The organism is Thalassotalea sp. 1_MG-2023 (assembly GCF_030546745.1).
In the GTDB taxonomy this organism is placed as follows: Bacteria; Pseudomonadota; Gammaproteobacteria; order Enterobacterales; family Alteromonadaceae; genus Thalassotalea_C.
On the sequence record NZ_JAUOPD010000003.1, the window covers coordinates 1 to 57,671 of the forward strand.

Genomic DNA, 57,671 nt, shown 5'->3' on the forward strand with positions numbered 1-57,671 from the left:
CCCCCCCCCCCCCCCCCCCCCACACTACCAATCACAATCAGACACACCCACAGACTGAGACTGAGACTGTGCCAGAGCCAGAGCCAGAGCCAGAGCCAGAGCCAGAGCCAGAGCCAGCAAAGAAAGTTGGATTTTTTGCTCGATTAAAACAAGGGCTGAGTAAAACACGACAAAACATCGGCGGCGGTTTATTTGACCTTTTCCGCGGCAAAAAAATTGACGATGAATTATTTGAAGAACTCGAAACACATTTGTTAATGGCGGATGTGGGTGTAGAAACCACGATGAAGATCATTGAATCACTCACTGAGTCAGCGTCAAGAAGACAGTTAAAAGATGCCGAAGCACTTTATGATTTACTAAAAGTTGAATTAAATAAAGTCATTGCGCCAGTTAATAAACCCTTAGAAATTGTTAAAAGTGATACGCCTTATGTCATTTTGATGGTAGGTGTAAATGGTGTTGGTAAAACAACAACCATCGGAAAGTTGGCAAAACAATTCCAAGCACAAGGAAAGTCTGTCATGTTAGCCGCAGGCGATACTTTCCGTGCTGCAGCGGTTGAGCAGTTACAAGTGTGGGGTGAGCGCAACGATATCCCTGTCATTGCACAACATACAGGAGCAGATAGTGCTTCAGTAATTTTTGACGCGATCAGTGCGGCGAAATCACGTGGTGCTGATATATTAATTGCCGACACGGCAGGTCGATTACAAAATAAAGCACACTTAATGGAAGAACTTAAAAAAGTTGTTCGTGTGATGAAGAAACTTGATGAAAATGCTCCACATGAAGTGATGTTAACGATTGATGCAGGTACTGGACAAAATGCATTGAGCCAAACACAACTGTTTGATGAAGCTGTTGGCCTAACAGGTCTGACGTTGACTAAATTAGACGGTACGGCTAAAGGTGGCGTTGTTTTTGCCGTTGCCGATAAATTTGATATTCCAATTCGTTATTTAGGGGTAGGAGAAGGTATTGATGACCTACGGCCATTTGATGGTGAAGACTTTATCAATGCTTTATTTAGCCAAGAACCAGAATAAATAAGAGCCACTATGATTCGCTTTAATCAGGTTAACAAGACTTACCCAGGCGGCTTTGTCGCACTTAATAATGTTAACTTTAGCTTAGCCGCGGGAGAAATGGCATTTCTAACTGGCCACTCTGGCGCCGGAAAAAGTACCTTGTTAAAGCTGATGTCGTTAATGGAAAAACCGACAAGCGGCAGCGTTCATATCAATGGTGTTAACCTCTCTTCTGTGTCGTATTCACAAGTGCCTTTTGTGCGCCGCGGTATCGGCATGATTTTTCAGAATCATAATTTACTGATGGATCGTACAGTCTTTGACAATGTCGCTTTACCGTTAGTTATAGAAGGTTTTGGCCATAAAGAAACCAAAAAACGTGTTGAAGCTGCGCTAGAAAAAGTGCATTTAACCAGTAAAATACGGTGTTACCCTCATATGTTGTCAGGAGGGGAGCAGCAGCGGGTAGGCATTGCCAGAGCTATTGTGAATAAGCCGCCTATTTTATTAGCAGATGAACCTACCGGAAATTTAGACCCGAAACTTTCATTAGAAATCATTAAATTATTTGAAGAGTTTAATGATTTAGGTGTTGCGGTGTTAATTGCAACGCATGATCTTGGCCTTATTGCACGGTTAAAATATCGCACGTTAACGTTAAAACAAGGCGCAATGATTAATGATGGCCTTGTTGAAGGGTTGCAAGGCGGAAGTGATGAATAAACAACGAGAAACAACAAAAAACCACTCTAGTAGGCCGCATACCAATGTTGCTGCCAAACTGTTGGCATATTTCATTCGTCATTTGCAGCAAGGAATCGGTAGTTTAGGCGATTTATGGCGCACACCTTTTACCTCAGTAATGACAATTCTTGTACTTGGTATTAGCTTAACCTTACCAGCAACGTTACATGTTTTTGTTAAAAACGCCCAATCGATTTCACAGCAATGGGAATCTGCATCAGAAATAAGCTTATTTTTGAAACTCTCCACCAGCGAGAAAGCTGCGGAAAATTTAGTGAAGCGCCTGTCGCTTTATCCTGAAGTCGCTAGCGTTAAATATATTTCTGCAAAAACTGCGATGGAAGAATTTAAAACGACCTCAGGTTTTGGACAAGCGCTAGATTACTTATCAACAAATCCACTGCCAGCAACTGTTTTAGTGATACCAACAAAACATTCAAGCCAGCCTCAAGCAGCTGAAGAATTGCTGCAAAAATTGACTAATGAACGAGAAGTTGAGCAAGGCAAACTTGATTTAGAGTGGTTAACGCGATTAGCTGCCATCACTACTTTGATTGAAGATATTGTTGTTGGGATTGCATTATTATTATGTGCCTCAGTTGTACTTATTATTGGTAATACCATACGGTTAGCGATTTTAAATCAACGAGACGCTATTGCAGTAATGAAACTGGTTGGCGCAACCGATAGTTTTATTCAACGGCCATTTTTATATGCCGGTGCATGGTATGGTGTTTTAGGAGGTATGGTAGCGATACTTTGTGTCACTGCGTTAGTGCATTATTTTTCTTATTCATTGGTGGCGTTAACTGACCTTTACCAAAGCAACTTTAGTTTAATAGGGCTAAGTGGCGGAGAAATGCTATGGCTATTACTATTTGCTATCGTGTTAGGATTGTCGGGCAGTTATATCTCCGTAAGAAAACATATTCGTGCAATTGAACCAACAGCAGAATAAGTTGTCGTAAGGTATCACAGATAGCTTAATGTGCTTGAGTTCTTCGTCATAAAAAATTCATCGCATATTATTTGAAAGATGCTAGTCTTATTCTCGGTCTTATGAATAAATGACGATTTGTTTTAGCTATCGATCTATTAAATGCTTCGTGTTAATATCGCGAGTAAGGTTTTAAAAAAGGTGACTTTAAATGAGTGATACAATGCAATCGATGGCGCTAACTGTGCCACAAAGCGGCAGCATTGAAGCCTATGTGCAATCGGCCTATAGCATCCCTATGCTTACCGCTGAGCGGGAGCATGAGCTAGCGACTCGTTTACACAATGACAACGACTTACAGTCGGCACAAGAATTAATTATGTCGCACTTACGTTTCGTTATTCATGTTGCGAAGGGATATGCAGGATACGGTTTACCACAGGCTGATTTGATCCAAGAAGGCAATGTAGGCCTAATGAAGGCAGTTAAGCGTTTTAATCCTGAGGTAGGTGTACGCTTAGTATCATTTGCTGTTCATTGGATTAAAGCTGAAATTCACGAGTTTGTATTACGCAACTGGCGTATCGTGAAAGTGGCAACAACAAAAGCACAGCGTAAATTATTTTTTAATTTACGTAAAAATAAAAAGCGTTTGGGTTGGTTTAGCAATGACGAAGTAAGTCATGTGGCAGAATCACTTGGTGTGACGAAAAAAGACGTGTTAGAAATGGAATCACGTATGACAAGCCAAGATCAAACCTTTGAAATGTCGAATGACGACGATGACAATGCTGTTGGCAGTAATTTTTCACCTGCTCAGTATTTAGAAGACGCTGCTTCAGATATTGCACAGCAAGTTGAAGAAAATAATTGGGAGCAACATGCGAATAAGCGCTTAGCAAATGCGTTAGTTGCACTTGATGATCGTAGTCAAGATATCATCAAAACTCGTTGGTTAGATGAAGATAAATCTACCTTGCAAGAGTTAGCTGATAAATATGAAATATCAGCAGAGCGTGTTCGTCAATTAGAGAAAAACGCGTTAAATAAACTGAAAAATGGCATGGCTGCATAGCAAGTCTACCGTTGATAAAAAAAACCGGCATTTGCCGGTTTTTTTGTGCTTAACAATTATTGTAGTAATAAGCCTACATTTGCTAAAATTTTGAAAAACGTTTATGGATGAACAAATGAAACTACATTACTTTTTGTGGCCACTATCTTTGGTTATTGCCTTTTTTCTAGGTCAACACTTTTCTAAATTAAGTCTACACTTCGATGATGATAAGCTGAAAACTTCCTATCAGAAGGAGTCATTAAGCCCAAGTCATAGCTTTACTAAGCAAAACGATAAAGAAACACCACATCAGCAGGTTATTGTTACGGACATCGCACAGTTTTCTCTAGATAATACGCTAGAAAAGTTGACTATGCTTATGGAGAAATCTTCAGGAATAATTGTTGGCTTAGAGCAAAGTGCTTTAGTGTATTCATTGTTACATCAAACGCCAAATGCATCAGTAATCGCCATGATAGAAGCGATTGCAAATGAACCTAATAGTGATATTAATGTTCTATCACTGGGTTATTTATATGGCAGGTTAGCGCAAGTAAATGGTCAAGTGGCTGCCGAACATCTTGCTACACTGAAAATAGACTCGTTTGTAAAAGTGGGACTTGAGGCAAAAATATATCAACAGTGGGCAATAAATGAACCTGAGGTTGCACTTGACTTTTATCTAGCGCAAAAAGATCAGTCGTTGTATGACGTGGGGTTGCTTGCAATTATATCTACTATCGCAAAACAAGATATAAATTTGGCGATGGATAAAATAAAACAACTACATGATGAAGGCCATAATATTAAAAGGGCGGTAACTGGTATTGCTCAATCATTCACTGAGAATTATCAATATCAGGACCTCATACAAGCGCTAAATACTCTAAAAGATGAGCGGGTTGTGCAAGGTATTTTAAGTGCATGGGCATTAAAAGAGCCACAAGCCGTAGCAGATTGGTTAACTGTATCTGCAGATGAAGATAATAGGTTATCACGAGAAGAAAGATTATTGAGCACCTGGTTTTCGAAGGATTTTTCTAGTGCCGCTGATTGGTACATTGGGAGTAAAACTGATGAAAAATCCCGAAATAATGCGATAAGTAAAATTCTTTTAAGACAGTCCTATACTACTAATGTTGACGTGCTAAAGTCTTGGTTGGAGAAACAACCAGATATAAATTTTGTGGACAAAATGAAAGAGCTAGTAACAAATACCGCACGACGTAACCCACAATTTTCTGAAAAACATTTTGATATTCTCGACACTGAGAAGCAGCGAATAGACACCGCTTTTGATATTTATAATGGGTATAAACGTCAAAATTCAAAAGTTGCGCAAGACTATCTGAATAGCTCTCCTTATAAAAGCGAAATATTGAAAAGATTGGCAAGAATCAAGAAGTATGAAAAAGCAAGCAGCTGGGGATACTAATAACGGTCAAAAAATCACGAGATTCTTTAATTGAAAAATAATGCTCATTTTTTGTGCTTTTGTACTAGTCAAAAGGTTAAATTTTGGTAGACTAGGTCGCAAAATAATAATACTAATAAAAAGATGGGTTAGCCTTAGATGGAAGTAAAGGCAAGTACAGATATTCAAGCAGCGCGCCAATTGCCTAAACTTAAGTCGCTGTTAAAGAAATATCGACAAGTAAAAACGATGCAATCAGGATTACTGCGTTTGTCTGAATTGGCAAGCACGGTAAACGATATGTCGTCGTTCTATTGTGCGCTTGAATCAGTGATTAAGTCGTTATTAATTGCTGATAGTTTTCATATACTTCTTGTTAACAAATCTCGTCAATTATCTCTTGCACATGCACATAATGCCAAAGAAAAGCGTCTACTTGAATATTTAGAAAAAAACCATTGGCAACAAAGCCTAAGCAGTTTAGTTTTTGATGAATGTGAGGCTATTCACTGTAGTTCGGCAGAACGCATGGCTTTAGCAAAAGCTGAGAAAATTGCCTTATACGGTTCTTCATGCGTAGACTGGTTAGGGGTTCCTCTTAAACGTGGTCATCAAATTATTGGTGTTATAGCGTTACAAAGCTACGACAATAAACTTTATTTTGATGACCGGGATTGCCAACTTTTAGAATTTATCGCCGAGCATCTTGTTACCGCTATTGATCGTGTAAAAAGTAGAGAGTTACTTGAGCAAAATATTCGCCAGCGTACGCAAAAACTAACAGACACCAATAGAAAACTACAACAAGAAATAGGCGAACGCCAAAAAGCAGTGAAGCTTTATAAGGCGATGTTGTCAATTTCAGAACTCACTGCCGCTGATCAAGATATTCAAGTATTTTATCAATCATTACACCAAGAGATAAATGCACTGTTACCCGCTGGAAACTTTTATATTGCTCTAATTAATGGTGAAGACAAGAAACTAGGCTTTCCTTATTACAGTGATGAAAAAATTGCACAACCGCAGCCAAGAACAATGGGCAGTGGCTTAACGGAATTAGCCATTACAAGACGTTTACCGTTGCTTATTACTAATGGTAGTGTTTACGCGTTAACTGAACAGGGTGATATAGAACAAAAAGCTTTTACCTTGCAATATCCAGTAGAAAAATTGCCAAAGGCCTGGTTAGGAGCTCCATTAATCGACCAAGGCAATATTATCGGTGTGTTAGCGATTCAGCATTACCATAATCATCATGCTTATGGTCATCAAGACTTGGAACTTATTCGTTTTGTTAGTCAACACGTTGCTTCTGCCATTATGCGTAAAGAATCACAAGAAGCATCGCAACGAAGCCGTGATGAGCTTGAACGAATGGTGAATCAACGCACGCAAGAATTACAAGCAACTAATTTAAATTTGCGCATGCAAATAGAAGAACGTCGCAAAGCAGAGCAGCAGCTTTATTTTGAAGCACATCATGATGCGCTAACTAAATTACCTAATCGTGCAATGTTTTCTGATCGATTAAACTACGCGTTAAGTCATGTTAAACGTCACCCCAAACATAGGTTCGCGGTATTATTTATCGACTTAGATCGTTTTAAATTAATTAACGATACCTTAGGTCACCATGCGGGTGATGAATTTTTAAAAGAAATCGCAAAACGTTTAACCATTTGTGTGCGCGATAATGATATTTTAGCGCGCTTAGGTGGCGATGAATTTGTTGTTTTACTTGATTCCTTGCAATCTCAAGACGATGTTGAAGAAGTCGCTACTCGTATTATTTCAGCGATAGAGAAGCCGTTTGATGTTAATGGTCATACGTTGTATTCGAATGCGAGTATTGGCATTGCTTTATGCAACCACCACTATAACGATGCCAATGAAATATTGCGCGATGCAGATGCCGCAATGTATCAAGCAAAAAGTATGGGACGTGGCCGCTATGTATTCTTTGATGACAGCATGCGTGAGCAATTAATTGCCAGTTTAACGCTAGAACAAGAGCTACGTATTGCAATAAAGCAACAGCAATTTGAATTACATTATCAACAAATTAGTGAGCTACAAAGTACTGACACACTTGGGTTTGAAGTGTTACTTCGCTGGAAGCATCCAAGCAAAGGTTTATTAACACCGAGCGAATTTCTGTTTATGGCGGAAGAAACCGGCATGATTCTAGAAATTGAAACTTGGGTCATTGAGCAAGTCTCTCTACGTTTGCGTCAGTGGGAATCTCATGAAGAATATGCCAATGCCTTTATTGGTGTAAACCTATCAGGTCGCCACTTAACACAAGCAAATCAGTTAAATCTACTCATAGAATTAATTAAACAAAATACCGTTCAGCCGGAACGGTTAATTCTAGAATTTAATGAGTCTGCATTTACTCAACATACAGAGCTAGCATTGAAAGGGTTGCGTAAATTAAAAGAATTTGGCGTGAAATTGGCGTTGGACGACTATGGAGCTGGCTTATCGTCATTTAACTTCTTACACAGCTATCCTTTTGAATTTATTAAACTAGACCGTAGTTTAATTCGCTCTATTAGCTGTAATGAAGAAAACATTTCGCTTGTTAAAGCATTACGTGATTTAGGCAGTAAATTTGGCTATAGATTGGTGGCAGAAGGCATTGAATCGCAAGATATGCTTGATAAGCTTAACAAGGCTGGTTGTGATTTTGGCCAAGGTTACCATATCGCTAAACCGAAAAGGTTTGTTGATAACTGTGATGTCGAGGAAAGCACCTCTAAAGTGCGTGCTTAGTAGATTATCCCCTAGAGAAATACCCTTCTACTCTCAAAGCAATACCGGGAGTTGTGGTGTAATGTTGTTCTTCAGGCCACTCTAAAAAAGGCTCTATTTCAAAAAATAACCAGCTTCTTAATGCGTTAAAACGGTAGCGGTGGCTTAATCGGTACTTATCAATAATAAAGCCATTCTCGCCATTGCGCTCTCCTTCAACTTGTAAACCCGTAATAGAAGCTGATCTATGATCAATTTGTCGCAAGTAGTAGGCACCGTGTTTCCAACGTAAGCCGCTGAAGGCTGCAGAACCTCGTACGCTATAATTGATTCGAAGTTGTGTTTGCGTATTCACTTGATAATCATATTCAAGTAATAACTTTGCACCGAAACCGTCATCAAGAAAATAATACACAGAGGGATCTATTTTTATACTATTACGTTCATTCCACGTAATTCTGCGGTTATGTTTGACGCGAAAAAAAATATCGCCGCCCGAAATACCAATGCGTGATTCAAAAATACGACTTTTAGATTTTCGATGGGTATATCGTAAAGCAGCTGAGAAGCTTTCTTCATCAGTATGTGGTTTTGTGTTGACCGATTCTAGGGGTAAGTGGCTTTGTTCGTTATCATCATCATCTGAAAAAATTAAATCAGCTTTATCTTTAAAATGAGGCAGTTTCACTTTAACACGAAATCGTGTATCAAATTCAGCCCAGTCTCTAGCCTCGGGCTCCCAGCCTAATCGGATACGGGCGGTTGTTTTTGGTGACTCTTGTTCAACGCCTTCTTCTAAAAAGAAGTTATCAAACCAAAGCGCTGAATGGTAGACGCTATCTGAAACCGTTTGATGTAGGCTTTCCATCCAATGTTGTTGCTTTTTATCCGAATACGATGGTTTTTTACACGCTTTTAGGGTTGTAAGCTGTTGTTCGCTTTTTTCTTGTTGAGTACATTTTTCTTGAACAACATTTGCACTTACAGGACTGGTAAGCATGAATAAAACCGTAGCTTTGGTGACGATAAATAGCTGCAATGTAGACAACGTTTTATATTCTCCTTAAATTTAAAACAGTGAACAGATGCTTTTTTGAAATATAACTTTATAATGACTGTAACTGAATTATAGGAGTTTTTTTAATGGGTGGAATAAGTATTTGGCAATTATTGATAATTGCCGCCATTGTTATTTTATTGTTTGGCACCAAAAAGTTACGTAATTTAGGCTCAGATCTAGGCTCTGCAGTTAAAGGTTTTAAAAAAGCCGTGACTGATGAAGAGAAAGAAGAACAGTCGGCGGAAGCACTTGCAAACAAAAAAGCGACGGAAGAAAACACTGAAGCTAATAAAGAAAAAGATAAAGCGTAGCACATGTTTGATATCGGTTTTTGGGAACTATTAGTTATCTCGGTGATCGGGCTGGTTGTGTTGGGTCCAGAGCGGTTACCTGTAGCTATTAGAACGGTAAGTGACTGGATAAAGGGCGTGAAGAGCTTTAGTCGAAATGTACAAAATGAAATTTCTCAGGAATTACGCATTCAAGAATTACATGCGGATTTGAAAAAAGCTGAGCAAAGCAAATTTGAAGATATATCGCCTGAAGTCGCAAAGTCGCTAAAGTCGTTAAAAGAAGCGGCCGAATCTGTACAGCACCCGTACCCAAGCCAGAGTGAGAACACCCGAGTCGCTGATACCACGTCAGATGAAAATTCATCAGGTGAAACTACGGATAAAAAAGAAGTTGATCGTTAATGGATAATACACCGCACTATACCTTATTTGATCATTTGCTTGAATTACGTGATCGATTGCTTCGAATGGTATTGGCTGTTCTCATTGTGTTTTGTTCAATGGTGTACTTTGCAAATGATATCTATGAGTATGTTTCTAAGCCTTTACTTGCTGTAATGCCTGAAGGCGGACAAATGATAGCAACTGATGTGGCATCTTCTTTCTTTGCTCCGTTTAAGTTGACTATTGTTCTCGCGATATTCATTGCAATGCCTTACATTTTGTATCAAGTATGGGCCTTTATCGCTCCGGGGTTATACCGTAAAGAAAAACGATTAGTTGCGCCGTTACTGTTTGGTAGCAGTTTTTTATTTTATGCAGGCATTGTGTTTGTCTATTTCGTGGTTTTTCCAATTGTATTTGCCTTTTTTACCTCAGTTGCACCAGAAGGTGTCAATATTGCCACTGACATCAGTAGCTATTTAGATTTTGTATTAAAACTGTTCTTTGCTTTTGGTCTAACCTTTGAAATACCTGTGGTGATCTTGTTGTTATGTTGGACTGGGTTCACCACACCAGAAAAGTTGAAAACGAAGCGTCCCTATATTGTTGTTGGTGCTTTCGTGCTTGGTATGTTGTTAACGCCTCCTGACGTTATATCGCAAACACTTCTAGCGATACCTATGCTATTGTTATTTGAAGCAGGGGTTTTCATTGCTGGTTTTTACCATGCAAATGATGATGAAGATGAGCAACAGCAAGCTGATGTAAATAGTGATAACACATAATAAATAAGCGGCGAATATATTGATCGATATTGGTGTTAACTTAACAAACACTCGGTTTGATAAAGATCGAGCCGACATTATTTTGCGGGCCAAGGCTAACAATGTTAGTGCAATGTTGGTGACCGGTACGAATGTGGCTGAAAGTCAACAAGCGTTAACCTTGTGTCAGCAATACCCTCAGTATCTCTCTTGTACTGCTGGAGTTCACCCCCACGATGCGGATCATGTAACAGATAATTATTTAGAACAACTGCGTGAACTATCTACATATGAATCCGTTAAAGCGATAGGTGAATGCGGATTAGATTTTAACCGTAATTTTTCCACACCTGAAAACCAACAAAGAGTGTTTAGTCAACAGTTAGCTCTAGCTGCTGATGTGCAATTACCAGTATTTTTACATCAGCGTGATGCTTTTGATAGTTGGCTAGCGATCATTAAGCCATTTATTAATAAAATTCCAGCATTCGTTACGCATTGCTTTACTGGTAGTGAAACTGAAGTGAAGCAGTGTTTAGCACATGATATGTATATAGGGATCACTGGCTGGCTATGCGATGAGCGAAGAGGCAGTGAGTTAAGAGCAGCTGTTAAGCATATTCCATTAGAGCGGTTAATGATTGAAACAGACGCACCTTATTTAACCCCGCGTACGATTCGGCCAAAGCCTAAAAGTAGCCGTAATGAACCGTCATATTTGCCATATGTGGTGAAAGCGTTAGCAGAGATAACCGGCTACTCTGAGCAGACTATCATCGAACACAGTGTTGAAAATAGTCGTCATGTATTTAACTTGGAGCATTAAATGAGATTACACATAATCTTCTTGATTTTGTGCAGTCTATTACTAGTCAGTAATGCTAGCAATGCGGTTACTATGTCGTCGTTTTCTACGATGCCTGTTAATGACAGTGCGACAAAGCTAACACTCTATTTGCCGCTTGAAGCCAATAAGGGCTTATCGGTTAAACAAGTTAAAGATTTAGCGCCGCAGCAGTGGCAAAAAGTTTCGAGCCAAGAGGTAACCGTAAATGCGGGTAACAATTGGCTTAAAGTCGAATTATATAATGCATTAGAGCAAACTGTTGATAATCATTTGGTGATTGATGGTCGACAATTTTTGTATCAACATATTATTTATCAAGATGATGCCAAACAGCAAATAACGGATAAAAACCGGCTATTACCGAGTACAAAACAGATCAATAATGTGGTGACCAGCCAAATAACCTTATCAGCCAATGAAACCGTTACCTTACTGGTTAAACTCTCATCTCATGCTAATCGCACCGTGCAAATCAGAACGTTAAATCAATATCGGTTTACCCATTATATTGGTCAAGATAGTTTTATTTCTGGTTTGGCAATCGGGGGCTTAATTGCAATGGTCTTCATGTTGTTGTTTATTTTCTTATCAACCACAAATTATGAAATTCTATTATTAGCTAGTTATTTAGCGGCATTAGCAGGGAGTTTAGCCGCAATGTACGGGGTCAATTTTTCTATTTTGCTACCACAATACACCAGTATTCATGGTCAAGAATTTCCTCTATTTACTGCACTCAGCGCAATTTTAATTTTATGGTTTTGCAGTGAATTGTTTAAACTCGCAGATAACCGTCGATATTTATATTGGGCGTATCATCTTATCGGATGGAGTTTGTTAGTTTTCATTGGTGTTAGTTTCTTTTTGAGCTTTAATGATAATGTTTTGATCAGTAATGTGATAAAAATTGTATCAACATTATTTTTAGCCGCTTTAGCACTTCACTTAGCTCAACAAAAGCATCAATTAACAGCACTTTTTAGTAGCTTTGTTATTGTGCAAGGCTTTATCGTTTTTACGAATGTTGGTTTATATGATTGGTATCATTTAAATACCGAGTTATACACCGTTGGTTACTGGATAACCGGTTTGCTCATCGTTTTTATTTTAGGGCGTCAATCTCACCATGAAAAGTATGAAAAATATGCCGCACGGCAACAAGCACTAGCCAGTGCTGTAGAATCAAAAAAAGCACAAGAAGAGTTGTTGGTACTGCAAAATGAAAATCAAGAACAATTAGAATTAGCTGTTCAAGAACGAACATTAGAATTAAACATTGCGCTGCAAGAGTTGGAAGATGCCAACAGAGAATTAGAACAAAAAAATACCCAAGATGAGCTTACTGGTCTATTTAATCGTCGACATTATGATCAAAAGTTATTGGCAGAATTTCGTCGTAGTCGTCGAAATTTAACGCCATTGAGTCTTGTTGTCATTGATATTGATCACTTTAAAGCAATCAATGACAAATATGGACATACCGCAGGTGATGTTTGTTTAGTTACGCTTGCACAGTTAATGAAAAAAATATTACGTCGTAGTAGTGACCTTGGTTTTCGTTATGGTGGTGAGGAGTTTTGTTTGATCTTACCTGAAACAGACCCTGAGGGGGCTATTGCCTTAGCAGAAGCGTTAAGAAATAAAGTATTAGAAACCGCTTTTTCAATTGAAACTGAGCAATTATCTTTAACGATTTCTTGTGGTGTAGTCACTTATCAACAACAAGCAGATGTTACGCCTGTCGAGATCTTTAACATTGCGGATCAGGCGCTTTATCTCGCTAAAACACAAGGTCGTAATCGAGTAATTGCAAAAGCAATAGAATCTGATACGAGTAATACGTAGAGAGGAATATGATATGAATGGCCAATTTGGCAAGTTTCCCGCCCGTCGCATGCGAAGAATGCGTAGAAATTCGTTTTCTCGGCAATTGATGGCAGAGCATCAATTAACGGTAAATGACCTTATTTATCCAGTGTTCGTACTTGAGGGTGAACAACAACGTGAAGCGGTTGCTTCGATGCCTGGCGTAGAACGTAAAAGCATTGATTTATTATTAGAAGAAGCAGCTGAGTTAGTTGAATTAGGTATTCCTGCTATTGCCTTATTTCCGGTAACACCTGAAGATAAAAAATCATTAATGGCCGAAGAATCCTATAATCCAGACGGCTTGGCTCAACGAGCAGTACGTGCGCTGAAAGCGAAATATCCTTCACTTGGTGTGATCACCGATGTTGCGCTTGACCCATTCACTGTGCATGGTCAAGATGGCATTTTAGGTGAATCTGGCCTTGACGAAGGTTATGTATTAAATGATGTTACAACAGAGGTTCTAGTTAAGCAGGCATTATCCCACGCAGCGGCAGGTGCTGACGTTGTTGCTCCGTCAGATATGATGGATGGAAGAGTTGGCGCAATTCGTGAGGCATTAGAATCTGCAGGTCATGTAAATACTCGTATTCTCGCTTACTCAGCAAAATATGCATCGAATTATTATGGTCCCTTTAGAGATGCTGTTGGCTCAGCAGCTAATATTAAAGGAGGTAATAAACACTCTTATCAAATGGACCCTGCTAATAGCGATGAAGCAATGCATGAAATTGCTCAAGACCTTGAAGAAGGAGCGGATATGGTGATGGTTAAGCCGGGTATGCCTTATCTTGATATAGTTCGACGGGTGAAAGATGAATTTAAAGTACCGACCTATGCATATCAAGTGAGTGGTGAATATGCAATGCATATGGCGGCTATTCAAAACGGTTGGTTAGCTGAAAAACCCTGTGTTATGGAAGGCTTATTAGCCTTCAAGCGTGCCGGAGCAGACGGCATTTTAACCTATTTTGCCAAACAAGTTGCTACTTGGCTTAAAGAACAGGCATAGAAAAAGTGGTGCATTACCGACAAGCATTTATGGCGCTACACAGTGCAGTGCTATTATTTGCTTTGTCGGGATTGTTTGCGAAGTGGTTAACCTTATCGCCGATTGATATTGTTTTTGGGCGCGCATTTTTTGCCTGTATTGCTTTGGGTTGCTTGCTTGTTGTCTATCAAAAACATGATTTATTCACTACAAAATCCCGGCTCTTTGGGCTTTTCATCACTGGCTCTATACTCGCTTTTCATTGGGTCAGCTTTTTTAGCGCTATTCAGGTGTCTAGCGTAGCCATAGGATTACTCACGTTTGCCGCGTTTCCAGTTTTTGTTGCAATGCTTGAGCCGTGGCTGTTCGCTGAACGGTATAAATTAGCGACCTTAATACAAGCAGTTATCACGGTAATAGGCATTTACTTATTATTGCCAAATGGAGCATATTCTAATAATGCGCTATTAGGTATTTATTGGGGCTTAGCTTCGGCACTTTCCTTTGCGATCCTCACGCTATTAAACCGAAAGTTTGTCTCTGAAGTGAAAGCTAAACAAGTGGCCTTTTATCAAAACGGTTTTGCGGCACTTGTGTTATTACCATTTATTGGCCTTTTTACCGTCTCTATGAGTCTATCACAGTGGCAATTGCTCATGTTATTGGGCGTTGTGTTTACGGCGTTGTCTCATTCCTTATTTAACTTCTCGTTAAAAAGGTTAAGCGGTCAAACGGCAAGTATCGCGGTAAGCCTAGAGCCATTATATGGCATTATTGCTGCGTATTTCTTACTAGGTGAGCTTGTTAGTATACAAATGATGGTAGGCGGTGGTTTTATTTTACTTGCCAATATTTGGGCTATGTATCTTAAGCGATAAGCCAATAGCCTTTAAATGATCATTTTCTTGAATGAGTTCATCAGCAATTAAAGGGTGTAAAGTTAACCAAGCTTTAGGTAAGCATAAAGTGATTTCATTATTAGTAGCGCTGCTTTGATAAACCGGTAATACATCATCTTTTCTGCGACGACACAAAATAACCGCTATTCTGATAATCGCCAATAAATAACAAGCTGTTTGGAAGTCGCAGGCTGATTGAAGTGTTAATAATTGTGGGTCAATATCAGCGTTGTACATGGTTACAAGTGCGCACAGTAATTGTTTATCTGCCTGATCAAATCCGGGAAGTTGGCTATGCTCGATAATATAGGCGCTGTGTTGTTGATGGTGTTTAAACGCTAATAAAAGCCCGATTTCATGTAATTGACATGCGGCAGTTAATAAAGCTAAACCGTTGCTATCGGTTAACGCCCATGAAGAGGAAAAACTGGCATAAAGCTGTTGTGCTTGTGCCAGGATATTATTCGCATGAGGTTGATCAACATGAAATTTTTCCATTAACGAATTGATTGTTCGTTGTCGTAAATCAACTTTTTGGTTGTCGGGTAGCATTTCATATAACAACCCTTCTCGTAACGCGCCACTTGAAAGCTGTAACTGTGTGATATTAAAGCTTTCAAATAAGGCAATTAAAATGGCAACTCCGCTAGCAAAAACCGGTTTACGTTCGCTAGTTAAGCCGTCAATATCAATAGCATCGAATCGCTGGCAGGTGATTAATTTTTGCTTGATATCGTGTAAAAAGTTTGTGGTAATCAATGCAGGCTTACGCTGAAACATAAGCACCTCTGAAAGCGCTTGCATAGTACCTGAACCACCTAATACTTTTTGCCAACCAATTGATTTAAATTCTGAAATAAATGGTGCAATAAATTGCTTAGCAGCATCAATAGCTTGTTGAAAATTTTCATCGTTAAGTTGTTGATCTGAAAAGTAGCGCTGGTTAAAAATTACGCAGCCAATATCAAGGCTAATCACTTTATTAGCGTTAGTATTTTGTCCAACGATAATTTCGGTACTTGCACCACCAATATCAAACACTAAGCGGTTTGATTCACCGTGGCTTGTATAGGCAACACCCTGATAAATATAACTGGCTTCTTCAATGCCTGTGAGTACACGAATATTTTGTCCGAGTACTTTATTTGCTTGATTGAGAAATTCGGTTTGGTTTGTTGCAATGCGAATTGTCGCGGTTGCCACAATCCTGACGTTTTGCATGGGAATATCTTGTAAGCGTTCGGCAAAAAAACTTAAGCATTCTAAACCACGCGCGATGGCATCATCGCTCAAATGATTATGCTCATCTAAGCCAGAGGCTAAACGTACTTTGCGCTTTACCTTGTCAACAATTTGCACACTGTTTGCTAATTGGCGCGTAATCAACATGTGGAAACTGTTAGATCCTAAATCGATTACGGCGTATAACGGTGAGTGAATTGTTGACATGGTTTTATACACTTACGATAAGTTATCTTCTGTGGTTACCCGTCCTGCCTCGGTTTTGACCACCTTGATGAGGCTTTTGACGTCTTTGCCGTGGCTTAGGTTTCGGAAAATCAGTGATAAGAGCTTCGTGATCGTATTTACTTACGGGCAATGAATGGTCAATGTAAGTTTCAATGGCTGGTAAATTAAATACGTACTCTTCACACGCTAGGCTTATCGCATGACCTGTAGCACCTGCACGGCCAGTACGGCCAATACGATGTACGTAATCTTCACAGTCGTCAGGTAGATCATAATTGAACACGTGTGTAACCTGAGGGATATGTAATCCTCTTGCTGCAACATCTGTTGCAACCAGTATATCTAAGTGCCCTTCAGTGAACTGTTCAAGAATTTTTAAACGTTTCTTTTGTGGCACATCACCCGTAAGCAAACCTACACGTATACCATCTGCAATTAAGTGGTTGTAGATGTTTTCGCAGCTATGTTTAGTATTTGCAAAAACAATGGCTTTATCCGGCCATTCTTCTTCAAGTAAGGTTTGTAATAAGCGCATCTTATCTTCATTAGAAGGATAAAATAATTCTTCAGAAATACGCGTATTCGTTTTTTGTTCGGGCGCTACTTCTACACTGACAGGGTCGTTCATATGCTCAAAAGCAAGTTCTTTAACACGGAATGATAAGGTTGCAGAAAACAGCATGCTTAATCGTTCTGTTGCTGGTGGCATGCGCCTAAACATATAGCGAATGTCTTTAATAAAGCCTAAATCAAACATGCGATCGGCTTCATCTAATACGATCACGTCAAGGTTGTTTAAATGATAAGTACCTTGTTTAAAGTAATCGATAAGTCTGCCACAGGTGCCGATTAAAATATCAACGCCTTGTTCTAAAGTTTGACGTTGGCTGTCATAGCCTTCGCCGCCATAAACAACGCCTAAACGTAGCCCTGTAGATTTAGCCATTTCAATTGCATCACGATGAATTTGAATGGCTAATTCACGTGTTGGCGCCATAATCAAAGCACGAGGTTGGTTGTGCTCTGTTTTGCCCTTTGAAAGTATGTGGTGGAAAGTGGCAGCCAGAAAAGCGATAGTTTTACCTTCACCTGTTTGTGCTTGCCCTGCAATATCTTTACCTTCAAGTAATACGGGTAATGATTTTGCCTGAATATTGGTGCATTGCTCGAATCCCATCGCAGATAAACCTGCGGTAACTTTAGGATCAAGGCCTAATTCGATAAATTTTTTATCTGATAAATGTGTTTTGTTCATAGCCGATAAGCTTAACAGGTAAATGTAGTAATAAATACAACCAAGGGTAATAAATCATCACAAAACTGTTAATTATTTCAAGCATTTTACATCCAAATTATGAAAATGACGGCGATTGAGTGTTTAAAATGAATATATGCTATTAATTTTTAGCTATGGTAATTACACTATATACGCGTATAATCTCGATCAATTTGGCTAAGGGCCAGTACAAACGGAGAGAAAAATGAGCGATAAAATTGTTCAACTATCAGATGACAGTTTTGAAGCTGACGTCATCAATGCATCAGGTCTAGTACTCGTTGACTTCTGGGCTGAATGGTGTGGACCTTGTAAAATGATTGCACCATTACTTAACGATATTGCAGATGAATATGCAGACAAAGTAACGGTTGCTAAATTAAATATTGATCAAAATGATGCGACACCACCTAAGTATGGTATCCGTGGTATTCCAACACTATTGTTATTTAAAGATGGTGCGGTAGCCGATACTAAAGTAGGTGCATTATCAAAAACTCAACTTAAAGAGTTTATTGACGCAAACCTATAAAGGTTAAGTTGATTTTAGGCTCGCCAATTGCGAGCCTTTTAATTTCTATCATTTGTAACTTTACGCTTTCAATATTTAATGCTAACTTTATAACTCGAAAGAAAATAACATTTCTTCAAATCAAACTCTATTCAAACAACAAGCCAGCAGGCCAACATAAACCGTTAAACAGCCTAAGAACTTCAATATGAATCTTACCGAACTTAAAGAAAAATCCGTCAATGAATTGGTTAAACTAGCTGAATCAATGCAGTTAGAAGACCTCGCTAGAACACGTAAACAAGATATTATTTTTGCAATACTAAAAAAGCATGCTGAAAATGACAATGACATTTTTGGTGGTGGTGTTTTAGAAATACTACAAGATGGCTTTGGCTTTTTACGTTCAGCTGATTCATCATATTTAGCTGGCCCAGACGATATTTACGTTTCTCCGAGCCAAATTCGACGCTTTAGTATGCGTACCGGTGATACCATTGCAGGTAAAATACGCGCGCCAAAAAAAGGTGAACGTTATTTTGCCTTATTAAAAGTGACAGAAGTTAACTTTGACCGCCCAGAGAATTCACGTAATAAAATCTTATTTGAAAACTTAACGCCGATTCATCCAAATCAGCGCATCACCATGGAGCGTGGTAATGGGTCAACTGAAGATATTACGGCGCGAGTGCTTGATTTAGCCTCACCTATTGGTAAGGGCCAACGTGGTTTGATTGTTGCACCGCCAAAAGCGGGTAAAACGCTATTACTGCAAAATATAGCGCAAAGTATTGCTTATAATCACCCAGAAGCTGAGCTTATGGTGCTATTGATTGACGAACGTCCGGAAGAAGTAACAGAAATGCAACGCCTGGTGAAAGGTGAAGTTGTTGCATCAACCTTTGACGAGCCAGCCAATCGCCATGTACAAGTAGCAGAAATGGTGATTGAAAAAGCTAAGCGTTTAGTTGAACACAAAAAAGACGTGGTCATTCTACTTGATTCAATTACCCGTTTAGCGCGTGCTTATAACACCGTTATTCCTTCATCAGGTAAAATATTAACCGGTGGTGTTGATGCCAATGCCTTGCACCGTCCGAAACGTTTCTTTGGTGCTGCTCGTAATATCGAAGAAGGTGGTAGCTTAACTATTATTGCCACAGCTTTGATTGAAACAGGCTCTAAAATGGATGAAGTGATTTACGAGGAATTTAAAGGTACGGGTAATATGGAATTACATCTATCTCGTAAAATTGCCGAGAAACGTGTATTCCCAGCTATTCACTTTAATCGTAGTGGAACACGTCGTGAAGAATTATTGACTAAGCCTGATGAACTGCAAAAAATGTGGATATTACGCAAAATAGTGCATGAAATGGGTGAAATTGATGCCATGGAGTTTATGATAGATAAACTGGCCATGACAAAAACGAACGACGAATTTTTTGATTCGATGAAGCGTAAATAACAAGTCTTAAATACGATAATATACCGACGGCTGATCATGTTTTGATTGGCCGTTTTTTTCGCGAAAAACTAAGGCTAGTTTAAAAAGCTGATATTATAAAGCCAATTCCTTTCGAATTTATGCGTTAAAACCAGTCATCATTTTGCTCAAATGCAGTCAATAAAGAGTGTTTTATTTCGTCGACGTCTATCGAAATATGTTTATTGTAGGCAAAATACACTGGATATGAGAATTGCGGTGATTGTTTACAGAGTTTTAGTTCACCACTTTTAAGGTATTGATTCACCACTCTTGTTCTAAAATAACCACTGCCACCACGGTTTAAGATGATTTGTAAGGCGACAGGCCCTAAGGTTACCGCCATATTGCTATGTGCAAACTCTGGTAATGCCTCATGGTGCATTTGTTTGAACTTTTCCCCCCAGTCGACAAATATATACGGTGAAGGCTGTTGAGCAGATTTAACATGAATTAGGGTTTCATCAAGTAAATGGAACAGGCCAATACTTTGGCGATAATTTTCTGTATGAGAAAGTACAATGTCTAAATGATTCGATAACAGTTTTTCGTATAATAATGCACTGTCATTGACTTCAAGTACGATGCGCAATTGTGGAAATTTTTTTTCAAGTTCAATTAACCACTGAGCGGCTATTGGATTCCAAAGCGAAAGCTCACAGCCAATAACTAATGAATTTTGTAAGCTGCCTTTGAAAGAAATTTCGTGTTTAGCTGAATCCCATGCTTCAACTATTTGCATTGCAAAAGGTTTAAATTGTTGACCTTGCTCTGTTAATTTAGCTCCATTTTTATTTCTAATGAATAACAGGAAACCGATATGTTGTTCAAGTTGTTTTATTCTTGCTGTTACTGCCGTTTGCGTAATACATAACTCTTGTGCTGCCGCACTAAAACTATGCATCCTACAAATACAGAGAAAAGTTTGCACTAGTAAGCAATCCACAGTCCCCCTCTCTCCTTAATATTAAAAAAATGAATATAAAATGATTGTTATATTCATTATACAAACCTTAAGTGCCTGACTACAATGCTTTCACCAAAATGAAGTAGAAGAAGTAGTAATCAGTATGAAGCTGTTAAGAGTTGCTAATTTAACGATGTTAATGACGTTTATTTTGACGACATGTGCCATAACACTGGTATATGGCTTTGAGGAACATCTGAACTTAGGAACGCAAATTTTTGGCCATGTAATCATTATGGTACTTCCCGCCTTTTTTAAACTTTCATATGTTGTTCGGCTAAGTTGCCTCCGTCAGTTGGCTGAAAGTTAAGGTCGACATTATTCGTCAAATGTTTGATTTAACGCTGAAAGGGCAAAAATTACACCTGAAATGATAGCGCGATGGGATCATATTTTTGTATATATCTTTATTATTAATAACGAATGTTGTGGAGAATAGTTTTGAAAAATTTTTTGTTAATGTTTTTGGTTGCTTTCGTACCTTTTAACTCAATTGCAGCAGATATAAAAGCAGGTAAAGAAAAATCGGCTGTATGTTCAACCTGTCATGGGGATAAAGGAATCAGTGCTGCGCCAAACTACCCTAATCTCGCGGGACAAAAAGAACAGTATCTTATTAAGCAATTAAAAGAGTTTAAAAGTGGTGTGCGTGAAGACACAATTATGGCATCTATGGTAATGCCATTAAGCGAAGAAGATATCATAAATTTAGCGGCGTATTATGCTTCTTTAAAGTAAACTGAAGTGTTCTTATTCTATCTTAAGAATTAGTCAGATTTTAATAAAGAATTGTGTGTTTTATAGCTATTTTTTTGTGTTAATTTGCCCTATCAATGCATACATCTGGTAAGAATTGTGTTTTATTTGGTTTAAATTTTTTGTGCTTTAAACGACAAATAGTGAACAATAGTGTAGTATTCGCGCTTTCAAATATTAAACGTGCAACGAAAAAGTAGCCAATGAAATATAGCGACTTACGAGACTTTATTAACCAGCTTGAAAAATTAGGTCAGTTAAAACGGATCACGATGCCGATTTCAACTGATTTGATGATGACAGAAATAAGTGACCGCACGCTAAGAGCAGGCGGTCCTGCATTATTATTTGAAAACCCCGAAGGTTATGAAATCCCCGTTCTTACCAATCTTTTTGGTACCCCAGAACGCGTTGCGTTAGCTATGGGACAACAAGATGTAGCTGCTTTGCGTGATGTAGGCAAGTTACTTGCTATGTTAAAAGAACCCGAACCGCCAAAAGGTTTTAAAGACGCCTTAGCAAAAATACCAGTATATAAACAAGTATTGAACATGCCGGCTAAGGTGGTGAAAAAAGCCCCTTGTCAAGAAATCGTAATTACCGATGATGATGTTGATTTAACTAAGCTACCTATTCAAAAATGCTGGCCAGGCGATGTTGCACCGCTAATTACTTGGGGCTTAACCGTTACCAAAGGGCCGCATAAATCACGGCAGAATTTAGGTATTTATCGCCAGCAATTATTGGGTAAAAATAAAGTGATCATGCGTTGGTTATCACATAGAGGTGGCGCATTAGATTTCCAAGAGTGGAAACAAACAAATCCTGGGGAAAAATTTCCAGTATCTGTCGCTTTAGGTGCTGATCCTGCTACTATTTTAGGTGCTGTAACTCCGGTTCCAGATAGTTTGTCTGAGTATGCATTTGCAGGACTATTACGTGGAAGTAAAACTGAAGTTGTTGGCTGCATTAGTAACGATTTAGAAGTGCCTGCTTCGGCAGAAATTGTTCTTGAAGGTTACATTGACCCAGAAGAAATGGCGCCAGAAGGGCCATATGGTGATCATACCGGTTATTATAACGAGGTGGATGACTTCCCCGTATTTACCGTCACACATATTACTCAGCGTAAATCACCAATTTATCACAGTACCTATACAGGTAGACCACCAGATGAACCGGCAATTTTAGGTGTTGCGTTAAACGAAGTTTTTGTACCGATATTACAAAAGCAATTTCCAGAAATTGTTGACTTTTACTTGCCGCCTGAAGGTTGTTCGTATCGACTAGCTGTTGTTACGATGAAAAAGCAATACCCAGGTCATGCTAAACGCGTGATGATGGGGGTATGGTCATTCTTACGACAGTTTATGTACACCAAGTTTGTGATTGTCTGTGACGATGATGTTAATGCTCGAGATTGGAAAGATGTAATCTGGGCGATGACAACGCGTATGGATCCTGCTCGTGATACAACCTTGATAGAAAATACGCCAATCGATTACTTAGATTTCGCCTCACCTGTTTCAGGGTTAGGATCTAAGATGGGCATGGATGCAACAAACAAATGGCAAGGTGAAACAGACCGAGAATGGGGCGTACCCATCGTCATGGATGAATCGATTAAAACTGCAGTAGATGAAATTTGGTGTGAATTAGGCATCGAAGAAATAGACAAACAACGTAACGAACAGTAATAGTTACGTTCGATAAAGGTTAACAAATGAAGCAAGTACAGTGTAACGTTGAGTCAATTACTTCATTGACTGAGCATGTATATAAAGTGTTATTGCGACCTGAACAAAAGGTCGACTTTCTACCCGGGCAATATTTAAATTTCATCATGGATGAAAATGATAAACGTCCTTTTTCAATTGCAAGTTCACCCAATAATGAACTCATTGAATTGCAAATCGGTGCTTTTGGTGCTGATAGTTATCCTATGCAAGTGATTGAGCGTATTAAAGCAAATGACAGTGTATTGGTTGAAATACCATTAGGCGGTGCAGAACTGCGTCAAGGTAGCGATCGACCCATTATTTTGTTAGCAGGCGGCACAGGCTTTTCTTATATCAAATCTATGTTTGAATACCTTGCTGATACTGGCAGCCGACGTGAAGTTTTAGTGTACTGGGGTCTTAGGGAGCCAAGTGCTTGTTATGAACTCGAGCAAACAGCAAATACTGTTGAAGGCTTAGCACACGGTAAATTTATACCTGTTATAGAAACGCCGCATGATGATTGGTTGGGAAAAACAGGCATGGTGCATAAAGTTGTCATGAATGACATTACCAATTTAGCAGATTATGACATTTATGTTGCTGGACGATTTGATATGGTGGGTGTGGTGCGAACGGATTTTGTCGCCAATGGCGCTAATATTAATCATATGTTCGCCGATGCATTTGCGTATATATAAATTTATGTAAGTGGCAGATAAAGCACCTTAGGGTGCTTTTTTTATGTAATCTTCACTGCTTGTTTTACAATCTCTAAGTAATGCTGCAAATTCGGTGAGTGAGCGATCAATATTACCATCAGTAATGAATAAATGTGCACCAAGGGCTTGTTTTAATGTCTGACACTGATGCAAAAAGCCCGCTATTGGCCCTTTTATTTGCTCGCCATTATTACATTTGTAGGGTTCGAAATTAATCACAGCCTGTTCAGGTTTAATTAATTTGTTGGCAACACAGTAAGTGACTAACGGCCGTTGTTCATGGATCAAATGATTAGCGAGTCTGGCTGATATTTTGTCTTTAAAAGTATCGATGTTATCAATCGCTAAGCCGATATAATTCAAGTCGTCTAGCACTATGCCACGAGCGTTGGTTAACGGCCGTATTGCCAATATTTGCTGCCATTCAAGCTGCCAGTAGCCCTTTCTATGTTGAAATTTTAGACATTGTGGTGACAAAAAAAAGCTGGTTTTAGGTTCTAATAACTTTAATACACCTAGGGTTATGCCTGCGATACTAGCCAGTATCAAGAACATTAATACAAACCTAGCTTGCTGCCAATAAAACTGACTGAATAGGGTAATAATTAATAACGCCACTAAGCTTGCTAAGGTTATAAATAGCCCATGGCATTTAGCTTTCGGTTTAATAGTAATGATTGGTGATGTCATGGAATTAAAAATGGTATCTTTTTCATGCCTGATATTTTTATAATAGCCATCATTAACCAAAGAGGAAAACAGATGAGTAAAAAAGGTAAAAAAAATCATATCACTGAACATGGTCGAGGTGAAATTAAGCATGACTATTTAGCGGCGCTAGTTACCTCCAAAGTGTTTAAAACCCAAGTCGTTAATGCCAAAAAGGGTAAAGGCTCTTTTAGCCGAAAAGCAAAGCATCAAGGCCAAGAGCCTTATTTAATAGCAATATAATTATTGTTATCAAATAAGGCTTTTGTGTACTGTTGTCATGCTAATGTCATAGATAATGACTACTATGGTAGATTTAAGTCTATTAGGGTATTACAACTTTGTGGCAAATTTTTAGATCTTTTTTAATGCTCGGCTGTCTGTCCTTTGGTGGGCCGGTTGCTCATATTGGTTATTTTCATCGCACGTTTGTTGATGAAAAAAAATGGTTAACTGAACAAGCTTATAGCAATATCGTTGCCTTATCACAAATATTACCTGGACCAGGATCTAGCCAAGTTTGCTTTGCTATCGGCTATCAGCGTGCAGGTATCTTCGGTGCTATTTTAGCATTTTTAGCTTTTACCCTGCCTTCTTTCTTACTGATGTGGTTATTTGCAACGACCTATTCTAGCTATAGTAAACACCCTTATTTAACCACTTTAATGACTACCTTTAAATTACTTGCTGTGGTGGTGGTGACTGATGCGGTGTACACCATGTTTACTCAGTTTTGTAAAACCAAAGCAACGCAGACTATTTGTTTGGTCACAACGATAAGCTTACTGCTTTTTTCTGTTTCGATGAGTCACTTGTTGGTTTTGACGCTATTTGCCTTGATTGGTGCACGATACTTATCATCAGAATCGTTGAATAAAGCAGAGGTAATCGATAACAGTCGACCAAAAAACTATTACTGGTTAATAGTATTTATTTCGGTATTTTTACTGAGTTTATTGGCATACACACAACCCTTATTGTCGTTGTTTACTCGCTACTTTCAAGTGGGAAGTTTAGTTTTTGGTGGTGGTCATGTGGTTTTACCGTTGTTACAAACGGCGACTAATGACGTAGTACATAATGATATTTTTATGGCTGGTTATGCTGCCGCTCAAGGTGTACCTGGGCCAATGTTCACCTTTGCAAGTTACTTAGGTGCCATAGAATTTTCATCTGCACCCTTTATCGGAGCATTAACAGCCACTCTTGCTATTTTTTTACCTGGCTTTTTATTAATGATTGCTTTTTTACCGAATTGGCAACGCCTTGCTGCACATAAAAAAGTTGCAGGCGCTATTATCGCGATTAATGCGGCAGTAGTTGGGTTGCTCATCAGTGCGCTTTATCAACCACTCTTTGTTTGTGCGGTAAATTCGGCAACTGACTTTGCTTGGGTTGTTGTGGGAATATTGCTGTTAAAAGTATTGAAGTGGTCAATATTACGCTTGTTGTTCCTTGCCTTGGTTGGTGCTTTATTCACCACTTACTTTTAATGTGTTATGCACACCTGAAATAGCGAGCGCCTTTTTCAATGCCGAAATTGCCTGTTCAGGCTTATTAAGCTGTTCTAATACGTGAGCGAAAGTCGTGAGATCGAGTGTATCAACTGGTTGCTCTTCAAGATGTAAACGTGCATTAAAAGCTTTCTCTGCCATTTCCCATTGTTGATCCATTGCTGATAAATGAGCGAGTGCCGTTAACCATTTTGCGTTTTTAGCATCATGGTGTAAGTGTTTTTGCACGGCTTGAATTAATGCATCTACTTGCGTTAGCGGTAACTGTCTTATCGCATAAATGAACTTATCATTCGCGCCTTTTTTAACGGTTGGTAATAATAATTCGGTCAGCGGTTTATTGATGCGATTTGCAGCTAATACTTGGCAATAGGCAAGTAAAACAGTTTCTTCTTGCTTAACCTTGCGAGGTAAATTATTCCAATAATTATTTAATGCCTGCTGACTTTCTTTGGTAATTTTTTGATGAAAAGCCCCTGAAAATGCAGCTTGTTGCCAACTGTTTATTTGCTGCTTCGTAAAGTGTTTACTTTTTTGTGCTTTATTTAATTGTTCAACCACGTAAAAAAAGCGTTGTTCGATCAAGCTCAAATCTAGTTCCAATGCCAGTAAACGGTCATCGTGACCAATATATTTATGATACTTGTCGATAAGTGTTCTTGCGTTGGAAAATTCTTGATGGTTTAACAATAATTTTATCGTGATTAAGACTGACTCTAGGCCTGTTTCTTTGACGTCGAGTTGGTTGCCATTTATTTGCTGTAAATAATGTTTTGTGTTGTCTGGTAACCCTTGTAAGTTAGCTGCATTTGCAGCCATTAAGTAGGCAGTTTCGGTAAATGGGATGCTATCAGCAGATTTAACTAATAAGTGTTCAGCCTGTTTATTATCACCTAATACGTAAGCGGCAATGCCTTTTTGAAAGTTACGTAATGCACGTCGTTGGCCAGAAAACCTGACTTTATGCCAAGCAGAAAAGCTCAATGATAATCCACCGCGTAAAAGTTTAAGAATGATCAGTAAGGTAAGGAATAAAACGGTAACGGCAATGAGCGCTGTGACTACTGTTGACTCCAAAGTGTAATCGCCCATTGCTACCAGAATATAGCCTTTTTCACCAATGAGAATAGGGCTTAGTGCAACCGCGGAAAAAAATAAAATTAGCGCTAAAATTAGGCGTTTCATATAACGTCTCCGTTTTGTGCGCTAATATCGCTTTGCTGTACTTCTTGCTGTACTGGTGAGTTTATAGGTGTTTGCTGCTGAGGTAGCGTTTCAAGCTCAGACTCACTCATGTGTTGTTTAATTGCTTCTAGTGACTGCAAATTACTTGGCAGTTGAAATTCGATAGTTTCATTTTTAAGTGACTGCAACGCTTGATTAAACTTTATGGTTTTTTGTTCATTAGTATCAAAGTAAGTGAGTAACCATGCTTGTGCTTTATCCAATGAAGCAAGATAAAGTGCGTTATTTTCTTTACTTGCTGCCCATTGAGCTTGTTGCAAAGTCAGCGATAAATTTTCTTTTAAGTTTTGTTGATGAGCAGGCGACATTAGCGGTTCTACTTGGCCATTACGTCGTCTTATCGTAATAAAATCTTGTTTAAAGCGTTGCCAAGTTTTGGCTAGGTTTTCACGCCAATCAGCAGTGTTGTTTGAGAGCGTTAAGTCTTCTTCGTTGTCAATTGATTCGGGAATGTCAGCCATTGCTAAGGGTAATTGTGCTATCTGTTCGTCTAATGCCATTAACGTTAATGTTGCTTCTTCTGTGGTTAATTCAGGCACAAGTTTTAATGCTTCTATATCGGCTCTTATTAATTGCCTAATCGACAAAAATTTCGCGGAATCTAATGCTTTTAAACGTTCATCTGCGTCTTTTAATAAATTGATAGCGGCTTTTGTATCACGCTCGAACCATATAGTTCTGCTTGCTATGCGAATTAAATAATCTGCTTCATGTAAAAGCCAATCTTCTGGTGATGATTGTTCTAATCGAGATATTTGTGCATTTAATTGTGCAATACGAGCTTCGTTTTGTGCAGTTGTTTCTGCTAATGCACTGGTAAGCTGCTGCTGAAAGTTAACCTGCTGCTGACGTAAAAGTTGCGTGACTTGTTGGCCAAACTGATCGTTGTTTTGTTGAATTTTCGTGTTAATTGAAGTTTGTTGTTCAGAAGCATGTTGTTGATGCCAATAAAATAAGGCGGCGACGCCTGCAATGGTGGCTAAAGACAATAAAAGCGAGACAATTGCTGTTTTTGAAATAGGCTGTTTAGGGGAGGCCACGGGAGTACGTGCACTAGTTCTATCAGGTTTTCTTGGCGAAACCGTAGGTTTAGCTTTAGCGTCTTTTTTGATAGGTGGCTCTGTGCTTTTAAGCGTGTTGTCAGGCGTATTCTTATCAGAAGATGATGAGTCAGTCATAGGATTATTCCATGCCTTTTAATGTTGTCACAATGGCGTTGTCACTGGCGCCGTTACTGATCAATATGTTACGTAAGCCTAATGCTCTACCTGTATCTGCTACGCGTTCACTGGGCACAATATACGTGCAATGCTGCGTCCAATAATCATCCATTGGTTTGAGAACATCAACCATGCGTATTAATTGTGATTCACTAGTGATGACCATAGCGTTAATTTGCTTATTTTTCCAGACTTTGTCTTGTTCTGCTGCAATATTTAGCCAATTTCGTTGGTAACTTTCGAAATACTCTACTTTAGCACCACGCTTAATTAATGATCGCGCTAAATGTTCTCTACCACCGTTCCCACGTATGATTAAAACATGCTGATTCACAACCTTTTCTGTTGCAAGTTCAGCTAATGCTAGCATGCCCTCACTGTTATGTTGTGTTGGGAAAATAGCTTGATAACCCAGGTTTGCGAGACATTGTTGAGTTTTTTCACCAACGGCAATGATAGTGGTATCTTGCTTTAGCCATTGAGACAACGCATAGCTATTATGCGCAAACTCAACCGCTGCTTGGCTAATAAATATCACAATGTTGGGTAGAAACGTGTCGATTAACGATTCAAGCTGCACGCCATCACCGTTAAATTGATATTCTAGTAATGGTTGACATAAATTATTGATACCCGCCGTATTAAGCGCCTGTTGTAATTGCCAACAGGCGGGTTCAGGACGGGTATTTAGCACGTACAGGTTATTGCTCATATACCATTTTTAAAATGCTGTCAGCACCTTGCGAGAGTAATTTCTCTGCTAAGGCTGTACCCAATGTTTCGGCTTGGTCGGCTTGTCCAATAATCTCATCACTAATAATTTTACTGCCATCTACTGCACCTACTAAGCCACGTAAATAAATTGTTGAGCCTTCGAGAGTTGCATAGCTACCAATAGGAACTTGACAACCGCCTTCTAATTTACAGTTCATTGCACGTTCGGCTAGCACTCTAGTGCGTGTTTTTTTACATTCTAATGGTGCCAATAATGCCTTAACGTGTTCATCGTCTGTTCTACATTCAATGCCTACAGCACCTTGTCCGTTGGCGGGTAACATGATTTCTGGAGCAATGTATTGACGAATACGATCTAACATTTTTAATCGAATAAGTCCTGCTGCTGCTAATACGATAGCATCAAACTCTCCAGCATCGAGTTTAGCTAGACGAGTATTGACATTGCCACGTAAACTACGAATAACAAGATCTGGTCGCATGGCGCGTAATTGGCTTTCTCGGCGTAAACTTGAGGTACCAACCACAGCACCTTGTGGTAGTTCTTCAATGCTATTTACTGTATTGGAAACGAAGGCATCGCGAGGGTCTTCACGAGGACAAATAACTTCCAGCCCTAAACCTTCAGGAAACTCAACCGGTACATCTTTCATTGAGTGAACGGCAATATCCGCTTTGCCTTCTAAAATTGCCACCTCTAACTCTTTGATAAATAATCCTTTGCCGCCAACTTTCGCTAAGGGCGTATCTAAAATAATATCACCTTTTGTCGTCATAGGTACAAGTTCAACAGTGATGTTTTGGTGAAAATGTTCAAGTTGAGCTTTTACATACTCTGCTTGCCAAAGTGCTAAAGCACTTTTTCGTGTGGCGATACGAATGATAGGTTGTGTCATGCGGGATCCTAATTATTGTGCGCTTAATGTCACTTGTGCGTCTGCTTGTTTAGTCACAGCGTCAGAGATAAATTGCCAAAATTCACCACCACCGCGTTTGTCGATCCATTGTTCATTGTCATAGTGAAAATGATGACCGTTAAATTTGGTAGCAACCCAAATTTCATGTAATGGAGCTTGCTTATTAATGATGATTTTACTGGCATTTTTGAAGGTTAACGTTAGCATACCACCAACACCTTCATAATCGATATCAATACCGCAGTCTTCTATCGCTTCTTCAAGTGTCAGTAATAGGTCGTCTGCCATTAAATTGTACTGTGTATCGTTCATTGAGTGGTCCTTTTATTGAATCGAAAAAATTAGTCTTCGATTCGTTGGTAATTGATGGTCATGAGATTATAAAACGTCTATCATGGGAAAAAAATCGAATTAATCAAAAATGCGTAAACAAAATTCAATTATTTTCGGTGGCTTACTCTCAATAGTGTTATTTTCCGGCTGTGGAATGCCTGGTCCTTTATATCAAGAATCAAACGAGAAAAAAACACAGACTAATTCAGTTATTGAGCAACCGGTAGAAAAACAGGAACAACAATAGTGGATTTTTTTAATCGTCGCTCGGCGCAGTTATATGCCGAAGATTGTGCCGTTGCTGAATTAGCGAAAACCTACGGCACACCTTTATTTGTCTATTCTCGGGCAACCATTGAACGTCATTGGCATGCTTTTGATAACGCAGCTGCGGGTCGAAAGCATTTAGTCTGCTATGCGGTAAAAGCCAATAGCAATATCGCTGTGCTCAATATTTTAGCGCGATTAGGATCGGGCTTTGATATTGTTTCAAAAGGTGAGTTAGCTCGCGTATTAGAAGCCGGCGGTGATCCTGCTAAAGTGGTTTTTTCTGGGGTCGGAAAAAAAGCGGATGAAATAGCCTACGCTTTAGAGAAAGGCATTTATTGTTTTAATGTTGAATCAGAAGCTGAACTTGCGCGTATACAGCAAGTCGCACAATCAATGAATAAAATCGCGCCTATTTCATTACGGGTGAATCCTGATGTGGATGCCGGCACACATCCCTATATTTCCACTGGGTTAAAAGAGAATAAATTTGGCGTAAGTATTGATGACGCCTATCGTATTTATGCGCACGCAGCTACTTTGTCTCATATCGATGTCAAAGGTATTGATAGTCATATTGGTTCGCAGCTTACTGAAATTGCCCCGTTTTTAGATGCACTTGATCGTGTGTTGGTTTTAGTGGACACCTTAGCTGAGCAGGGAATAACACTGTCTCATATTGATGTCGGTGGTGGCCTAGGTGTGTGTTATCAAGATGAGCAACCGCCTCATCCTCAACAATATGCCGAAGCTATTGCAGAAAAACTGTCTGACAGAGATATTACACTTATTTATGAACCCGGCCGAGCAATTATGGCCAATGCTGGTATTTTGGTGACTGAAGTTGAGTTTTTAAAAACCAATCAAGATAGACATTTTGCGATTGTTGATGGTGCAATGAATGACCTTATTCGCCCTGCGCTATATCAAGCTTGGCAATCTATAATACCCGTGATAGAGCACAAGAACGTTCCGGAAAAAAATTATGATGTAGTGGGCCCTGTGTGTGAAACAGGGGATTTTCTCGGTAAAGATAGAGCATTGGCTATTGAAGCTGGTGATTTACTTGCCGTTCGATCTTCAGGTGCCTATGGTTTTACTATGAGTTCAAATTATAATAGTCGACCAAGAGCCGCGGAAGTGATGGTAGATGGTGACAAAGCATTTGTTATCAGACAGCGCGAGTCATTAGCAAGTTTATGGCAGGGAGAAGCCTTGCTTCCTTAAGAGAGCTAGATGTTAGTAAATTTTTCAAAAATGCATGGGTTGGGTAATGATTTTTTAGTGCTCGATAACGTGACACAAAATGTGTATTTACCTAATGAGCAAATCAAAATGCTCGCTGATCGAAACTTTGGTATTGGCTTTGACCAATTATTGATTGTCGAGCCACCATACGATCCTGATTTAGATTTTCATTATCGCATTTTTAATGCTGATGGTAGTGAGGTTAGCCAATGCGGAAATGGCGCCAGATGCTTTGCCCGTTTTGTTAAAATGAAAGGGCTAACCGGGCGTAATAAAATTCGTGTATCTACGCACTCAGGTAAAATGACGTTATTTATAGAGCGTGATGGTAACGTGACTGTCAATATGCCAGTTCCGCAACTAGAGCCGAGTAAAATACCTTTTACTGCCCAAAAAGCAGAAGGGACCTACATCTTGCGTAGTGACGAAGAAACGGTGCTGTGTGGTGCTGCGTCAATGGGAAACCCGCATTGTGTGTTAACTGTTGACGATGTTGCGAAAGCACCAGTTGAGTATTTAGGCGCGCGCTTGGCAACCCATGATCGTTTTCCTCAAGGAGCAAATGTAGGGTTTATGGAGATTGTTTCTCCTGAATTCATTAAACTACGCGTTTTTGAGCGAGGAGCCGCAGAAACATTAGCTTGCGGCAGTGGCGCATGTGCTGCTGTTGTTGTTGGACAAATTCAGAAAAAACTCGCCAAACAAGTCACTGTGCAATTACCTGGTGGCAAATTAAAAATATACTGGAAAGGCCCCGGTAGTCCTGTAAAAATGACAGGGCCAGCGGTGCATGTTTTCGATGGACAAATTCATATATGAGTAAACATGAAACCCCTATTACTGCTGAAAACTCAACAGAAAACTTAGTGGTAACTGATGTCGACATACAATTAACCGACGAGTTAATTGTGACCTATTTACAAGATAACCCTGATTTTTTTAATCGTCAGCCTGATTTAGTCGCCCAATTACGTTTATCAGATCCTCACCGAGGTGCTATATCACTCGTTGAACGTCAACAGTTGGCATTACGAACAAAAGTACAAGCATTAGAAGAAGAAATTACTCATTTGATGTCAGTGGCGAATCAAAATGAGCAATTATTTTCATTATACAGTGATTTATATCTACGCTTACTTGATTGTGATACCGCAGCAGAATTATTAAATTGCTTGCACCAAGCAACGACTGAACTATTATCTTTAAAGTCATTAAAACTATGGCTTGTAGCACCTTATAGTTTTGATCATGATTGCCTTATAAAGCAAGATTGCCAAGAAATTTTGGATAATAGATTACACGCAGAAGATTACTATTTTGGCCGTATTCAACAGCGTGAACAACAAATGGTTTTTGATCAAGCCTGTGAAGGTTCAGTTGTTATGATCAAGTTATCGCATCATGAAAAAGTGATAGGTTTTATTGCTATTAGCTCTCAAGATGCCGATCATTTCGAGCCTAGAATGGATACCTTATTACTAAACCAATTTAGAAAGTTAGTGGCTAAATTATTGGTGCAACTTCAGGTAAGTTAATGCGTTATAATCGTCGTTTATTGCCTTTTAAGGCTATTAGTTTTGATCTTGATGATACCTTGTATCATAACGCTCCGGTAATGATAGCGACAGATAAAAAAATGCAGCAATATTTCGCTGCATTATTGCCTGATGGTCAATATGGCTATCAATATTGGTTTCGTTACCGTCAACAAGCTTTGTTAGAGAATGATGAGCTGATCCATGATGTTGGCGAACTTAGACACGTTAGTTATCGTTTAGGCTTGATGGCGTTAGGTTTTGATAAAGCGCAGGCAGAAACTATGGCGCAGCAGGCGGTCCAATACTTTGTAGAACAACGTAGCAACTTTGTTGTACCTGACGTTGTACATGAACTGTTGTTAAAGTTAGCTAGCCAATGGCCTTTAGTCGCTATTTCTAATGGAAATGTAGATACAAGAGCGATTAATTTGGCGCAATATTTTTCCCATATTTATCATGCAGGCCAAGGTAATAAACAAAAACCAGCGGCCGATATGTTTGCAAAAACTTGTCAGCAATTATCAATTAAGCCAATTGAACTTTTACATGTTGGTGACTGCGGCATTAACGATATCATCGGTGCAGCTAAATATGGTTGCCAAACAGCATGGGTATCAACCTATGATGTTGGTCATCCGATTAAACAGTTAGCAACGTTAGAATTACGTCACATTACTGAATTAAGCCGTTTACTAAATTAACACCTTACAACGAGAGACACCTTATGGATGTATCTGAACTATTAGATTCACTCAATGATAAACAACGTGAAGCGGTAGGCGCTCCGTTACGAAATATGCTGGTGTTAGCAGGCGCAGGTAGCGGGAAAACGCGAGTATTGGTACAAAGAATTGCATGGCTTATGCAAGTTGAGAAAGTATCTGCGCACAGCATTCTTGCTGTTACATTTACCAATAAAGCAGCGGCTGAAATGCGAGCGCGAGTAGAACAAATGGTAGGTGGCAATATCCATGGCATGTGGATAGGCACCTTTCATGGATTAGCGCATCGATTATTGCGTATGCACTTTCAAGAGGCTAACTTACCGCAAAGCTTTCAAGTGTTAGACTCTGATGATCAACTGCGTTTAATAAAACGTATTTTACGCGCGCTAAATCTTGACGAAAAACGTTGGCCAGCAAAACAAATGCAGTGGTATATCAACGGTAAAAAAGATGAAGGGCTACGCGCTAAACATATTGAAACACACTACGATCAAACAGAAGAAACTTTTGTTAAAGTTTACCAAGCGTATCAAGATGCTTGTGATCGTGCTGGGTTGGTAGATTTTGCTGAATTATTATTACGTGCACATGAACTTTGGCTACATCATCCGGTTTTGTTACGGCACTACCAACAGCGATTTTCTCAAATTTTAGTGGATGAATTTCAAGACACCAATGCGATCCAATACGCCTGGTTAAATTTGCTGGGTCGTGAACAAAGCAATGTGATGATCGTGGGTGACGATGACCAGTCAATTTATGGTTGGCGTGGTGCTAAAATAGAGAATATACAACGATTTTTAGATGATTTTACCGGCGCAGAAACCATACGCTTAGAGCAAAACTATCGTTCAACTGCCAATATTTTAACGGCTGCCAATAAGTTAATTGATAACAATAACAATCGCTTGGGGAAAGACCTTTGGACACAAGGTGAACAAGGGGAAAAAATTGCTATTTATACTGCCTTTAATGAAATAGATGAAGCACGCTTTATTGCTGGCAGAATAGAACAATGGCGAAGTGATAACGGTGATTTAAACAATGTCGCTATCTTATATCGCAGTAATGCGCAGTCGCGTATTTTGGAAGAAGCATTGCTTCAAGCTAATTTACCCTATCGTATTTATGGCGGTTTACGCTTTTTTGAGCGCCAAGAAATTAAGGATGCATTAGCTTATTTACGGATAATTAATAATCGAGATGACGATGCAGCGTTTGAACGTATTATCAATACCCCAACACGAGGTATTGGTAATCAAACGTTATCGCTAGTTCGAGATGCTGCACGTAGTTTGCAAATGACCATGTGGCAGGCTTGTCAAACAATGTTGGCAAGCGAGCAATTAAAAGGTCGAAGTGCAAAAGTCATTAAAGTGTTTGTCGAGCTGATCGATCAACTTGAAGATGAATCACAACATTTAGATTTAGATCAACAAGCAAACTTTGTTATTCAACACAGCGGCTTAAAAGCTATGTATCAAGCTGAAAAAGGCGAACGAGCAGAAGCACGTATTGAAAACTTAAATGAATTAGTGACAGCTTGCCAAACCTTTGAAGTAGATCCTGAACTTGAACAAGCGCAAAGCGAACTGACGAGTTTTTTAACCCATGCTGCGCTAGAGTCTGGTGAAGGGCAAGCAGATGAATTTGAACATGCGGTACAGCTAATGACAATGCATTCTGCCAAAGGATTAGAGTTTCCTTTAGTGTTTATTGCAGGCTTGGAAGAAGGTATGTTCCCTTCGCAGCAGTCATTAGAAGAAATTGGTCGTTTAGAAGAAGAGCGACGCTTATGTTATGTTGGTATGACGCGGGCAATGGAAAAACTATATTTATGTCATGCAGAAAGCCGTCGTTTATACGGACAAGAAAAAATTCATCCGGCAAGTCGATTTTTACGTGAGCTGCCTAGTGATTGTGTAGAAGAAATACGCATGCAAAACCAAGTTACTCGGCCTAAGTCTTCTGGCAGGTTTGCTAATACCATTTCGTTAGAAACATTCGAGGGAACAGGCTTTAAGTTAGGGCAATCTGTTGTGCATCAAAAATTTGGTGAAGGAGTTGTGCTAAACTATGAAGGGAATGGTGCTCAAAGTCGTGTGCAAGTTAATTTTGCAGAAGTAGGTAGCAAATGGCTAGTAATTGCCTATGCTAATTTAAAAGCATTATAAGTTTTAGGTAAGTTGATGCCAGAAAAGTTGTTAGTTGTAGAAGACAGTAATTCGATAGCTGCTGTTATCAAAAAAATTGGTCAGAGCTTAGGCTATCAAGTTACTGTTGCTAAGAGTCATGCAGATGTAGTCGCTATTTTAAAAGAAGATGCTTCTTTTTTTGCCGCTACGTTAGACTATAACTTGCCAGATGCTCAGCAAGGCGAGGTTATTAAAACGGTATTATCACACGATATTCCAAGTGTGGTGATCACTGGTAAAATGGACGAAGAAACCCGCGCAAAAATTCTTGCACAACCGGTCATCGATTATATTCCGAAAGAAAACAGTCAAGCTTATATGTACCTAAAGCGGATACTATATTGGCAAAAAGCTAATAGAGGTACTGGGGTTTTAGTTGTTGACGATTCTCGCTCTGCACGAAATTACATTGTGCAACTATTAAAACGTCGAAACTTTGAAGTATTTGTTGCTGATACTGGACCTTCTGCTTTGAAAACAATGGAAGAACAGTCGAATATTAAGCTTGTGATCACTGATTTAGAAATGCCAATTATGGATGGTATTGAATTAACCAATGAGTTACGTAAGCACTATTCAAGAGAGAAATTAGCGATTATTGGTATTTCTGGAATTGCCGATCCAATGTTATCTGCGCGTTTTATTAAAAATGGTGCTGATGATTTCTTACGTAAGCCTTTTTGTACCGAAGAATTCTATTGTCGTATGATGCAAAACATCGAGAACTTGCATAATATCGAAATGATCCAAAAAGCAGCGAATACTGACTACCTTACTGAGTTACCGAATCGGCGGTCTTTTTTTAATGATGCAGAAAAGTACCTCAAGGAATATTTAGCAACGAGCAGCCATTTTGGTTTAGTGATGATTGATATTGATTATTTTAAACGAATCAATGATGAATATGGACATGATGCCGGAGATCATGTTTTAAAATATTTAGCACAATATATGTTACAGCACTTTCCTAATGGTTTATTAGCAAGACTGGGTGGTGAAGAATTCGCGATATTAATACCAGGCGAAGATCAAGATAGCATTTATCAAGAGCTTGACAGTTTTCGCCAGCTATTAGCTGAATCAACAGTCGTATATGCTAAACAGAGTATTTGCTTTTCTATTAGCATGGGCGTGGTATTTAATAGTAATTTATCGCTTGCAGACCAAATGAATATAGCTGACCAAGGGCTTTATCAGTCAAAAGAGAATGGTCGGAATAAAATTACTGTGATGAAATGAATGTAGCATTATGGTGATTAAAAGTTTACAGACAACTGCGCGTTAAACCATCGACCTTTTTGCGGATATGGATGTACCGTTGTGCCTCCTTGTTGATACTGCTTATTCAACAGATTATTAACACGTAACGCTAATGAAATGTGCTTACTGACTTGGAAACGTAAGTTGGAGTTTACTAATAAACTCGCATTAATTTTCTTTTCTGGTTGATAAAAGCTTACCCCGCGTTCTGGATAATGATCAGTTAATGACATGCCCTCCTGTTGAATATTGATAGGAGAAAACTGTTTGCCGATATAGCGCAAGCCAAGGTGTAGACTAAGTTTATTATTAACGGGAAAATCAAAGGTGATATTAGCCGTGATCTTGGGAATGTTATTAATGTAACTGCCAGTAACCGGTATTTTTTCACTATTGCTTACCGCTCGGTAAGTTGCATTTGCCCTAATATTGAGGGCTGGTGTTAAGTATCGAACTTCTTGCTCGACCCCCCAAGAAGATAACTCCCCTGCATTACTGTAATTGACGTTTTCAGTACTATTATCGCGAAAAATAACGTCTTTTGACTGATCGTAAAAAAAGTTACTCGTAAGCTGCAAATGGTATTGAGGGAAATTTATTGTTGGCGAAATTTGTAAAGAGCGTAGTATTTCAGGTTTTAATTGTGTCGCACCAATAAAGGATGAAAGGTTAGAGAATCGATTCCAATAAGTGGCGTCTACAAAGGCTTCTGAATAGCTTAATTTAAAGCTGATGTCGTTATGTTGATATAAAAAGCCAAATCTCGGGCTTAATTGGTCGATGTTATTGGTCGTTTTACGGTTCTTGTAGTCGTAACGTAAACCGATGTTACTTTGCCATTTATCAGTGATCGGATATTTATACTGTAAAAAACCTGAATAGTTACTTTCTGAACCGTCGGGTAGTAATGGCTTGCTATTCGAGTTAATGGTATAGCTGTTTGTACCAGAAAGTACAGTACCGGCGTAAACTTTGTAGCTTTCAAGTTGAATGCCTAATAATAAGTCGCCGCCTTTGGCTTTAAATTCAAGGGTGCTCGACACACCACCGGATAACTCTTTCCATGTAGGGGCTAAATAAACCGGTGTAATAGGGTCAACAACGACTGCAGTTTCTGCAACATGTTGGTCTAGGTATAAACGATTTTTATTCACCCAAGCATCGCCAGTGACAGTATTTGTAAAACCGAAATGCGTTGTTAAATAACCAAACCCCGGTCCCGTTCCATTGACTTTTTCAAAACTATCGTATTGATATGGTTCACCACTTAAGCCACCAGCAGTAAAGGGTTCAATATAGTGGCTACGTCGACGATTGAGTAACAATTCAGTTGTTGGAGACGTGATAGAAATGCCAATATCATAAGGATGCTTATCTTTAATGCCATAAATAATCGCTTCACTATTGGGCTGAGGCTTTTCACTATAAACATTTTCAGGAGTGAGTGAGATTACTTCACCATCTGCGTGAAACATATCTGCCCACATCACAACATCGGCATGCGAAAAAGTTTTAGCTAAGAGAACGTTAGCAGATTTTTGTCCGTGATTACCTATAGATAAACTTGCTTGCTGTTGTTCAATATCAGCAGCAGTTTTGAGGATGATATTAATGGTCGCCGTCAAAGAAACATTGCCGTATAGCGAAGAAGCTGGCCCTCTTAGCACTTCGATTTGTTTAATTTTATTTAACGAAATACTGTGATCTGGCGTTGCCATAGAATAACTTCTACTGTTGAGGCGATGACCATTGACCATAATCAGTATTTTTTGTTGGGCTGAGGTAAAAATACCGCGAGCCGAAATATTAATTTCATTTTGATCTTCTACGTGGGTAAATCCAGGTACGTAGGTGAGTAACAATTCTTTTAACGTTTGTGCGCCACTTTGTTTAATCATTGAATCAGTAATTAAGCTGACTGGTACAGGAGCTTGGGCAACAGTTTCTTCAGATAGTGAGGCAACGGTAACTTTAGTGCCAATTAATTGTTGAAGGGAAAAGTTGAGAAAATCATCATGATTGGCAGGTTGTGCTGCCGTAGGGTAATTTGCATTAGCCTGATGGGCTAGGCCTACTAACAATAATAACGCAATATGGATAATAGACTTGCTAAGCATTTAATTCTTATTGTTATTTTTTATATGGTTAGATTAACCTACGAAGAACTTAACGGTCAAATTTAGCAGGTGATTTATGGTGAAAAAGTCAGTACAGTATCCATAATAATAATAAAAGGTATGGTATTTATGTCCTGCTGGTGGCGTAAAAAACAAGGTATCGTGGCAATGATTCTATCTTGCCAATTGTTGATTGTGGGCACACTTCATGCTCAGCAACTCAGCAGTGATAAAATAAAAACTGCTTATCTTTATAATTTTATTAAGCATGTAACTTGGCCATCGGAAGATAATAAAAGCGCTTTTACTATTGCCGTATATCAAGACACAGATTTTTATCAAAAAGCACAAAAAGAGCTAGCGAGAAAACAAGTCAAGCAAAAGCCAATCGTTGTAACGTTAGTGAGTTCAACACAACAAGCAGCAAATGCAGATCTAGTATTTGTTAATGTCATCGATAAGTTTGATTTGAGTGTTGTCGCATCAGATTTGAGAAAAACCGATACATTGCTCGTCACCTTCAATAGCTCAGATAAACATCATGTGATGTTAAATTTATTTTTCAATTCTTTGACTTCTGCGATCGAATTTGAGGTCAATAAATCCAATATTGTTTATGAAGGTTTAACTATATCCAAAGAATTGTTATTGCTTGGTGGTACTGAAATTGATATTGCTGAGTTGTATCGCGAAACGGAACTGGCGATGCAAGAAATGCGTAAAAGAGAAACGCAATTACATAACGACTTACAGCACCAAAGTGAAGCGCTAGCAGTAACTGCAAAAAGGTTACATGTATTAGATCAACAATTGAATGAACGACAACAAATCGCAGAGCAGCGGCAAATACAGTTAATCGCGTTAAAAAAAGACATCGAACGACAAAAGCAAGCGGTAGCGATAAAAGAAAAGCAATTAAGTGATATGGTCGGCCAGTTAACGACCATTAGAAAGAAATTAAAAACTCAGCAGAAATCTGTTATCGAAAAAGAGCAAGAAAGCAGCGAAATGGAAAGTCGTATTGCCTTCAATCGCGAAGTGATCGCCAAGCAAAAATCACAAATTGACCAACAAGGTCAGCAATTAAATCAGAAGAATGTTGAATTAGCTGCGCGTACAGAAATGATTGAGCAGCAGCAGTTTTATCTTATGATACTTGCGATTGTTATTTGTATTGCAGTTTTTGTTAGTATTTTATTGGTGTGGTTTATCGTCAAAAATATGCGCACCACGCGTAAATTGAGCTTAACATTAAATAATTTAAAAGAAATGCAAAACCAGTTAGTGCAATCAGAAAAACTTGCCTCTTTAGGCAAGCTCACTGCCGGTGTTGCTCACGAAATTAACACACCATTAGGTATTGCGTTAACCTCTACCAGTTCTGCATTAGAAAGCACGCAAGACATTCAACAATATTTTGAATTAAACAATTTAACAAAGTCGCAGATGCGCAAATATTTTGATTCGATTGATCAGGCCTCAAGGCTTAATATGTCGTCACTTAACAGAGTTATTGAGTTATTAAATAACTTTAAGCAAGTGGCAGCAGATCAGGTGGTTGGCGAAGCGCGAGAAATTAATTTGGTCGATTATAGCCATGAAATCATGCAAACGCTATCAGCAGAAATGAAGCGAAATCGTGTTACCTATGAAATAAATGGTACTGAAAACATTGATATAAAAACAATACCTGGGGCCCTAGCTCAAGTGTTTACGAATTTAGTAACAAATTCAATTAAGCATGGCTTTGAGAATAGAGCCTCAGGGAAAATAACCTTAAACCTTAGCGTGCAGGGAAGTTGGGTTACGATTGTATATAAAGATAATGGTGAGGGTATGGAACCCGAGGTGTTACTCAATATTTTTGAACCGTTTTATACCACAAAACGAAATAGTGGTGGCACTGGGCTAGGTATGAACATTGTTTATAATATTATTAAACAGCAATTACACGGTGATATTACGATTGAAAGTACCCCAAGTGAAGGTGCATTGTTCAATATTACCATACCAACATCAATTGACCGCTAGCGAACGTGATGTCGGTATTTGTATGTGTCGATGCAATAAATAATCAGCGCTAACCAAATAAAACCAAACGTGAGTAATTTCTCATGGTTAACTTGTTCTTGGTAGAAAAAGACCGCTAATAAAAACATAATACTTGGGCCAATATATTGGAAAAAGCCAATAGTTGACAGCGTTAGTCGTTTTGCTGCTGCGGTGAAGCATAGCAATGGTGCGGTAGTTACAATGCCCGTTACGATCAGAAAAATGTTGAGTGTTATGGTGTTATTAACCATGTTGCTGGTGCTGGTATCAACAAAAAAGAACCAATAACAAATAGCTACAGGCATCATGATGAATGATTCAATAAGCAAGCCGACTATAGAGTCAACGTGTATCTTTTTTCGTAATAAACCATAAATGGCGAATGAAACTGCTAAGGTGAGTGAAATAATCGGTAGCGTGCCTAGCGTAATCAATTGAATTAACACGCCTAAAATAGCTAAACCAACTGCTACCATTTGCCATTTTCTCAACCTTTCACCTAAAAATAACATGCCAAAAGCAACATTAATTAATGGATTGATATAGTAACCTAAGCTTGCATCAAGAATGTGATTGTTGTTTATGGCCCAAATAAAGACAAACCAATTGAAGGCCAAAAAGCATGCGCTTAGTGCAAGTTTCCCTATAGTGCTTGGTGATTTAAATAAAGTAGAAGCAATACGTCGTTTTGGCGTGAGCAGTACAAAACTTAGTAAAAGCAAGCACGACCAAAGAATACGATGTACCATTATTTCATCAGCAGGCACATGCTCAATGAGTTTAAAATAGATAGGGGCTAAACCCCATAACACATAGGCAGCTATGGCATTAATAACGCCTAATTTTTGTTCTTGCTGAGTCATGGTATATGCGCTGATTAAATACGTATTTTATCATGACTTATACTAAGTTAATTAATTATTTCATTAACCAACCATATAGGTACCCGTGCCAAATGCGATATGTACTCCCTCTTCGTTATGTAGTTCCATTCTTGCTACTGCGACCTTACTGCCACTGCGAATAATACGAGCGGTCGCTACAAACTCTTGACCACGACCCGGGCGTAAAAAATCAGTGCGTAAATCAATGGTGCTGAGTTTAGATAAACTACGGGCAATATTGGCTTCCGACATATCGTCAAGGTGTTCAATAATGTTAGCTGCTGCAACAATACCGCCAGCGAGATCTAAGGCAGAAGCTGTTACGCCGCCGTGTAGTATTTTCTGCATTGGGTTGCCAATAAGTTTATCTTGCCATTGAAAACGTATTTCTGAGGTTTGGGTATCGAAAGTTATGATCTCTAACCCTAGCAATTGATTAAAAGGCATGCCACTGTTCCAAAAGTGGCCAATTTGTTTAAAAACGTCGGCTTGATTCATAATGTCTGGTCGGATGAGGGTGGTAAGGTAAAGTGTGCACCGTTTTAAGCGAAAAAGAAAGTTTTCTTCTTGGGGGCATAATCAGGTAAAATATGCCTTTCATTTATTTCAGAAGACTTTCCATTGAGTGATCTATCAGTAGTCAAACCGTTAAATACTTTGCAACAAAACTTGCAAGAAATTTTTGGTTACTCTGAATTTAGAGCGGGTCAACAGCACGTTATAGAGCAAATTATTTCAGGCAGAGATTGTTTGGTCTTAATGCCAACGGGTGGTGGTAAGTCTTTATGCTATCAATTACCTGCAACGTTATTAAATGGCATTACCATTGTGGTTTCTCCGCTGATTGCGTTGATGAAAGATCAGGTTGATAGCTTGAATAGGCAAGGCATTCCTGCTGCCTATGTTAATTCGTCATTGTCAAATGAACAGGTACAAGAAACCTTTACTCGGCTAGCGAATGGGCAATTAACTCTGCTATATGTTGCGCCAGAACGCTTAACGCAACATTATTTCTTACAAGGATTGCATAGCCTACCTATTCGTTTATTTGCTATTGATGAAGCTCATTGTATTTCACAATGGGGACATGATTTTAGGCCAGCCTATACAAGACTATCGATTTTAAAAGCACAGTTTCCTGCGATTCCTGTCGTAGCGTTAACCGCAACAGCAGATGTAACCACTCGTAAAGACATTCTTCAGCAGTTAAATCTACGTGACCCTTATATTCAATTAGACAGCTTTGATCGGCCAAATATCCGGCTTACCATGGCTGATAAATACCAAGGGCCAACGCAAGTGATTAGTTATATCAAAAAGCGTGGGCAAGATGCGGGCATTATTTATTGCAGCAGCCGTTGGCAAGTAGAAAAGTTAAGTGAAACACTCGCGAAAGCGGGCATTAATTGTTCGGCTTATCATGCAGGTATGGACCATAGTATTAGAGCTGTGGTGCAAGATGGTTTTGCCAAAGATAATATTCAAGTGGTGGTGGCAACCGTTGCTTTCGGCCTAGGTATTAACAAGCCGAATATTCGCTTTGTTATCCATTTTGAGCCGCCAAGAACTTTAGAAGCTTATTATCAAGAAATTGGCCGAGCAGGCCGAGACGGCCTTAATGCAGAAGCTCTGTATTTGCATGATGAAAAAGATGTTGCTCGTATTCAAAAGCGTATACAAGAGACGGAAAACGAACATAAACGTAATGTAGAGTTATTAAGGTTCGCTTCGGTAAACGATTTTGTTGAGTCGCAAACGTGTCGTCGACAATTAGTGTTGAATTATTTTGCCGAATTTACCACCTCAGGGTGTGGCAATTGTGATATTTGTTTAGATCCTCCAAGTCAATTTGACGGATTAAAAGTTGCGCAAATGGTGTTATCGTGTGTTTACCGTACTCATCAACAGCATAATGCGAGCTATATTATTGATGTATTACGTGGCCAGTTATCAGACGAAATTGCTCAGGCGCAGCATCATCAACTATCAACGTTTGGCATTGGTCGCGATAAAACGCCAGGGTATTGGTATGCGATTATTCGTCAATTGATACATTTAGGCTACTTACAACAAGATATATCCAATCATTCAGCGCTGATGTTAACGCAAGCCTCTCGTGCGGTGTTAACCGGTGAACAGATATTAAGTCTTGCAACACCTAGATTACAAAAAGCCAGTTATTGGCGGCAAGATAAACAATCTGGACAATATGACCGGGTCTTATTTGCCAAGTTGCGAGAGTTGCGTAAAACCTTGGCAGACAGCGAAGATATACCACCGTATATTGTGTTTAATGATGCAACCTTGTCTGAATTAGCGCGATTTAAACCTAAAACACCGACAGAAATGCTTAATATTTCTGGTATTGGGCAAACAAAGTTAGCACGCTATGGCGCACCGTTTTTAAGTTTAATTAATGAAGTTAGCGAACTGTAGGGTAAGAAAAAGCGCTCATTAAGCGCTTTTTTAAGAGAGATTATTTTAAACTTGCGTAGTAAGCCGCTAAGTTTTTCATATCTTCATCAGTTAAAGGTATTGCCATACCTGACATCATTTGGTCTTTTCGAGCACCTGACTTAAAGTCTTTTAATTGCTTATAAAGGTACTGCTCTTGTTGCCCGGCTAAATTAGGGTACATTGGCGACGGAGAAATCCCCGTTACGCCGTGACAAGCGCCACACGTTACTGATTTTTCTTTACCTTTGGCGATATCGCCTGCGAAAACCGGAGATGCCATCATCACAGTAGCAGCAACTGCTATCGTAAGTTTTTTCATGCCTATATCTCTCTATTTTTGATTAGAAAATTTAATTGCCTGGCCAGATTATATGAAAAAACAGCATAGCTGTCTCAGATTTTTTTGTATTATATGCATCAGATCAATATTTCATTGAGGTAAAACAATTGTCTTGGTTTTTAAATAGAATAACGTGGCAACAGCAAAATGATGTCATTTGTATTAATACCGAAAAAGATCAGTCGTTATCATCATCGACATGGGGGCAAGAAGATGTACCTAAAATATTTGCAGAGATCAGCTGCCATTACGAGCAACTCTCACTAAAAAGTACACACGAAGGTGCAGATCGTATCAGTTATGAAGTTTTTTGGCTGGATTCAGTATTTTGGTTACATTTTGAATGTTACAGTCAATCTATTTGGTTCGAGGCACTTGACGCCACAGCGTTGGAAAATATTACCCCTTTGTATGATTATTTAACAGGTAATACATAATGGAAAAAGTTCTTGTTAGTGCATGTTTAATGGGTGATCTCGTTAGATACGACGGTGGCCATCAACAATTAGTCAATAAAATATTTGAGCAATGGCAGCATGAAGGTAGATTAGTAAAAGTTTGCCCAGAAGTAGCGGGCGGGTTATCAACACCTAGAGCGCCAGCTGAAAGAGTATTAAAGGACAATTTAGTCATAGATGTATCAGGAAAAGATGTGACTCAAGCTTTTACCCTAGGGGCCAATATCGCGTTATCGATATGTCTTGAACAAAAGATTAAATATGCCTTATTAAAAGAATCTAGCCCTTCTTGTGGTAGCAATACCATTTATGATGGGCGGTTTACTGGTACCAAAATATCAGGGGTGGGTTTAACGACCGAGCTATTACGACAACATGACATTGAAGTTTATAGTGAAAATACGGTGTTATTATTAGCTGAAAAGCTAACACGTGTTTAAAGAACGTTTAGCTCGCAACGGTGATTTTGTTACTACTATGGCGCTGCATGTCGACCACTAAAGTACGCGTATAATTAAGTACCGTATCGATATTTTGCGATAAGGTAAAATCATTTACTCCCATTGAGATCGTCATGTGAGGCAATCGAACACCTGACTTGCTACTCACGAAGCGAAGCTTTTCGACGCCTTGGCGTATTTTGTCGGCAATTTCACTGGCAATGTTACGTTCTACTTCTGGCAATAAAATTAAAAACTCGTCATGGCCTGAACGTACAGGTAAGCCGCTATCACCTACATAACTTCCAATTTTGTTCGCTATTTTTGACAATAATACATCGCTGATTAAACCGCCAAACTTTTCGCTAACTAGGGATAGCTTATCAACATTAACCACAATAGCCGCTACTTGTTTATTAGGGTCTTCAAGCGTCCATTGTTCTAAGTTTTTATTTAATGCTTTGCGATTATATAAGCCCGTTAACGGATCGAGGTAAATCTCTTTTTTTATCTCGGCCAGTTCAGCTTTTAATGACTGTGATTGCTTTTTGGATATTATCAGCTGGTTAGAAAGTTGCTGTTGCTTCTGACGAAAGCTTTTTGACGCTTGTTCGATTTGCTGAATAGCGCCACTAATGGCTTTTTGATTATTAGACTTGAGGTTAACGATATTGTAATCAAGCTTTTTCAACAGAGTGTTGGCGCAATTCATCGACTGCTGATTATTATTAGCTAAACTATCTACTAATTCATCGATGTCAGTAACAATCTCTTCCCTAAACGTACTTTGGCCTAAAATGTATTGTTTATATAGCTCTTGAATAACATATTCGTCTAGCTTTTTGCCTAATGATAAATGCTGTTTTATTTGTTGGTTTAACGTTGGGTTTTTACCAATAATATATTCATAACAGATGGCGTAATTTATTGGAGAGGCAGGAAGATGCCATTGCTGCAACTGCTTTATAGTCAGTGTTGATGTTTGCTCTGCTTTTTTGATGGAATCATGGTATTTCAAAATTACCCATCCCCTCAGTAAATACGAAAAATAAATTGTTATTGTTATAAGTTCATTCTCTAGTAATTTATAAAAAAGTGCTAGCGTTAATCGCAAATAAATGGAAATAAATACACAATAAATGAAAGTAATACCAATTCACTTTCTTAGACGCAATGGTATTAATGTTGTTAATTGAGAATTTGATAAATAAAAAACGTAAGAATAAACGGTGTAGTAGATTGAAGGGGGACAAGGGAGCACGCAAAGCTAGTGCTAAAAAGAAAGATATAACATAGGAAAAGCCTCAATAGACAAGCCCCCACTATGTCTAAATTCGGTAGTTCCGCTGTCATAGGTTTCCCCGTAGACCGGTAACTTTGCGTCTCTAGCTTTCGCTAGATTTGCCCTTATCGAGCTTTAGTCGCTCAAGAGACATTATATTCATAGATTTTTTCTTGTAAACCATAAATATTGTTTATATGGTAAACTTTATCTGTTTTTTAAATTAAACCCTTGAAATAAAGGGAATTGAAAACTCATCCGATGATTCATAAATTGTTTTTCTATAGTGTATTTTTGTATGTTTTTAGCGCGTCGCTTCTAGCGGAAGATACAGCCAGTACAGAGATATTACAGAATATTGCTGACGTTAATCGCTACTACGAGGGCGATAGAGAGTCAATGCCTTATCAACGTGTATTAACACTTTCTCAGCGTGTTATTAAGCAACGTCATTTGTACCATAATAATACGTTGGCAAAAGTGTTTACTTTACTTGCCGATGCAGCGACAAATACTGGCGATCTCGCAAAGTCATTACAATTTGCTCAAGATGGGGTGACGTTATTGGGCGTTGACCAACAAATAAATTTAAGGCTTTTACTGAAAGTTGCCGCAGGATATTACTACAAAGGTAAGTTTAATAGTGCCAAAGAAGTGGCAGAACGAGCAGTGTCGCTGGCACAAGCACTTAACCATGTTGAGTTATTAATCAATGCGTTAAGTTATCGGGCGATGGCCAACGCGTTATTAGCTGAACATGATAATGCATTAACTGATATTGAACGCATTGAGCTGTTACTTGCTGAGCAGCCTAGGCTGTCAGATCGTATCTCTTTAATTAACTTATTGGCTAACGCCCATTATTATTTGGGAGACGATAATACTGCTATTTCTTTATATAATAAGGTGTTAAAACTTAGATTTGAACTGTCTAAAATGGCTAACATTGATCAAACCTATTATCACTTAGCGCGTTCTTATTTATCATTGGGTATGTTAGATGATGCTTATAATGCCTTTTGGGAAGCTTTAACCTATGCACAAAAGAAACAAGCGCCTATTCGTATTGCTTATGCTCAGTCGGGCTTGGGTAAAGTACATTTTCTACAAACAGATTATCAACAAGCGTTAAGCTTATTTAATAAAGCGGAACTAGGTTTTCGTGGTTACAATTTAACGCAACCGTATTTAACCGTTTTATTAGATTTAGCAATAGTACATGAAACATTAAATAACACGTCAGAAAGTTATAGGTATTTAGCGAAAGCTCAACGTATTTCTGCTTCAACTGAATTGACGGAAAAGCAAATTGTGCTGCATTTAATGGTGGCAGAAATGTATCGAGATCTTGGTCAATTCGATAAAGCCTTAACTGCGTATTTTAAATATGCCGAACAGGATAAAGTGTTTAAACATTATGGTGAAAAAAATGTACTTCAAGAGCAAAAAAATCACGCGACAAGCCAAAAAAGTCGGAATTTTTCATTACAATTTGCCAACCAATCAACCTTAACGCAAGAGTATCAATTCAAATATCAACAACAACAAAAACTGATTAGTTTATTGATATTTTTTGTTATTGTTTTGTTTGTCTTTTGTCTTTGGTTAGGAGTAAAGCTTAGAGCACTTAAATTAAAGTACGTGTATGAAGAAGCGGAAAAGCCTATCGACTATATCGCTGGACCTAGCTACAGTAAAAAGCTGTACCAATATCATTATAAAATGGCGCGAAAATTTGAGTACCCGTTATCTATAGGTTACTTCACCATTGAAAATTGGAATGAACTTACCTTTCAGTTTAATAAAAAAACTGTCGCAGAAGTCACATTGGCGCTATATGAATTAATTTACGACGCTAAAGAAGAGTTTGTGCAAGTAGGGGTAATAAACGATGGTGAGTATTTGTTCTTGGCCCCACATCAACAGCCAGAAGAGTTACAACAAAATTTAGCAAAGCTTGCTCAAGCAGTTAAACTGCAATTCTTTGCAAACTTAGGTGAGTTTTCATTAAAAGTTCGGTACGATTGCCAATCTCCCAGTGTGCAAGATATCGACCCATATATCTTTTTATCGCGAATAAGTGATGCAACTGCTCCTGATAGTCGTTTTAATTTGTAGGTTTTATGATGATGTTTTTATTGGCTGTCTTAGCCATATTTATAGCGGTAAGTGTGTATTTTTATTTTAAAGCTGAGAGTCTTCAACAACAGTTGATTGCTGCAAAACGGGAGATGAATAACGCTAAGAAAGAAGCCAAAGTGTTGATTGAGTCTGTAGCGGTTATCGCACGTAAAAATGAAGAGGTAGTGAAAAATCGAGCTCGGAATTTACAAGAAAGAGACACACAAATTGATGCGGAATTCCTTGATTTATTACATCCCTTTATCAACAATTATGCCGTCATTTATACTGAAGCCCTGCGTGAAAAAGGAAAATTACATAAAATCACGAAAAAATGTTTCGAAAGCTATCAAAAAAACAGTTATCGTAAGTTCACAGGTCAAATAGGGGTAATGAAGCCTCATATTAATAGGGCGTGGTCAGAAAATAATATTGCTGCGTTAATCACATTTACCGAAGCCATTTTTTATTATTTAGAAAACCCTGAAAGTGAAGAGTAATAAACCCTTTTCAATAAACTGCTTTATTCTACTTCATCTCAGTTTTGTATAAAAATAATCACTAAAAGCGCATTACCTATGCAAAGCTGAGGCTACTTACTTTGATTGGCCTTTGTTTTTTAATAGCTCGCGTAAATTTGCCACTCCTGCTTTAGCGGTATGTTGTTTTTGTTCTTGCGTTTTTGTTGCTTTTTTTAATTCCCAGTTAAGATCGTCTTGTGGCAATTCGTGTAAAAATCGGCTAGATTCTGTGCGTGAAACTTCGCCAAACTGTCTGCGTTCTCTGGCATAAGTAAAGGTAAGTTCTCGTTGAGCGCGAGTAACGCCTACGTAAGCTAAGCGTCTTTCTTCTTCGACATTTCCTTCATCAATACTGGTTTGGTGAGGCAAAAGCCCTTCTTCCATACCAATTAAATAGACATATGGAAATTCTAAACCTTTTGAAGCATGTAAGGTCATTAATTGTACTTGATCGGCAAATTCTTCTTCTTCGTTACGTTCCATCATGTCGCGGAGAGTTAAACGTGTGACAATTTGCGGCAATGTCATTGGTTCTTCGTCATCTGAACCTTCAAGCATTTGCGTAACCCAGCTGAACAGTTCGGTTATGTTTTTCATGCGCATTTCTGCTGCTTTTGCGCTAGGAGAAGTATCGTAAAGCCAATCTTCATAATTAATTTCACGGATCATACTTCGTAATACTGCCGCAGTATCACCCCGCTCTGCGTTATCGGCAGTTTCAACTAACCAACGAGTAAAGGCTTGCATTTTGGCCAAACCTCGACCTGTTAAGTGTTCTTCTAATCCAAATTCAAAACTGGCCGCGAACATACTGATTTGACGCTTATTAGCGTAACTACCTAACTTTTCTAATGTTGCTGGGCCTAGTTCTCGTTTTGGTACATTTACTATACGTAAAAAAGCATTATCATCGTCAGGATTTACTAAAACACGTAGATATGCCATGACATCTTTGATTTCTGCTCGCGAGAAAAAAGAGGTTCCACCACTAATCTTGTATGGAATGCGGTTGGTCATTAATGCTTTTTCTAGTAACCGCGACTGATGATTACCACGATACAGAATGGCATAGTCTTTATAATGACTACGATTTAAAAATCGATGACCGATCAAATCACCCACCACTCGTTCAATCTCATGTTCTTCATTCTTAGTCTGCAATACCCGCAGTTCTACACCGTAATCAAGTTCACTAAATAGTGATTTATCATAAACATGTGGATTATTAGCAATTAGGATATTCGCACACTTTAAAATACGGCCACTTGAACGGTAATTCTGTTCGAGCTTAATCAATTTTAACGTTGGATAATCTTGCCCTAGCAATACTAAGTTCTGTGGTTTAGCACCTCGCCAAGAATAAATAGATTGGTCATCGTCGCCTACCACCGTTAAACGGCCGCGTTCTCCAGTAATTAATTTTACCAGTTCGTATTGGCTGGTATTGGTATCTTGATATTCATCAACCAACATGTAACGAATTTTATTGCGCCATCTATCTCGTACGTCAGCATAATTTTTTAATAATAAAGTGGGAATTAAAATTAAGTCATCAAAATCTAAGGCGTTATATGCTTTCATATGTAGGTGGTATTGTTGATAAAATTCAGCATATTGCAATGTATCAGCATCACTTGATTGCTTAATGGCCGCGTCTGGAAGTAATAAATCATTCTTCCAGTTAGATATCATGCTTTGTAATTTATTGAGTAAATCTTTATCGCCACCGAACTGTTCATCGGTTAATTCTTTAAGCAAAGCGAGTGTGTCTTGATCATCAAACAAGGTAAAGCCAGGTTTGTAGCCTAAGGTTTTTATTTCTCTTTTAACAATATCAAGCCCTAGCGAGTGAAAGGTTGAAACCGTTAACCCACGGGTTAAATCACGGCCAAGCATTTTTATCACTCGTTCTTTCATTTCGCGTGCGGCTTTATTGGTAAAGGTTACTGCAGCAATATTACGCGCTTTATAATCACACTTATTGATTAAATACGCGATCTTTTGACAGATCACCCCGGTTTTACCACTGCCTGCCCCTGCTAATACTAAACAGGGACCACTGACATAATTAACGGCTTCTTGTTGTCCGGGGTTGAGTTTCATGAGTTAACGCAATTGACGATAAAGGGCGGTGATTTTACCTTGTTTTTTACGTTGGCAAAATAGCTAAATCGATTACAATAGTAATATATATTGTGATGAGGCTTAGCCATGATTAATGCGAAAAAAATTGAAGATATAGCTAAACAAGTAACAGAGGCTATTCCACCGGGCTTGAAAAACTTAGCGACTGATTTCGAAGATAAAACCAAAACAGTGCTACAAAGAAAACTATCAGAACTTGATGTAGTGACTCGAGAAGAGTTTGATGTACAAACACAAGTATTGATTAAAACGCGAGAAAAATTAGCAATACTTGAACAAAAAGTAGCAGAGCTCGAAGCAAAAATAACGTAACTTAATGACGTTGGTGAGTCGGTGAGTAACGGTAACGTTCACCTCTGTTAATTGAACTTGAGTGAAAAGCCTATTGAGTTATCAACAGGCTTTCTTGCCAGGGGTATAATGTAATACTGTGCTATTCTTCATAAAATTTAAGAGAACACATCTTTTACATGCATGGGGGTTACTTAATTTGAAGCATTACTCTAGTGAAGCTGACCATTAAAAGTTTAATGTTTCAAATTGCTCAACATTAATGCCTTGACCAAAGTGATGAAGTATTTCCGTTTCGAAATAATGTTGCTGTTTTTTGGTGAAGGCAGCAGAAGCGTCAGTAACGACATACGTGGTATAGCCTTTATCGTGTGCTTCTCTAAGGGTCGATTCAACGCATACATGAGTAGCAAATCCGGCTAAAAATATCGTTTCAATACCGTTGTTACGCAGAAAGCTGTTTAAATTACTCCCTGAAAATCCTGAGGCGCCTGTTCTTTCTGTAATAACATGTTCACCTTGTAACGGTGTAAAATCAGGATGTATTAATTTCATATCACCTTGCCATGTTTTTGCATTAGGTATGGCATTTCTTAGGCCAAAATCAGCCTGACCAAAAATACGATATTGAGCATCGGGTTTTAGTGTGACATGGATAATAGTTATTTCTTGTTTTCGTGCTATTGCTAATAATGTTTTTGAGCGTTGAATCGCTGAATTAAATCTTTTTTCATCTTTCACCAGAAGTTGCCGTAACTTTCCTGCTTTGTTTAACCACTCATTCTGGTATTCAATCAATATTAATGCAGATTTATTATTCAATGCTGTTGCAGATAAAGGTGTAGAGAATAAAGCCAAAGCTATTATTGATAGATACACGAGGTTGTTAAGTTTCATTGTTTATGCTCCTGAGGTACGTAGTATTCAGAGCATTGTTTATCACAATGAAGAGTTATGCCTTAACATTTGATAAGTCAATTTTTCTTATGTCTAATACGGGACAGGGTTACATCCGTCATACCTAGGTAAGACGCCAAGTGGCGAAGAGGTATTCGATCATGAAGATTAGGAAAATCGTTGATAAATTGCTGATATCTCTCTCTTGCGCCTAGCTGCAAAAACATGACTTCCCGTTGAATTTTGTCTTCTAATAACGTGTCAGTTAACCCATTTAAACAGTTAACACCATTGTGATGTTGCTGCAGTTGTGCAACTAACTGATCGTATTTACATTGATAGACTTCTACATTAGTGAGCGCTTCTACGAAAAAAAGTGCAGGCTTTTCAATGGCAGAACGTGCAATTGGTGCCAGTATTTGCCCTTCGCTGAAAAAGCCTTTATTTGATTCTTTACCTTCAGAGTTGAGATAATATAACCTGAAAATTCCTTGAGAAATTAACATGAAGTCATTCCAACGCTTTCCTGGCGATAACATGATGGTCCCGGCAGAAATGTGCAAATGTTTAACCATAGGTATTATGGTCGCAAGAGCAACTTTAGGGAAACTATAGCGTAGTAGTATGTTGGAAATATCTAAGTGGTTGATAGAGCTAGACATGTTTTTTTATTTAAGTCTGTAAAGCGATTAGCTATTAGGAAAATGAGAATTAAAGCCTATTGAGTCACCAATAGGCCTTGGGATCTTGATATGTGTATGTCTATTTTTCTTTCATATTCCACAAGATACCTTGATCGCTACCCATTACCGTAGTGGGTAATTTACCATCCCATTGTTGGGCTTTAACATACTCAACAAGTACTTTACTGGTTTTTATCGCCTCGGCTTTTTTCTTTATTGCTTCTGCTTCGGCTAAGCCCTTTAGTTTTATCGCTTCAGCTTCTGCCCTTGCCTCTGTGGTTATGGCATATGCTGAACCGTCAGCACGTGCTTTTTCTGCATCTCGCTTGGCTTCTGCAGTATTAACTTCACGTTGTGCTTCAAGTTTTTGGCGTTCTAAACGGTGTTCTTCTGCCGCAGCGAGGTTTTTCTCTGTTTGTTTCGTTTCGATGCTCTGTAAATATTTAGGCGGCAGCACTAGGTTCTCAATCTGAACGCTATCTAGCTTTACCGGGAATTCAGTCATTTCCGATAAAAGTGTTTCTTCTATCTTTTGAATCACTTGGCCACGATTTTGTACAATTTGCTCTGCTTTAAATCTTGCTAACGCGTCTTTTGTTGCTGAACGTAATCTTGGGTCAAGAATACGGTTTTCAAATTGATCTAAACCGCCGTAATTTTTATAAAGCTCGAATGCTTCCGAGCGTATTACTGTCCAGTTAACAGATACTTCAGCAGTCACTGGCATCTGTTCGTAGGTAGAAGCTTTTAAAGATTCTGCATTTTTTCGAGTACGTATTTCTAACTCTTCTATAGTGTCTGCCAGTGGTACTTTTGTATGTAGCCCAGGATTAACCTGTGTGGTTGCTTCCCCGAAACGTTTTACTATCCCTACATGGCCTTCATCTATGGTATAAAATGTCATCCATGCGCTAATGATAACCACTACAGCAATGATGACTTTGATCAAGTGTTTAGTCACTTGCGGTGAGTCAATATTTGGGGTTTTCGATGCGAGACTATTTTTCAACATATAAGCTCCTACTAAAGTATGTCAACTTGACATAATATGTCATCGGAGCTGTATGTTGTCAAGTTGTTAATGATTCATAGGTGATATTATATTCATACTATATTGATGTTTTAACTCAAAAAATTTTGATATGCAGGGTTGCTTGTCTCTTCTTGCCACGCATAATTTAATGCTTTTACATGGTTGAAAAAATCAAGTTGATCATCGTTCGTTACTTCAAAGCCGGCCAATACTTGTCCGAATGCTGCACCGTGGTTTCGATAATGGAATAAACTAATATTCCAACGTTCGCCTAAAGTGTTAAGGAAGTTTTCTAACGCGCCAGGATATTCCGGAAATTGGAACCTGAAAATACGCTCTTGCGTTGTTGATAAATTATGGCCGCCTATCATGTAACGCACGTGAAGTTTTGCAAGTTCATTGTTAGTAAAGTCATTCACCAAATAACCCTGTTGTTGCAATAAGGTGATTAACGCTTCTCTTTCTTGCTGACCAGAAAGTCTGATACCAACAAAAATATGGGCTTGTTCATCGGTGCTATTTGATTGTGCCTGACGATAGTTAAATTCAGTGATCACTCGTCCTTCAAGCGTCTGGCAAAAGCGTCTAAAGCTGCCTTTTTCCTCTGGAATTGTGACCGACAGTACTGCTTCTTTTTGCTCGCCTAATTCACAGCGCTCAGAAACATAGCGAAGCGTATGAAAATTCATATTAGCGCCAGATAAAATGGCGACAAGGGTTTCATTGCCTGCGCTCGTTTGGCAATACTTTTGTAACCCTGCTAACGATAATGCACCTGCAGGCTCGGCTATAACACGAGTATGTTCAAAAATGTCTTTGATTGATGCGCATATTTCATCTGTTGATACGGTGATCACTTGATCACAATATTTTTTGATCAGATCAAACGTATGTTCACCGATGCGCTTTACTGCAACACCGTCAGCAAAAAGTCCCACTTGGTTAAGATCTGTAGGGCTACCATGTTCCATTGCAGCTTTAAGGCATGCTGAATCTTCCGCTTCAACACCAATGACTTTGATATTCGGCTGTAATTGTTTTAAATAAACAGCCATGCCGGCTAATAATCCACCACCGCCAACAGGCACGAAAATAACATCGCAAGAAGATTGTTGCTGCAATATTTCTTTTGCAACAGTGCCTTGCCCAGCAATAACATCAATATCGTCAAACGGGTGTATAATCGTTTTTCTTTCATCTTTGGCAAATTGTAAACACGCGGTAGCCGCTTCATTAAAGCTTTTACCAACCAGTCGTACTTCTGCACCAAAACGGCGTACATTGTCTACTTTAATATCAGGGGTTGTGATCGGCATAACGATTGTCGCGTTGATGCCGAGTTTATTTGCTGCTAAAGCTAATCCTTGTGCATGATTACCCGCTGAGGCAGCAATCACCCCATGAATACATTGTGTTTCAGATAAATTAGCAAGCTTGTTATATGCACCACGTAATTTAAAAGAGTGAACCGGTTGCTGGTCTTCTCGTTTAAGAAAAATTTGGTTGCCTAACCGTGCCGAAAGCTTATTCAGTGGGCTTAATTCGGTTTCTACGGCAACGTCATAAATAGGCGCAAGTAAAATACGCCTCAGGTAATCTAATGCCTGCTCTTGGTCAGCGTTGGCTTGCGCTAACGCTTGCTGTTCTTCATCCGTCATTGCTTTGAATCCCATCTAGCAAATCGCGGTTACGTACCGCACCTTTATCTGCACTGGTTGCTAACATTGCATAATTTTTAAGGGCATAACTGATTGGGCGAACTCGCTCTTGTGGTTTCCATGCATTATTGCCTTTAGCATGCATTGTGTTGCGACGCTTTTCGAGCTCATCTTCGCTAACGTTTAGCTGAATGGTTCTACTAGGAATATCAATATGAATAATGTCGCCTTGCTCAACTAAAGCAATCGTGCCGCCACTTGCAGCTTCTGGTGATACATGACCAATTGATAAACCTGAAGTACCGCCAGAGAAACGACCATCTGTTAACAATGCGCATGCTTTACCTAATCCCATTGATTTTAAATACGTGGTTGGATAAAGCATTTCTTGCATGCCGGGACCACCTTTAGGGCCTTCATAACGAATAACCACA

55 protein-coding genes and 1 riboswitch (1 of these 56 running past the window's edge) are annotated in these 57,671 nt (G+C 38.8%); of the genes, 34 read left to right on the forward strand and 21 right to left on the reverse strand.

Features of this window, described 5'->3' with window-relative positions; all coding sequences use genetic code 11:
- The 6 genes from ftsY to Q4489_RS02845 all read left to right on the forward strand — a co-directional run.
- On the forward strand, positions 1-1,049 hold a 1,049-nt coding region (gene ftsY, locus Q4489_RS02820; RefSeq protein WP_303476824.1), incomplete at its 5' end, for a signal recognition particle-docking protein FtsY.
- A 12-nt stretch (positions 1,050-1,061) separates the two neighbouring features.
- The gene (gene ftsE, locus Q4489_RS02825) at positions 1,062-1,754 is read left to right on the forward strand and encodes a cell division ATP-binding protein FtsE (protein WP_303476827.1); all 693 of its coding nucleotides are present in this window, start codon (positions 1,062-1,064) and stop codon (positions 1,752-1,754) included.
- Positions 1,747-2,733: a permease-like cell division protein FtsX gene (gene ftsX, locus Q4489_RS02830; RefSeq protein ID WP_303476831.1), complete on the forward strand. Its 987-nt coding sequence runs from the start codon at positions 1,747-1,749 to the stop codon at positions 2,731-2,733. Before ftsE ends, ftsX begins: the two co-directional genes overlap by 8 nt.
- A gap of 190 nt (positions 2,734-2,923) precedes the next feature.
- The gene (gene rpoH / locus Q4489_RS02835; RefSeq protein ID WP_303476833.1) at positions 2,924-3,787 is read left to right on the forward strand and encodes an RNA polymerase sigma factor RpoH; all 864 of its coding nucleotides are present in this window, start codon (positions 2,924-2,926) and stop codon (positions 3,785-3,787) included.
- Between the two features lie 115 nt (positions 3,788-3,902).
- Entirely contained in the window at positions 3,903-5,204 is a 1,302-nt protein-coding gene (locus Q4489_RS02840; protein ID WP_303476836.1) for a hypothetical protein, read from the forward strand.
- Between the two features lie 138 nt (positions 5,205-5,342).
- A complete protein-coding gene (locus Q4489_RS02845) occupies positions 5,343-7,961 on the forward strand; it encodes an EAL domain-containing protein (RefSeq protein ID WP_303476838.1) in 2,619 nt (872 codons plus the stop codon).
- A gap of 4 nt (positions 7,962-7,965) precedes the next feature.
- Here Q4489_RS02845 and Q4489_RS02850 read toward each other — a convergent pair whose 3' ends face one another.
- Positions 7,966-8,988 (reverse strand): hypothetical protein, encoded by a 1,023-nt coding sequence (locus Q4489_RS02850; RefSeq protein ID WP_303476841.1) that lies wholly within the window; start codon positions 8,986-8,988, stop codon positions 7,966-7,968.
- Positions 8,989-9,083: 95 nt separating this feature from the next.
- Here Q4489_RS02850 and tatA point away from each other — a divergent pair, with 95 nt between their 5' ends.
- From tatA to Q4489_RS02885, 7 genes are read left to right on the forward strand one after another with little or no spacing between them, the layout of a single operon-like run.
- On the forward strand, positions 9,084-9,311 hold the full coding sequence (gene tatA, locus Q4489_RS02855) for a Sec-independent protein translocase subunit TatA (protein WP_074496751.1): 228 nt from the start codon (positions 9,084-9,086) through the stop codon (positions 9,309-9,311).
- A gap of 3 nt (positions 9,312-9,314) precedes the next feature.
- Positions 9,315-9,695 (forward strand): Sec-independent protein translocase protein TatB, encoded by a 381-nt coding sequence (gene tatB / locus Q4489_RS02860; protein ID WP_303476845.1) that lies wholly within the window; start codon positions 9,315-9,317, stop codon positions 9,693-9,695.
- Entirely contained in the window at positions 9,695-10,462 is a 768-nt protein-coding gene (tatC, locus tag Q4489_RS02865) for a twin-arginine translocase subunit TatC (protein WP_303476847.1), read from the forward strand. Before tatB ends, tatC begins: the two co-directional genes overlap by 1 nt.
- Before the next feature lie 19 nt (positions 10,463-10,481).
- Positions 10,482-11,267 (forward strand): TatD family hydrolase, encoded by a 786-nt coding sequence (locus Q4489_RS02870; RefSeq protein WP_303476851.1) that lies wholly within the window; start codon positions 10,482-10,484, stop codon positions 11,265-11,267.
- The gene (locus tag Q4489_RS02875) at positions 11,268-13,133 is read left to right on the forward strand and encodes a diguanylate cyclase (protein ID WP_303476854.1); all 1,866 of its coding nucleotides are present in this window, start codon (positions 11,268-11,270) and stop codon (positions 13,131-13,133) included. It begins immediately after the preceding gene.
- 13 nt (positions 13,134-13,146) lie between these two features.
- On the forward strand, positions 13,147-14,169 hold the full coding sequence (gene hemB / locus Q4489_RS02880) for a porphobilinogen synthase (RefSeq protein WP_303476857.1): 1,023 nt from the start codon (positions 13,147-13,149) through the stop codon (positions 14,167-14,169).
- Between the two features lie 5 nt (positions 14,170-14,174).
- Positions 14,175-15,026, forward strand: coding sequence for a DMT family transporter (locus Q4489_RS02885; RefSeq protein WP_303476860.1), 852 nt, complete (start codon positions 14,175-14,177; stop codon positions 15,024-15,026).
- Here Q4489_RS02885 and Q4489_RS02890 read toward each other — a convergent pair.
- On the reverse strand, positions 14,988-16,496 hold the full coding sequence (locus Q4489_RS02890; RefSeq protein WP_303476863.1) for a guanosine-5'-triphosphate,3'-diphosphate pyrophosphatase: 1,509 nt from the start codon (positions 16,494-16,496) through the stop codon (positions 14,988-14,990). The two genes, Q4489_RS02885 and Q4489_RS02890, sit on opposite strands and share 39 nt — an antisense overlap.
- Positions 16,497-16,518: 22 nt before the next feature.
- Complete coding sequence (rhlB, locus tag Q4489_RS02895) at positions 16,519-17,772, reverse strand: ATP-dependent RNA helicase RhlB (RefSeq protein WP_303476865.1); 1,254 nt, start codon at positions 17,770-17,772, stop codon at positions 16,519-16,521.
- A gap of 226 nt (positions 17,773-17,998) precedes the next feature.
- Here rhlB and trxA point away from each other — a divergent pair, with 226 nt between their 5' ends.
- Entirely contained in the window at positions 17,999-18,325 is a 327-nt protein-coding gene (gene trxA, locus Q4489_RS02900; protein WP_074496918.1) for a thioredoxin TrxA, read from the forward strand.
- 187 nt (positions 18,326-18,512) lie between these two features.
- Entirely contained in the window at positions 18,513-19,772 is a 1,260-nt protein-coding gene (gene rho, locus Q4489_RS02905) for a transcription termination factor Rho (RefSeq protein ID WP_074496772.1), read from the forward strand.
- 124 nt (positions 19,773-19,896) lie between these two features.
- On the opposite strand, the gene Q4489_RS02910 is transcribed toward rho, so the two are convergent.
- Entirely contained in the window at positions 19,897-20,736 is an 840-nt protein-coding gene (locus Q4489_RS02910) for a LysR family transcriptional regulator (protein ID WP_368389581.1), read from the reverse strand.
- Between the two features lie 480 nt (positions 20,737-21,216).
- Between Q4489_RS02910 and Q4489_RS02915 the strand changes: the two genes are divergently transcribed.
- The 3 genes from Q4489_RS02915 to fre all read left to right on the forward strand — a co-directional run bounded on the left by Q4489_RS02915 (position 21,217) and on the right by fre (position 23,932).
- Complete coding sequence (locus Q4489_RS02915; RefSeq protein WP_303477365.1) at positions 21,217-21,495, forward strand: cytochrome c; 279 nt, start codon at positions 21,217-21,219, stop codon at positions 21,493-21,495.
- A 221-nt stretch (positions 21,496-21,716) separates the two neighbouring features.
- The gene (ubiD, locus tag Q4489_RS02920) at positions 21,717-23,210 is read left to right on the forward strand and encodes a 4-hydroxy-3-polyprenylbenzoate decarboxylase (RefSeq protein ID WP_303476869.1); all 1,494 of its coding nucleotides are present in this window, start codon (positions 21,717-21,719) and stop codon (positions 23,208-23,210) included.
- Positions 23,211-23,236: 26 nt separating this feature from the next.
- A complete protein-coding gene (fre, locus tag Q4489_RS02925; protein ID WP_303476871.1) occupies positions 23,237-23,932 on the forward strand; it encodes an NAD(P)H-flavin reductase in 696 nt (231 codons plus the stop codon).
- A gap of 27 nt (positions 23,933-23,959) precedes the next feature.
- Here fre and Q4489_RS02930 read toward each other — a convergent pair whose 3' ends face one another.
- Positions 23,960-24,643: a DUF2982 domain-containing protein gene (locus Q4489_RS02930; protein ID WP_303476874.1), complete on the reverse strand. Its 684-nt coding sequence runs from the start codon at positions 24,641-24,643 to the stop codon at positions 23,960-23,962.
- A gap of 72 nt (positions 24,644-24,715) precedes the next feature.
- Here Q4489_RS02930 and arfA point away from each other — a divergent pair, with 72 nt between their 5' ends.
- Together arfA and chrA are read left to right on the forward strand one after the other, a co-directional pair.
- A complete protein-coding gene (gene arfA, locus Q4489_RS02935) occupies positions 24,716-24,904 on the forward strand; it encodes an alternative ribosome rescue factor ArfA (RefSeq protein ID WP_303476877.1) in 189 nt (62 codons plus the stop codon).
- A 98-nt stretch (positions 24,905-25,002) separates the two neighbouring features.
- Positions 25,003-26,154 (forward strand): chromate efflux transporter, encoded by a 1,152-nt coding sequence (gene chrA / locus Q4489_RS02940; protein WP_303476880.1) that lies wholly within the window; start codon positions 25,003-25,005, stop codon positions 26,152-26,154.
- Here chrA and Q4489_RS02945 read toward each other — a convergent pair.
- Genes Q4489_RS02945 through cyaY form a run of 5 tightly spaced genes read right to left on the reverse strand, consistent with a single transcriptional unit; the run spans position 26,134 to position 30,604 of the window.
- Positions 26,134-27,360, reverse strand: coding sequence for a heme biosynthesis HemY N-terminal domain-containing protein (locus tag Q4489_RS02945; RefSeq protein WP_303476884.1), 1,227 nt, complete (start codon positions 27,358-27,360; stop codon positions 26,134-26,136). The two genes, chrA and Q4489_RS02945, sit on opposite strands and share 21 nt — an antisense overlap.
- Entirely contained in the window at positions 27,357-28,598 is a 1,242-nt protein-coding gene (locus Q4489_RS02950; RefSeq protein WP_303476887.1) for a uroporphyrinogen-III C-methyltransferase, read from the reverse strand. Before Q4489_RS02950 ends, Q4489_RS02945 begins: the two co-directional genes overlap by 4 nt.
- Positions 28,599-28,602: 4 nt before the next feature.
- A complete protein-coding gene (locus Q4489_RS02955; RefSeq protein ID WP_303476889.1) occupies positions 28,603-29,352 on the reverse strand; it encodes a uroporphyrinogen-III synthase in 750 nt (249 codons plus the stop codon).
- Positions 29,342-30,271 carry a hydroxymethylbilane synthase gene (hemC, locus tag Q4489_RS02960; protein WP_303476891.1) on the reverse strand — a complete coding sequence of 310 codons (930 nt, stop codon included), beginning with the start codon at positions 30,269-30,271 and terminating at the stop codon, positions 29,342-29,344. Before hemC ends, Q4489_RS02955 begins: the two co-directional genes overlap by 11 nt.
- Positions 30,272-30,283: 12 nt before the next feature.
- Positions 30,284-30,604, reverse strand: coding sequence for an iron donor protein CyaY (gene cyaY / locus Q4489_RS02965; RefSeq protein ID WP_303476893.1), 321 nt, complete (start codon positions 30,602-30,604; stop codon positions 30,284-30,286).
- A gap of 109 nt (positions 30,605-30,713) precedes the next feature.
- Between cyaY and Q4489_RS02970 the strand changes: the two genes are divergently transcribed.
- The 7 genes from Q4489_RS02970 to Q4489_RS03000 are packed head-to-tail and all read left to right on the forward strand — an operon-like array spanning position 30,714 to position 37,837.
- Positions 30,714-30,872: a hypothetical protein gene (locus Q4489_RS02970; protein ID WP_303476896.1), complete on the forward strand. Its 159-nt coding sequence runs from the start codon at positions 30,714-30,716 to the stop codon at positions 30,870-30,872.
- Entirely contained in the window at positions 30,872-32,119 is a 1,248-nt protein-coding gene (lysA, locus tag Q4489_RS02975; protein ID WP_303476898.1) for a diaminopimelate decarboxylase, read from the forward strand. Before Q4489_RS02970 ends, lysA begins: the two co-directional genes overlap by 1 nt.
- Before the next feature lie 9 nt (positions 32,120-32,128).
- Positions 32,129-32,959 (forward strand): diaminopimelate epimerase, encoded by an 831-nt coding sequence (gene dapF, locus Q4489_RS02980; RefSeq protein ID WP_303476900.1) that lies wholly within the window; start codon positions 32,129-32,131, stop codon positions 32,957-32,959.
- Complete coding sequence (locus Q4489_RS02985; protein ID WP_303476902.1) at positions 32,956-33,675, forward strand: DUF484 family protein; 720 nt, start codon at positions 32,956-32,958, stop codon at positions 33,673-33,675. The genes dapF and Q4489_RS02985 overlap by 4 nt, the downstream gene beginning before the upstream one ends.
- Positions 33,675-34,379, forward strand: a complete 705-nt coding sequence (locus Q4489_RS02990; RefSeq protein ID WP_303476905.1) for an HAD-IA family hydrolase — start codon at positions 33,675-33,677, stop codon at positions 34,377-34,379. Before Q4489_RS02985 ends, Q4489_RS02990 begins: the two co-directional genes overlap by 1 nt.
- A gap of 23 nt (positions 34,380-34,402) precedes the next feature.
- On the forward strand, positions 34,403-36,577 hold the full coding sequence (uvrD, locus tag Q4489_RS02995; RefSeq protein WP_303476910.1) for a DNA helicase II: 2,175 nt from the start codon (positions 34,403-34,405) through the stop codon (positions 36,575-36,577).
- Positions 36,578-36,592: 15 nt separating this feature from the next.
- Positions 36,593-37,837 (forward strand): response regulator, encoded by a 1,245-nt coding sequence (locus Q4489_RS03000; RefSeq protein ID WP_303476912.1) that lies wholly within the window; start codon positions 36,593-36,595, stop codon positions 37,835-37,837.
- 17 nt (positions 37,838-37,854) lie between these two features.
- Here the strand turns inward: Q4489_RS03000 and Q4489_RS03005 are convergent, their stop codons facing one another.
- Complete coding sequence (locus Q4489_RS03005; protein ID WP_303476914.1) at positions 37,855-39,975, reverse strand: TonB-dependent receptor; 2,121 nt, start codon at positions 39,973-39,975, stop codon at positions 37,855-37,857.
- Between the two features lie 129 nt (positions 39,976-40,104).
- On the opposite strand from Q4489_RS03005, the gene Q4489_RS03010 reads away from it, so the two are divergent.
- Positions 40,105-42,006, forward strand: coding sequence for a YfiR/HmsC family protein (locus Q4489_RS03010; RefSeq protein WP_303476916.1), 1,902 nt, complete (start codon positions 40,105-40,107; stop codon positions 42,004-42,006).
- Here Q4489_RS03010 and rarD read toward each other — a convergent pair.
- Positions 42,003-42,890: an EamA family transporter RarD gene (gene rarD, locus Q4489_RS03015; RefSeq protein WP_303476921.1), complete on the reverse strand. Its 888-nt coding sequence runs from the start codon at positions 42,888-42,890 to the stop codon at positions 42,003-42,005. The two genes, Q4489_RS03010 and rarD, sit on opposite strands and share 4 nt — an antisense overlap.
- 63 nt (positions 42,891-42,953) lie before the next feature.
- Entirely contained in the window at positions 42,954-43,409 is a 456-nt protein-coding gene (locus tag Q4489_RS03020; RefSeq protein WP_303476924.1) for a thioesterase family protein, read from the reverse strand.
- Between the two features lie 123 nt (positions 43,410-43,532).
- Here Q4489_RS03020 and recQ point away from each other — a divergent pair, with 123 nt between their 5' ends.
- Positions 43,533-45,347 carry a DNA helicase RecQ gene (gene recQ, locus Q4489_RS03025; RefSeq protein ID WP_303476927.1) on the forward strand — a complete coding sequence of 605 codons (1,815 nt, stop codon included), beginning with the start codon at positions 43,533-43,535 and terminating at the stop codon, positions 45,345-45,347.
- Between the two features lie 40 nt (positions 45,348-45,387).
- Here recQ and Q4489_RS03030 read toward each other — a convergent pair whose 3' ends face one another.
- Positions 45,388-45,687 (reverse strand): cytochrome c, encoded by a 300-nt coding sequence (locus tag Q4489_RS03030; RefSeq protein WP_303476930.1) that lies wholly within the window; start codon positions 45,685-45,687, stop codon positions 45,388-45,390.
- A gap of 128 nt (positions 45,688-45,815) precedes the next feature.
- On the opposite strand from Q4489_RS03030, the gene Q4489_RS03035 reads away from it, so the two are divergent.
- Entirely contained in the window at positions 45,816-46,145 is a 330-nt protein-coding gene (locus tag Q4489_RS03035) for a DUF3630 family protein (RefSeq protein ID WP_303476933.1), read from the forward strand.
- Positions 46,145-46,606, forward strand: a complete 462-nt coding sequence (locus Q4489_RS03040; RefSeq protein ID WP_303476935.1) for a DUF523 domain-containing protein — start codon at positions 46,145-46,147, stop codon at positions 46,604-46,606. The genes Q4489_RS03035 and Q4489_RS03040 overlap by 1 nt, the downstream gene beginning before the upstream one ends.
- Before the next feature lie 7 nt (positions 46,607-46,613).
- Here Q4489_RS03040 and Q4489_RS03045 read toward each other — a convergent pair whose 3' ends face one another.
- Positions 46,614-47,624 (reverse strand): diguanylate cyclase, encoded by a 1,011-nt coding sequence (locus tag Q4489_RS03045; RefSeq protein ID WP_303476937.1) that lies wholly within the window; start codon positions 47,622-47,624, stop codon positions 46,614-46,616.
- 315 nt (positions 47,625-47,939) lie between these two features.
- Positions 47,940-48,022, reverse strand: a riboswitch (cyclic di-GMP riboswitch).
- A 160-nt stretch (positions 48,023-48,182) separates the two neighbouring features.
- Between Q4489_RS03045 and Q4489_RS03050 the strand changes: the two genes are divergently transcribed.
- Both Q4489_RS03050 and Q4489_RS03055 read left to right on the forward strand, forming a co-directional pair.
- Entirely contained in the window at positions 48,183-50,006 is a 1,824-nt protein-coding gene (locus tag Q4489_RS03050) for a lipopolysaccharide assembly protein LapB (RefSeq protein WP_303476940.1), read from the forward strand.
- A 5-nt stretch (positions 50,007-50,011) separates the two neighbouring features.
- A complete protein-coding gene (locus Q4489_RS03055) occupies positions 50,012-50,509 on the forward strand; it encodes a hypothetical protein (RefSeq protein WP_303476943.1) in 498 nt (165 codons plus the stop codon).
- A 96-nt stretch (positions 50,510-50,605) separates the two neighbouring features.
- Here the strand turns inward: Q4489_RS03055 and rep are convergent, their stop codons facing one another.
- A complete protein-coding gene (rep, locus tag Q4489_RS03060) occupies positions 50,606-52,633 on the reverse strand; it encodes a DNA helicase Rep (RefSeq protein WP_303476944.1) in 2,028 nt (675 codons plus the stop codon).
- Between the two features lie 108 nt (positions 52,634-52,741).
- Here rep and Q4489_RS03065 point away from each other — a divergent pair, with 108 nt between their 5' ends.
- Positions 52,742-52,987 (forward strand): accessory factor UbiK family protein, encoded by a 246-nt coding sequence (locus Q4489_RS03065; protein WP_303476947.1) that lies wholly within the window; start codon positions 52,742-52,744, stop codon positions 52,985-52,987.
- Positions 52,988-53,194: 207 nt separating this feature from the next.
- On the opposite strand, the gene Q4489_RS03070 is transcribed toward Q4489_RS03065, so the two are convergent.
- The 5 genes from Q4489_RS03070 to ilvD all read right to left on the reverse strand — a co-directional run.
- A complete protein-coding gene (locus Q4489_RS03070) occupies positions 53,195-53,863 on the reverse strand; it encodes a cysteine hydrolase (protein ID WP_303476950.1) in 669 nt (222 codons plus the stop codon).
- A 77-nt stretch (positions 53,864-53,940) separates the two neighbouring features.
- Entirely contained in the window at positions 53,941-54,525 is a 585-nt protein-coding gene (locus Q4489_RS03075) for a Crp/Fnr family transcriptional regulator (RefSeq protein ID WP_303476952.1), read from the reverse strand.
- Between the two features lie 100 nt (positions 54,526-54,625).
- Positions 54,626-55,558, reverse strand: coding sequence for an SPFH domain-containing protein (locus tag Q4489_RS03080; protein ID WP_303476954.1), 933 nt, complete (start codon positions 55,556-55,558; stop codon positions 54,626-54,628).
- 110 nt (positions 55,559-55,668) lie between these two features.
- On the reverse strand, positions 55,669-57,237 hold the full coding sequence (gene ilvA, locus Q4489_RS03085; RefSeq protein WP_303476956.1) for a threonine ammonia-lyase, biosynthetic: 1,569 nt from the start codon (positions 57,235-57,237) through the stop codon (positions 55,669-55,671).
- Positions 57,227-57,671, reverse strand: partial view of a dihydroxy-acid dehydratase gene (gene ilvD, locus Q4489_RS03090; RefSeq protein ID WP_303476957.1) — the end only. Its footprint extends 1,424 nt past the window's final position; 445 of the gene's 1,869 nt are visible here — the last part of the coding sequence; the start codon falls outside the window, past its right edge; it ends in the stop codon at positions 57,227-57,229. The genes ilvA and ilvD overlap by 11 nt, the downstream gene beginning before the upstream one ends.

What these genes read in the sequence shown, in the direction of transcription:
- Q4489_RS03030 (WP_303476930.1), bottom strand. Translation starts at nt 45,687, where the DNA reads ATGAAAAAACTTACGATAGCAGTTGCTGCTACTGTGATGATGGCATCT.
- Q4489_RS02955 (WP_303476889.1), bottom strand. Translation starts at nt 29,352, where the DNA reads ATGAGCAATAACCTGTACGTGCTAAATACCCGTCCTGAACCCGCCTGT.
- rarD (WP_303476921.1), bottom strand. Translation starts at nt 42,890, where the DNA reads ATGACTCAGCAAGAACAAAAATTAGGCGTTATTAATGCCATAGCTGCC.
- Q4489_RS03020 (WP_303476924.1), bottom strand. Translation starts at nt 43,409, where the DNA reads ATGAATCAAGCCGACGTTTTTAAACAAATTGGCCACTTTTGGAACAGT.
- Q4489_RS02950 (WP_303476887.1), bottom strand. Translation starts at nt 28,598, where the DNA reads ATGACTGACTCATCATCTTCTGATAAGAATACGCCTGACAACACGCTT.
- trxA (WP_074496918.1), top strand. Translation starts at nt 17,999, where the DNA reads ATGAGCGATAAAATTGTTCAACTATCAGATGACAGTTTTGAAGCTGAC.
- arfA (WP_303476877.1), top strand. Translation starts at nt 24,716, where the DNA reads ATGAGTAAAAAAGGTAAAAAAAATCATATCACTGAACATGGTCGAGGT.
- tatB (WP_303476845.1), top strand. Translation starts at nt 9,315, where the DNA reads ATGTTTGATATCGGTTTTTGGGAACTATTAGTTATCTCGGTGATCGGG.
- Q4489_RS02985 (WP_303476902.1), top strand. Translation starts at nt 32,956, where the DNA reads ATGAGTAAACATGAAACCCCTATTACTGCTGAAAACTCAACAGAAAAC.
- Q4489_RS03080 (WP_303476954.1), bottom strand. Translation starts at nt 55,558, where the DNA reads ATGTTGAAAAATAGTCTCGCATCGAAAACCCCAAATATTGACTCACCG.
- Q4489_RS02845 (WP_303476838.1), top strand. Translation starts at nt 5,343, where the DNA reads ATGGAAGTAAAGGCAAGTACAGATATTCAAGCAGCGCGCCAATTGCCT.
- dapF (WP_303476900.1), top strand. Translation starts at nt 32,129, where the DNA reads ATGTTAGTAAATTTTTCAAAAATGCATGGGTTGGGTAATGATTTTTTA.
- ilvA (WP_303476956.1), bottom strand. Translation starts at nt 57,237, where the DNA reads ATGACGGATGAAGAACAGCAAGCGTTAGCGCAAGCCAACGCTGACCAA.
- uvrD (WP_303476910.1), top strand. Translation starts at nt 34,403, where the DNA reads ATGGATGTATCTGAACTATTAGATTCACTCAATGATAAACAACGTGAA.
- Q4489_RS03075 (WP_303476952.1), bottom strand. Translation starts at nt 54,525, where the DNA reads ATGTCTAGCTCTATCAACCACTTAGATATTTCCAACATACTACTACGC.
- Q4489_RS02890 (WP_303476863.1), bottom strand. Translation starts at nt 16,496, where the DNA reads ATGTCAACAATTCACTCACCGTTATACGCCGTAATCGATTTAGGATCT.
- rho (WP_074496772.1), top strand. Translation starts at nt 18,513, where the DNA reads ATGAATCTTACCGAACTTAAAGAAAAATCCGTCAATGAATTGGTTAAA.
- Q4489_RS02915 (WP_303477365.1), top strand. Translation starts at nt 21,217, where the DNA reads ATGTTTTTGGTTGCTTTCGTACCTTTTAACTCAATTGCAGCAGATATA.
- Q4489_RS03000 (WP_303476912.1), top strand. Translation starts at nt 36,593, where the DNA reads ATGCCAGAAAAGTTGTTAGTTGTAGAAGACAGTAATTCGATAGCTGCT.
- ftsE (WP_303476827.1), top strand. Translation starts at nt 1,062, where the DNA reads ATGATTCGCTTTAATCAGGTTAACAAGACTTACCCAGGCGGCTTTGTC.
- Q4489_RS02990 (WP_303476905.1), top strand. Translation starts at nt 33,675, where the DNA reads ATGCGTTATAATCGTCGTTTATTGCCTTTTAAGGCTATTAGTTTTGAT.
- Q4489_RS03005 (WP_303476914.1), bottom strand. Translation starts at nt 39,975, where the DNA reads ATGCTTAGCAAGTCTATTATCCATATTGCGTTATTATTGTTAGTAGGC.
- rhlB (WP_303476865.1), bottom strand. Translation starts at nt 17,772, where the DNA reads ATGAACAAAACACATTTATCAGATAAAAAATTTATCGAATTAGGCCTT.
- fre (WP_303476871.1), top strand. Translation starts at nt 23,237, where the DNA reads ATGAAGCAAGTACAGTGTAACGTTGAGTCAATTACTTCATTGACTGAG.
- Q4489_RS03065 (WP_303476947.1), top strand. Translation starts at nt 52,742, where the DNA reads ATGATTAATGCGAAAAAAATTGAAGATATAGCTAAACAAGTAACAGAG.
- Q4489_RS03010 (WP_303476916.1), top strand. Translation starts at nt 40,105, where the DNA reads ATGTCCTGCTGGTGGCGTAAAAAACAAGGTATCGTGGCAATGATTCTA.
- rep (WP_303476944.1), bottom strand. Translation starts at nt 52,633, where the DNA reads ATGAAACTCAACCCCGGACAACAAGAAGCCGTTAATTATGTCAGTGGT.
- cyaY (WP_303476893.1), bottom strand. Translation starts at nt 30,604, where the DNA reads ATGAACGATACACAGTACAATTTAATGGCAGACGACCTATTACTGACA.
- Q4489_RS03040 (WP_303476935.1), top strand. Translation starts at nt 46,145, where the DNA reads ATGGAAAAAGTTCTTGTTAGTGCATGTTTAATGGGTGATCTCGTTAGA.
- Q4489_RS02930 (WP_303476874.1), bottom strand. Translation starts at nt 24,643, where the DNA reads ATGACATCACCAATCATTACTATTAAACCGAAAGCTAAATGCCATGGG.
- Q4489_RS02970 (WP_303476896.1), top strand. Translation starts at nt 30,714, where the DNA reads ATGCGTAAACAAAATTCAATTATTTTCGGTGGCTTACTCTCAATAGTG.
- Q4489_RS03055 (WP_303476943.1), top strand. Translation starts at nt 50,012, where the DNA reads ATGATGATGTTTTTATTGGCTGTCTTAGCCATATTTATAGCGGTAAGT.
- tatA (WP_074496751.1), top strand. Translation starts at nt 9,084, where the DNA reads ATGGGTGGAATAAGTATTTGGCAATTATTGATAATTGCCGCCATTGTT.
- ftsX (WP_303476831.1), top strand. Translation starts at nt 1,747, where the DNA reads ATGAATAAACAACGAGAAACAACAAAAAACCACTCTAGTAGGCCGCAT.
- ubiD (WP_303476869.1), top strand. Translation starts at nt 21,717, where the DNA reads ATGAAATATAGCGACTTACGAGACTTTATTAACCAGCTTGAAAAATTA.
- Q4489_RS02840 (WP_303476836.1), top strand. Translation starts at nt 3,903, where the DNA reads ATGAAACTACATTACTTTTTGTGGCCACTATCTTTGGTTATTGCCTTT.
- Q4489_RS02875 (WP_303476854.1), top strand. Translation starts at nt 11,268, where the DNA reads ATGAGATTACACATAATCTTCTTGATTTTGTGCAGTCTATTACTAGTC.
- tatC (WP_303476847.1), top strand. Translation starts at nt 9,695, where the DNA reads ATGGATAATACACCGCACTATACCTTATTTGATCATTTGCTTGAATTA.
- Q4489_RS03070 (WP_303476950.1), bottom strand. Translation starts at nt 53,863, where the DNA reads ATGAAACTTAACAACCTCGTGTATCTATCAATAATAGCTTTGGCTTTA.
- hemB (WP_303476857.1), top strand. Translation starts at nt 13,147, where the DNA reads ATGAATGGCCAATTTGGCAAGTTTCCCGCCCGTCGCATGCGAAGAATG.
- hemC (WP_303476891.1), bottom strand. Translation starts at nt 30,271, where the DNA reads ATGACACAACCTATCATTCGTATCGCCACACGAAAAAGTGCTTTAGCA.
- rpoH (WP_303476833.1), top strand. Translation starts at nt 2,924, where the DNA reads ATGAGTGATACAATGCAATCGATGGCGCTAACTGTGCCACAAAGCGGC.
- Q4489_RS02945 (WP_303476884.1), bottom strand. Translation starts at nt 27,360, where the DNA reads ATGAAACGCCTAATTTTAGCGCTAATTTTATTTTTTTCCGCGGTTGCA.